Below are 54,587 nucleotides of genomic sequence, written 5' to 3' on the forward strand. Positions count from 1 at the left end.
CGGGTGCGGGTGCGGGTGCGGTCGGCAGTGTCACCGCGGCGGCGGCCTCACGCGGGGCCAGAGCCGCGGATTTCAGAGTTTTTTTTTCCGCCGCGGGCCGAAACGCCAGCAAGCGCAACAGCACCATGGTCAGGGCCGCGTATTCGTCGGGTGCCAGCCCCAACTCGCCCCGGCCGTGCAGGCACAGGCTGTAGAGCAATTGGGTGTCGTCGGCTGGCAGGGTCGCGGCCAGCTGCTGCACACGCACCTCGTCCGGGTCGTCGCTGGCGGCGGTGGCCGGCACCATCTGCGCCACGGCCATGCGCTGCAGCACGCCCACCATGTCTTCCAGCGTGGAAGCCGCGCCAAAACCGTGGATGCGCAGGGTGTCGACGGTGTGCACCACCGCGGCACCGTCGCCCGCGGCCAGGGCCTCCAACAGGGTCCAGACGTGGCTGCGGTCCACCGCCCCCAGCATCTGGCGCACTGCGGCCTCCTGCAACTGGCCGCCGCCGAAGGCAATGGCCTGGTCGGTCAGGCTCAGGGCGTCGCGCATGGAGCCGCGCGCCGAACGGGCCAGCAGGCGCAAAGCCGCGGCCTCGGCCGGCACTTGTTCGGCGGCCAGCACACGGCCCAGGTGCTCCTGCACCGTGTCGGGCGCCATCGGGCGCAGGTTGAACTGCAGGCAGCGGCTCAGCACCGTGACCGGCACTTTCTGCGGATCGGTCGTGGCCAGCACGAACTTGAGGTACTCGGGCGGCTCCTCCAACGTCTTCAACATGGCATTGAAGGCGGTGTTGGTGAGCATGTGTACCTCGTCGATCATGAAGACCTTGAAGCGCCCCTGCACCGGTTTGTAGACGGCCTGCTCCAGCAGGCTTTGCACCTCGTCCACCCCGCGGTTGGAAGCAGCGTCGAGCTCGGTGTAATCGACGAAACGGCCGCTGTCGATGTCGCGGCAGGCGTCGCAGACGCCGCACGGCGTGGCGGTGATGCCGCCCTGCCCGTCCGACCCGGTGCAGTTGAGCGACTTGGCCAGGATGCGCGACACCGTGGTCTTGCCCACCCCGCGCGTGCCGGTGAACAGGTAGGCGTGGTGCAGGCGCTGCGTGGTCAGGGCATTGCCCAGGGCCTGGACCACGTGCTCCTGCCCCACCATCTCAGCGAAGTTCTTGGGGCGGTATTTGCGGGCCAGGACGACGTAGGACATGCGGGGATTCTATCTGTCGCATACAATCGAACGTGACGGGCCTTCCCGCATGGTGAAGCGGCCAACCGGGTCAGGTGGGGAACCAAGCAGCCCTAACTGTGAATCCAGTGCCGGGATCAAGGCTCGTCACCTTATTTCCATCTGAAGCGACAAGATTTGAGGCGCATTCATGGCCAACGAGCTGATCAAACACGTGACCGACGCAACCTTTGAAACCGATGTGGTGAAAGCCGCTGCGCCGGTGTTGGTCGACTTCTGGGCCGAATGGTGTGGCCCCTGCCGCATGATCGCCCCGATCCTGGACGAAGTGGCCACCAGCTACAACGGCAAACTGCAGGTCGCCAAGATGAACGTGGACGAAAACCGCAACGTGCCGGCGCAGTACGGCATCCGCGGCATCCCCACGCTGATGTTGTTCAAGAACGGTGAACTGGCCGCCACCAAAGTGGGCGCCCTGAGCAAAGCCCAGCTGACCGCCTTCATCGACCAGCAACTGGCCTGATCGAACCCCACCGCCCGGGTGCAAGGCCTGGGCGGTTTTCCTGTCATAATGGCAAGTAGCAGGGCCGCCCTTAGGCCCGACAGAACACCAGCGTTCGCGCCAAAGCAGCCGCGATCCGCACCTTTCCCCCACACACCGTCTGGACTCCTAGCAGGAGTGATCCCATGCACCTGAACGAACTCAAGGCACTGCACGTGTCTGAAGTGCTCAAGCAAGCCGAAGCCCTGGAAATCGAAAACACCGGGCGCATGCGCAAGCAGGAGTTGATGTTTGCCATCATCAAGAAGCGGGCCAAGGCGGGGGAACAGGTCAACGCCGACGGCGTGCTCGAAGTCCTGCCAGATGGCTTTGGTTTCCTGCGGGCGATGGACACCAGCTTCACCGCCAGCACCGACGACATCTACATCTCGCCCAGCCAGATCCGCCGCTTCAACCTGCACACTGGCGACATGATCGAAGGCGAAGTGCGCATCCCGAAAGACGGCGAGCGTTACTTTGCTCTGAACAAGCTCGACAAGATCAACGGCCTGCCGCCCGAGCAGAACAAGCACAAGATCATGTTCGAGAACCTGACGCCGCTGTTCCCCAAGCAGCACATGCGGCTGGAACGCGACATCAAGGGCGAAGAGAACATCACCGGCCGCGTGATCGACATCATTGCGCCCATTGGCAAAGGCCAGCGCGCGCTGATTGTGGCCCCGCCCAAGAGCGGCAAGACGGTGATGATGCAGTCGATTGCCCACGCCATCACGGCCAACCACCCCGAGGTGGAAATGATGGTGCTGCTGGTGGACGAACGCCCAGAAGAAGTGACCGAGATGCAGCGCACCGTCAAAGGCGACGTGATCGCGTCCACCTTTGACGAACCCGCCGCCCGCCACGTGCACGTGGCCGAGATGGTGATCGAACGCGCCAAGCGCCTGGTGGAACTGAAAAAAGACGTGGTGATCCTGCTCGACTCGATCACCCGCCTGGCACGCGCCTACAACAACGTGCTGCCCTCCTCCGGCAAGGTGCTGACCGGCGGCGTGGACGCCAACGCGTTGCAACGCCCCAAGCGCTTCTTCGGCGCCGCGCGCAACGTGGAAGAAGGCGGCTCGCTCACCATCATCGCCACCGCGCTGATCGACACCGGCAGCCGCATGGACGAGGTGATCTTTGAAGAATTCAAGGGCACCGGCAACAGCGAACTGCACCTGGACCGCCGCCTGTACGAAAAGCGCGTGTTCCCGGCCATCCAACTCAACCGCAGCGGCACCCGCCGCGAGGAACTGCTGCTGCAGCCGGAAATCCTGCAGAAAACCCGCATCCTGCGCCAGTTCATGTACAACATGGACGAAATCGAGGCCATGGAAATGGTCTTGAAGAGCATGAAGCAGACCAAGAACAACTCCGAGTTCTTCGACCTGATGCGCCGCGGCGGTTGATCGCCAGGGCCAAAAACCCATATAATCCAAGGCTTTGCGGAAAGTGCACCGGATGGGCCGGTGGCGGCTGCCGCGGTTGCCGGGGCCAACGACCCTTAGCCCCAAAAGGAAACAGCGATGAAAGAAGGCATTCACCCCAACTACCGCGAAGTGTGCTTCGTGGACCTGTCCAACGGCTTCCAGTTCGTGACCCGTTCTTGCGCGAACACCAAAGAAACCATCAAGCTGGACGACGGCCGTGAACTGCCGCTGTTCAAGCTGGACACCTCCAGCGAATCGCACCCCTTCTACACCGGCACCCAAAAGTCGGTGGACAACATGGGCGGCCGCGTGGAGAAGTTCCGCAACCGCTTTGCCCGCACCGCCAAGTAATTGGCCGATGCCCCGCGAAAAAGCAGCCGCAAGGCTGCTTTTTTGTTGTTGCCGCTATAGTTCACCCCACATGTCCACCACCCCCGCCATCGTCACCCAACTGGCCGCCCGTCGGCTGCCCCGCTGGGTGCTGCTGCTGCTGGGACTGGCCTATGTGCTGCCGGGGCTGCTGGGGCGGCAACCCTGGCGGCACGCCGACCTTGCCTCGTTCGGCGCCATGCTGGACCTGGCCCGCCAGCCGGGGCATTGGCTGCACCCCCAGGTGCTGGGGCAGGCGGCCGAACTGCCCGGCTGGCTGCCCTACTGGCTGGGGGCCGGCTTCATCCAGGTCCTGCCCTGGCTGCCTGCCGACCTGGCCGCGCGCCTGCCTTTCGGGCTGATGCTGGGACTGACCCTGGTCTGCACCTGGTACGCGATGTTCCACCTGGCCCGGCTGCCGGGCGCACAACCGGTGAGCTTTGCCTTCGGCGGCGAGGCCCAGCCGCTGGACTACGCCCGGGCCATGGCCGACGCCGCCCTGCTGGCCCTGGTGGCCAGCCTGGGCCTGGCCCTGCTCTCGCACGAAACCACGCCGAGCGCCGCCCAACTGTGCTTCAGCGCCCTGCTGCTGTACGCCGCCGCTCGCCTGGTGAGCCCACCCGGACAGCACCCGGCGCTGGGCGTGGCGGCGTGGTGGCTGGGCGCCTTCGGCCTGGCCACCAGCGGTGCGCCCGGCCTGGCGCTGACCCTGGGCCTGGGGGGCTTGCTGGGTGCCGCACGCAGCGGCGCCCTGGAAACGGAAGACCGCACACGGCTGTGGTCCTGGGCCGCCAGCGGCCTGGGTTCGCTGCTGGCCACGGCCACGGCCGTGCGCCTGGGCTGGACCCCGGACCTGAACACCACGGCCTGGCTGGGCTGGCTGGACTACCCTGCCTGGCGCAGCGCCGGCCGCCTGATGGTGTGGTTCACCTGGCCGGCCGGGCTGCTGGCGCTCTGGACGCTGTGGCGCTGGCGCGGCCGTTGGCACAACGCCCACCTGTGGCTGCCGCTGTGGTGGGTGTTGGCGGGCCTGGCGGGCATCGCCTGGCTGGGCGGCCAGAACGAGGACCGCGCCCTGCTCCCAGCCCTGCCCGCCCTCGCCTGCCTGGCGGCGCTGGCCCTGCCCACCCTGACGCGCACCGTCACCGCCCTGATCGATTGGTTCGCCCTGTTGTTCTTCAGCGGCGGGGCGCTGATCGTCTGGACGGTGTACGTGGCGATGATGACCGGCACCCCGGCCAAACCGGCCGCGAACGTCAGCAAGCTGGTGCCGGGGTTCGAACCGGTGTTCTCCTGGGGCCTGTTCCTGCCGGCCTTGTTCGCCACGGTGGCCTGGCTGGGCGTGCTGGCCTGGCGCATCGGCCGCCACCGCCCGGCCTTGTGGAAAAGCCTGGTGCTGTCGGCTTCGGGCGGCACCTTGTGCTGGCTGCTGCTGATGACGCTGTGGCTGCCGCTCCTCAACTTCGGCATGGGGCAGGCCCCGATATCGCGCCGCATCGCCGAGGTGACGCCACCGGGCAGCTGCGTGCTGGTGTACGGCTTGAACCACGCCCAAATCAGCGGACTGCAACACCACGGTGCACTGGAGGTGCGGCGCTGGCGCCGGGCCACCGACCAACCGGCCTGCCAACGCTGGGTGGTGAACCCGGCCGCCTACCACACCCTGCCGCCCGGGGCACTGGAGGGCTGGTCGCTGATGACGCGCCTGCCACGGCTGCGCGGCGACCGCGCCCACCTGATGGTGTTCGAACGCCGGCCCTGAAAGGGCGGCGACAGAGGCGAGCCGCTCAGTCGCTCAGCACCCGGCTGGGCGGCAGCACGATGCGGAACCGCGAGCCCTGCCCCACCACGCTGTCAACCAGCATGTGCCCGCCGTGGCGCTGGGCCACGTGCTTGACGATGGCCAGCCCCAGGCCCGTGCCACCGGTTTCGCGCGAGCGGCTGCGGTCGACGCGGTAGAAGCGCTCGGTCAGGCGTGGCAGGTGCTCGGCCTCGATGCCGGGCCCGGTGTCCTGGACGTGGAACTCGACACTGCCATCGGCCAGCAGCGCCCAGCCGGCCCGGATCTGCCCGTGCGCCGGGGTGTAGCGCACCGCGTTGCTCAGGAGGTTGGACATGGCGCTGACCAGTTCCGAACGCGCCCCGGCGATCTGGAACAGCGGGCTGGGCTCGGCCACCAGGTCGTGGCTGCCCTGGGCCAGCACGTCGGACAGGGCACGGGCCTCGTCCACCACCTGACTGAGCAGGTCCTGCGACGACACCCATTCGGACGAACCGGGAATGGGGCTGCCCTCCAGTCGGGACAGGGTGAGCAGGTCGCTCACCAAGGTCTGCATGCGCTGGGCCTGCTGGCCCATGAGGGCCAGGTAACGGCGGCGCTCTTCGTCGGACACGTCGAGGTGCTGCAGGGTCTCGATGAAACCGCTGACGACGGTCAACGGTGTGCGGATTTCGTGCGAGACGTTGGCCACAAAATCGCGGCGCATGGCCTCGGCCTGTTCCACGGCGGTGACATCGCGGGTGAGCAGCAGGCGCCGGCCTTTGCCATAAACGTGGATCTGGATGGAAATGCGCTGCGGATGGCCCGGATAGGCGTCGCGTCCGTCAATTTCGACGGGTTTGCTGAAGTCGCCCGCGTTCAGGTAGGCGATGAAGGCCGGGTCGCGGATCAGGTTGCGGATTTGCTGGCGCACATCGCGCTTGGAGTCAAAGCCCAGGTGCTGCGCCGAGGTGAAGTTGCACCACTCGATGGCCGAGGTTTTGTCGAGCAGCACGACCCCGTTGGGCGAGGCCTGGATGGCAGCGAGGAATTCCTGCAAGCGGGCCTCGCTCTTGCGGGCCTTGCGGTTGAGGGCCTTGAAGCCCTTGCGGCTGCGCTCCACCACCTCGGCCCAGACGGTGGACACCCGTGGCGGATTGACCGCATGGCCATGGCGCAGCCAGTTAAGCACCCGGGCCGCACGCACGTTGTCGAGCGTGATCCACAGGGCCGAACCGGCCAGGGTGCCCGCCACCCCTTCCCACGCCGCGTCACCGTAGACCAGTGCCAGCACACCCCCTGTCAAACTGCAGGCAAACAACTCCAGGGGGCGGCGGATCATGCGGGGGTCGGGTCGGTCTTGGGTTTGGCGGCGAGGGTTTGCGCGGTCAGGCGGTAACCCGCACCACGCACGGTTTCGATCATAGCGCCCGCGGTGCCCAGCGATTCGCGCAGGCGCTTCACATGCACATCGACGGTGCGTTCTTCGATGAAGACGTGGTCGCCCCAGATGCGGTCGAGCAAGGCCCCGCGGGTGTGGACACGCTCGGGGTGCTTCATCAGGTAATGCAGCAGCTTGAACTCGGTCGGACCGACCTTGAGCTCGCGCCCGGCGTGCAGCACGCGGTAGGTGGCCGCATCCAGGCTCAGCTCGCCGACCTGCACCGTGTCATTGACGATTTCCGGCGCACGGCGGCGCAGCACTGCGCGGATGCGCGCCAGCAACTCCTGCGTCGAAAACGGCTTGGTGACGTAGTCGTCGGCACCGGCGTCCAGGCCCTGGACCTTGTCGGACTCTTCGGTGCGCGCCGTCAGCATGATGATGGGCACGGTCTTGATGCGTTCGTGCTGGCGCCAACGCTTGGCCAGCTGCACGCCGCTTTCGCCAGGCAGCATCCAGTCCAGCAGGATGACGTCGGGCAGCACCGCGTCCACCTCGCGCTGGGCGGCGGCACCGTCGAACACCACGGTCGGCGCAAAACCGTTGTGGCGCAGGTTGACGGCGATCAGCTCGGCGATCGCCGGCTCGTCCTCCACCACGAGCACGCGGGGCAGCTTTCTCATTGGACGGCCGACTCCCGTTGGGCCGCCGTGGTGTGGCGCACGTCGGTGCCCTTGGCCACGTAGATGCTGGCCTCGGCGATGTTCTTGGCGTGGTCGCCCACCCGTTCGATCGCCTTGGCCAGGAACAGCAGGTTCAGGCTGGTGGAGATGGTGCGGGGGTCTTCCATCATGTAGGTGATGAGCTTGCGCAGGTAGCCTTCGTAGGCGGCGTCGATGCGGTCGTCCTCGTCGATGATGCTGAGCGCGGCCTGCGCGTCCAGACGTGCGAAGGCGTCCAGGGTCTTGTGCATCAGGTCGGCGGCGAGCTGGGCACCGTCGGCCAGGTCGATCACCGGCAGGTTGCGCGGGGCACCGGCTTCGATGAAGGACTTGGTCATGCGGGCGATGCGCGAGGCCTCGTCACCGGCACGCTCCAGGTTGACGATGACGCGCGACACGCCGACCAGCAGGCGCAGGTCGCGCGCGGTCGGCTGGCGCCGGCTCATGGTGGAGGTGATGTCGTGGTCGATCTCCACCTCCAGGCGGTTGACCTTCTGCTCCAGGGCCAGCACCTGATCGGCGGTTTCCACGCTCAGGTGGTGCAAGGCGTAAATGGCCTGGCGCAGCTGCGACTCGACCAGACCGCCCATTTCGAGCACGCGGGTGGAGATGTTGCTCAGTTCGGCGTCGAACTGGCTGGAGAGGTGTTTGTCCGTCATGATCAACCAAACCTTCCGGTGATGTAGTCTTCGGTTTCGGTGCGCTTGGGCTTGAAGAAGATCTGCTCGGTGACACCGAATTCGATCAGCTCGCCCAGGTACATGTAGGCGGTGAAATCGCTGCAGCGCGCGGCCTGCTGCATGTTGTGGGTGACGATGGCGATGGTGTAGTCGTTTTTCAGCTCGTGCACCAGCTCCTCGACCTTGCCGGTGGAGATCGGGTCCAAGGCCGAGGTCGGCTCGTCCAGCAGCAGGATGGAGGGCTTGACCGCCACGCTGCGCGCGATGCACAGGCGCTGCTGCTGCCCGCCCGACAAGCTCAGGCCGCTCTGGTGCAGCTTGTCCTTCACCTCGGTCCACAGAGCGGCCTTGGTCAGCGCCCATTCCACCCGGTCTTCCATCTCGCTCTTGCTCAGGTTTTCGTACAACTTCACGCCGAAGGCGATGTTGTCGTAGATGGACATGGGGAACGGCGTGGGCTTCTGGAACACCATGCCGATGCGGGCGCGCAGCAGGTTCAGGTCCTGCTTGGGGTCCAGGATGTTCTGGCCGTAGAAGTTGATTTCACCCTCGGCGCGCTGGCCGGGGTACAGGCTGTACATGCGGTTGAGGGTGCGCAGCAGCGTGGACTTGCCGCAACCCGACGGGCCGATGAAGGCGGTGACCTTCTTCTCGGCGATGTCCATGTTGATGTTCTTCAAGCCCTGGAACTTGCCGTAATAGAAGTTCAGGTTGCGCACTTCCAGCGCGTTCTTGGTCTCGATGGCGGTATCGGTCATGTCGAGGATTCCTATAGGCGTTGCAAGGGGGCGCGGTTCAGCGCTGGACCTTTTCGCGGAAGGCCACGCGGGCCAGTACGTTGAGCAGCAGCACGGCCAGGGTGATGAGCAGCGCACCGCCCCAGGCCAGCCGGATCCAGTTGTCGTAGGGGCTCATGGCAAACTGGAAAATCACCACGGGCAGGTTGGCCATGGGCTTGCCCATGTCGGTGCTGAAGAACTGGTTGTTCAGCGCGGTGAACAGCAGCGGCGCGGTTTCGCCGGAAATGCGGGCCACGGCCAGCAGCAGGCCGGTCATCACCCCGCTCTTGGCGGCGCGCAGCGTCACCAGGGTGGCCACCTTCCAGCGCGGGGCGCCCAGGGCGAAGGCGGCTTCGCGCAGGCTGCCGGGCACCAGGCGCAGCATGTTCTCGGTGGTGCGCACCACCACCGGAATGGCGATGAGCGACAGCGCCAGGCTGCCGGCGTAGCCCGAGAAGTTGCCCACCGTGGCCACCGCGATGGCGTACACGAACAGGCCCAGCACGATGGACGGGGCCGACAGCATGATGTCGGTGACGAAGCGGGTCAGTTCGGCGGTCTTGCTGGTGTCGCCGTATTCGGCCAGGTAGACGCCGGCCAGGATGCCGATGGGGGTGGACACCAGCACGGTCAGGCCCAGCATCATCAGGCTGCCGACGATGGCGTTGCGCAGACCGCCGCCTTCGGTGCCGGGGGCCGGGGTGTCCTGGGTGAACAGGGTGAGGTCGAGGGCCGAAATGCCGTTGGAGAACAGCACATACAGGATCCACAGCAGCACGGCCAGGCCCAGGCCCATGGAGGCCATGGACAGGGTCAGGCCGATGGCGTTGGCCGCGCGGCGCTTGCGGTAGAGGGAAGCGTTGAATTGCATGTCAGAGCCCCTTGGCCTTTTCGGCACGCAGGATCATGACCTTGGCCAGGGCCAGGACCACGAAGGTGATGACGAACAGCAGGAAGCCGAGCGCGAACAGGGTGGACAGGTGGAAGTCCGCCGCTTCGGCGAATTCGTTGGCCAGGGTGGAGGCGATGGAGGTGCCCGGCGAAAACAGCGAGGCGGGCAGCCGGTTGGCGTTGCCGATGACGAAGGTCACGGCCATGGTTTCGCCCAAGGCACGGCCCAGGCCCAGCATCACGCCGCCGATCACGCCTTTTTGCGTGTAAGGCAACACGATGCGGCGCACCACTTCCCAGGTGGTGCACCCAATGCCGTAGGCCGATTCGCGCAGGATGGCGGGCACGATTTCGAACACGTCACGCATCACTGCGGCGATGAAGGGCAGCACCATGAAGGCCAGGATGATGCCCGCGGCCAGGATGCCCAGGCCCGTGGGCGCGCCACCGAACAGCCAGCCGACCAGGGGCATGCCGCCCAGCATGTCCTGCAGCGGCACCTGGATGTAGTCGGCAAACAGCGGGGCGAACACGAACAGGCCGAACATGCCGTAGATGATGGAGGGCACCGCGGCCAGCAATTCCACCGCCGTGCCCAGCGGGCGGCGCAGCCAGGCGGGGCAGGTTTCGGTCAGGAACAGCGCGACTCCAAAGGCCAGCGGCACGGCGAGCAGCAGGGCGATGCCGGCGCTGATGAGGGTGCCGACGATGGCGATCGCGGCCCCGAATTCTTCGTTGATGATGTCCCACTCGACGTACCAGACGAAACGCAGGCCGAACTTCTGGAACGTGGGCCAGGCGTTGACGAGGAGCGAAACGATGATGCCCAGCAGGGCCAGCAACACCAGCAGCGAAAAGGTTTGCGTGACGCGGTGGAACAAGGCGTCTTCCAGTCGCTGGCGTTTGGCGATCTGGAGCATGCGGGGGCTACCGGTCTGCGCCGGCGCGGGCGGTGCGCTCATGGTGATATCCAGGTTCATACTGACTCCGACAAGGACCGGGCCCTTGGCACACGAACGCCCGTCGGTGGGCGGTTCACACCGACGGGACGTTCGGTTTCAAGCCATCACTTGGTGTTGATTTGCGACCAGACCTTGCTGCGAATTTCGCCAGTCAGTTTATCGGGCAGCGGCACATAATCCAAATCGGTGGCGAGCTGCTTGCCGTTCTTGAACGCCCAGTCGAAGAACTTCAGCACTTCAACGCTTTCGGCCTTGTTGCTCGGCTCCTTGTACATCAGGATGAAGGAAGCGGTCACCACCGGGTAAGCGGCATCGCCGGGCTGGCTCACCAGGGAAATGCCCATGCCCGGGGCCTTGGACCAGTCGGCGTTGGCGGCCGCGGCGGCAAAGGTGGTGTCGTCGGGCATGACGTACTTGCCGTTCTTGTTCTGCAGCGACAGCACCGGGATGTTGTTCTTCTTGGCGTAGGCGTATTCCACGTAGCCCAGCGAGCCCTTGACGCGGGTGACGTTGGCGGCCACGCCTTCGTTGCCCTTGCCACCCACCGAGGTCGGGGCCGGCCACTTGACGGCAGCGCCCTTGCCCACGGAGTCGGCCCATTCCTTGCTGACCGAGCTGAGGTAGTCGGTCCAGTTGAAGGTGGTGCCGGAGCCATCGGCGCGGTGGACGATGGTGATGGCCTGGTCGGGCAGGGTTTTGCCCGGGTTCAGCGCAGCCAGCTTGGGGTCGTTCCACTTGGCGATCTTGCCCATGAACATCTCGGCCAGCACCGGGCCGGTCACGCGCAGTTCGCCCTTGCCAAAACCTTCGACGTTGAAGACCGGCACGGTGCCGCCGATGATGGCGGGGAACTGGACCATGCCGTCCTTGTCCAGGTCGGCGCCGGGCACCGGGGCGTCGGAGGCGCCGAAGGCCACGGTCTTGGCGCGGATCTGGCGGATGCCGCCGGAGGAACCGATGGACTGGTAGTTCAGGCCATTGCCGGTTTCTTTCTTGTACGCTTCGGCCCACTTCGCGTAGATCGGGAAGGGGAAAGTGGCGCCCGCGCCGGTGATGTCGGCGGCCATGGCCACACCACTGAAACCGACGGTTGCTGCGGACACTGCGGCAGCAGCGATGGTTTTCAGAAAGGTACGCTTCATGGAGATCCTCAAGGGTTGGTGAAGGGATGTCGCGACTTTAGGAAGTTTTTGTGACAAGCTTGTGACAGCCTCGTCACATTCACATGAACCCGCCGCCCACGGCCTCCGGCAGCAGACCCACCGCCCCGGCACGACCTCGGGTTTACACGGTGTTCGGTGGTATGCTGGGCGCCCTTCAAGAGATTGAACGGCATGCAAAACGGAACCTTACTGGCGGCAGTGGACCTCGGGTCCAACAGCTTTCGCCTCGAAATCGGGCGCTACGATTCGGGCCATATCGAGCGGGTGGAATACCTGAAGGAAGTGGTGCGCCAGGGCAGCGGCCTGGACGAACACAAAAACCTGAGCCTGGTGGCCATGGAGCGCGGCTGGGAATGCCTGGCCCGCTTTGGCGAACGGCTGCAGGGCTTCAAGAAGACCCAGGTGCGGGCGGTGGCGACGCAAACCTTGCGCGAAGCGCGCAACCGCGACGACTTTCTGCGCAAGGCGCAGGCCTTGTTGGGCTTCGGGATCGACGTGGTGTCGGGCCACGAGGAGGCACGCCTGATTTACCAGGGCGTGTCGCACCTGCTGCCGCAATCGGACGAGCGCCGCCTGGTGTTCGACATCGGGGGCCGTTCGACCGAATTGATCCTGGGCCAGGGCTACACCCCGCAGCGGATGGAGTCCTACCGGCTGGGCAGCGTGGCCTGGTCGAGCCGCTACTTTCCGCACGGCCAGTTCACCACGGCCCTGTTGCAGACGGCCACCATCGCGGCCAAGGCGGTGCTGGACGAAGCGCTGGACACCTTCCCCGCCGCCGAATGGACGACGGCCTACGGCTCCTCGGGCACGGTGGGCGCGGTGATGGAAGTGTTGCAGACCCACGGTTTCCCGGCCGGGGTGATCACGCGCGCGGGCCTGGACTGGCTGATCGAGCGCATGGTGCGCGCCGGTCACGTCGACGAATTGCGCCTGGACGGCCTGAAGGAGGACCGCCGCCCGGTGCTGGGCGGTGGGGTCAGCGTGTTGCTGGCCCTGTTCGAGCTGTTCGAACTGGACACGGTGCACCGCGCCGAGGGGGCCTTGCGCCAGGGTGCCCTGTACGACCTGATCGACCGAGAAAACGACCAGACCGACGTGCGCGAACGCACCGTGCGTTGGCTGGGCGAGCGCTTCACCACCGACAAGGCCCAGGGCCAGCGGGTGGCGAGTGTGGCGACCCAATTGTTCGCCCAGGTAGCGACGGTGGACCCACTCAACGGTCGCTATTCGCAGAAACTCGACTGGGCGGCCCGGCTGCACGAAATCGGCACCCACATTTCCCACAGCGATGCGCATCGCCACGGCGCCTACATCCTGGACCACGTGGATGCGCCCGGTTTTGCCCTGCCCGAGTTGCACCGGATGAGCCAGCTGGTGCTGGGTCAGCGTGGCAAGCTGCGCAAGCTGGAGGCCGAGCTGGACGACGAACTGTTTGCCAAACAGCTGCTGTGCCTGCGGCTGGCGGTGTTGCTGTGCCACGCCCGCAAAGACCCGGACATCGGCGCGCTGCGCCTGAGCTACAAATCGCGCCAGTTCAAGCTGACCGCGGTGCCGGGCTGGTCGCGCCAGTACCCGCAATCGGCCTGGTTGCTGGGTGAAGAGGTGCTGGCCTGGCAGAAATCCAACTGGCGGCTGCTGGTCGACTTGCGCTGACAGCCGCAACCATGCCACCGCCCGCGCCCTCTCCGGCGTTGAGCGAAGCCATGCACCGGGCCGAGGGGCGGCTGGAAGAGTTGAACCAGCGCATCGCTCGGCTGGCGCTGCTGCTGGGTGTTCAACTGGACAGCCCTCTGGCGTTTGAACGGATACTGAAACGCCAGGACCCGCATCTGACACCGCGTGGCACCAGCGGGGTGACAGCCGCCGAGCAGCGCCTGTCGCGCGAGTGGGAAGAGTTGCGCGGGCTGCTGGTCCTGCGTTGCGACCTGATTGCCGAAGACTTGAGCGAACTGGGCCTGGCCTCCACGCTGGCGATCACGGCCAATGTGGAAACGCGGCTGCTGCGCGAAGGATTCGGCCCCGGGGCCGACGGACTGGACCTGTTCGATCAGATGAACCCAGACCCCACCGCGAAACCCTGAGTTGCCAGGAGCGCTCGCGCATCCGAGCGCAAACCTTCACAGCAATTCCGGCGTCTGGACGGTGAGCACCACGGTCTGCAAGCGCCCGTTCTTCTCGCGCTGGCGCAGCCACCAGACCGCGCCCTTGCGGATGGAACATTCGGCCTCCTGCAAGCCCAGCAGGTGAGCCACGGTCTGGCCCAGCGTCGGCTGGTGACCGACGATCAGCGCTGCCTGCCGGGCCTCGGGCCACTGGGCCACGCTCAACAGACCGTCCACCGAGCCGTCGGGCCGCAACTCGTCGCGCAGGCGGTACTTGCGACCCAGAGCGATCACGGTCTGCTCGGTGCGCACCGCCGGGCTGGAGAAGACGCGCACGCCGTCGGGCAGTTGCCGGTCGAGCCAGCTGGCCATGCGCGCGGCCTGGCGTTCGCCCTTGTGGGTCAGGCGCCGCGACAGGTCGGCGCCGCCACCGTCTTCGGTTTCCTCCAGGTCTTCGGCCTCGGCGTGGCGCCAGAGGATCAGGTCCATGCTCATGCCTTGCCTCCGTAGCGGGCCATCAGGGCGGACTGGGCCGAGTGCAGGGCCGGCTTGCCCTTGCCCCCGGACACCGCCACCTTGGCGTAACGGCCGTCGGGCTGCAGCAGCCAGGCGTCGCGGTTGTCCTGCAGGTACTGGTGTATGCACTCCTCCATGACGCGGTGGCGCAGGGCCGGATCGGTCACCGGCCAGGCCAGCTCGATGCGGCGCAGCATGTTGCGGTTCATCCAGTCGGCGCTGGACAGCCACAACTCCTCGTGCGTGCCCATGCGGAAGCAGAACACGCGCGAGTGCTCCAGCAGACGCCCGATGACGGAGCGCACCTGCACGTTGTCGGTGTAGCCCGGCACGCCCGCCGGCAAAATGCAGGCGCCGCGCACGATGATGTCGATCTGCACCCCCTGCTGCGACGCGTGCGCCAGGGCCCGGGCCAAAGGCTCGTCGGTGAGCGAGTTCATCTTGAGGATGATGCGCGCCTCCTGGCCCTGCTTGGCGGCGGCCACCGTGGCGTCGATGCGGTCGAGCATGCCCTTGTGCAGGTGGAAGGGCGCGATCATGGCCTGGTTCAGCTTGGGCAGGCGGTTCTGGCTGGCCAGGTGCAGGAAGACCTGCTCCAGGTCGCTGGTCAGGCCTTCGTCGGCGGTGAGGTAGCTCAGGTCGGTGTAGAGCCTGGCGGTGCCCGGGTTGTAGTTGCCGGTGGAGACGTGGGCGTAGCGGCGGATCTGCCCGTCTTCACGCCGGGTGACCAGCAACATCTTGGCGTGGGTCTTGAGGCCGACGATGCCGTACACCACCTGCGCCCCGACCGACTCCAGCCGCTCGGCGTGGTTGATGTTGGCCTCTTCGTCGAAACGGGCCTTGAGCTCGACCACCGCGGTCACTTCCTTGCCACGGCGCACCGCCTCGCGCAGCAGGTCGGCCATTTCACCCTTGGCCCCGGTGCGGTAGATGGTCTGCTTGATGGCCAGCACGTTCGGGTCTTCCACCGCTTCGCGCAGGAAAGCCAGCACGGCGTCGAAACTCTCGTAAGGCTGGTGGATCAGCACATCGCCCTGCTTGAGCCGCTCGAAGAAGGACTGACCTGGGGTGAGCTGGACCGGCCAGCCGGGCTGGTAGCGGTCGAAACGCAGGTTCGGTGCGTCGAGCAGGTCGATCAACTGGTTCAGGCGCACCAGGTTCACCGGCCCCGGCACGCGGAACAGGGAGTTGGGTGGCAGGGCGAACTGCTGCAGCAGGAAGTCGGACAGGAATTCGGAGCAGCCCGCCGAAACCTCCAGCCGCAAGGCCTGGCCGTAGTGGCGCTGCTGCAACCCCAGGCGCAGGGCGGTGCGCAGGTTTTTCACCTCTTCCTCGTCCACCGCCAGGTCGGAATGCCGGGTGACGCGGAACTGCGAGAACTCGGTGACGGTGCGGCCCGGGAACAGGTCGCTCAGGTGCGAGCGGATGATGCTGGAGATGGAGGCGAAATTGGCCTGCTTGCTGCCCCGCGCGCCGGGGATGCGCACGTAACGCGGCAAGGCACGCGGCACCTTGACGATGGCGATCTCGTTCTCGCGGCCGAAGGCGTCGCGCCCGGACAGGCGCACGATGAAGTTGAGCGATTTGTTCGCCACCTGCGGGAAGGGGTGCGACGGGTCCAGCCCGATCGGCAGCAGCAGCGGCTGCACCTCCTGCAGGAAATAGTCTTTCACCCAACGGCGTTGCGGGGTGTTGCGCTCGCCGTGGGCGATCACCTTGATGCCGCGCTTGTCCAGCGCCGGCATCACGTCGTCGTTGTAGATGGCGTACTGCTGGGCCACCAGTTGCTGCACCTGCTCCGACACCTCGCGGAAGGTTTGGGCGGTGATGGGGCCGCGCTGCTCGTTCGTCTGGAAGGCCGCCAGGTGGGGGGCGAAGCGCACCTCGAAAAACTCGTCGAGGTTGGACGAGACGATGGCCAGGTAACGCAGGCGCTCAAGCAGGGGCACCTCGGGCCGGCGGGCCCAGTCGAGCACCCGCTCGTTGAAGGCCAGAATGCTCTGGTCTCGGTCCAGGAAGGGGGATTTGGGCGCGCTGTTCACACTCATGGCCGGGAAGAATGACTTTCGTTGTCGCTGCAACCGGCCATTATTGAGCATTCGAATGACAAATATGTGACATTCTGGTGAAGCCTGTGCGCCGCCTTGCTCACGCCACTGCCGCAGCACGGGGCTGCGCCACCGGACCCGCCTGGGCGTGGCCCGCAGGCCAGTGCACGATCTCCAGGCGCCCGTCGTGCTGCTCGACGATGGCGGTCAGGCTTTCCACCCAGTCGCCGTCGTTGCAGTACAGGGTCCCGCCGATGTCGCGCATCTCGGCGCGGTGGATGTGGCCGCAGATCACACCGTCCAAGCCGCGCTTGCGCGCCTCGGCGGCCACCGCACCTTCGAACTGGAGCACGTAGTTCAGCGCACTCTTGACCCGGTGCTTGAGGTACTGCGACAGCGACCAGTACGGCAATCCCAGGCGTGCGCGCAGGGAGTTGAGGTGGGTGTTCAGGCGCAGCGTCAGTTCGTACAGGTTGTCGCCCAGGTAGGCCAACCACTTGGCGTACTGGATGACGCCGTCGAAGTGGTCGCCGTGCACCACCCAGAGCTGGCGCCCGTCGGCGGTGGTGTGGATGGCGTCCTCCACCACGTCCACTCCGCCGAATTTGTGTCCGATGAAGTGGCGTGCAAATTCGTCGTGGTTACCGGGCACGAAGACCACCTTGCAGCCCTTGCGCGCGCGGCGCAGGATTTTCTGGACCACGTCGTTGTGGCTTTGCGGCCAGTACCAGCGCCGGCGCAGCTGCCAGCCGTCGATGATGTCGCCGATGAGGTAGAGCCGATCGCTGGGGTGGGCCTTGAGGAAGGACAACAAGGCCTTGGCCTGGCAACCCGGGGTGCCCAGGTGCACGTCGGAGATGAAGACCGTGCGCAGGTGCGGGCGGCGCCCGACGGGGCCGTCGTCGTCATCGGGGTCGTCGTCTGGCGCGTCGGGCGCCTGGGGAGGCTGCGCCTGGAGGGCGGCAGCCAAGGGCCCCAAACCCGCGTCCTCGGGTGCCCAGGAACTGCGCATCACGCACCCAGGAAGTGTTTGCGGTAACGCGCGGGCATGTCGGCCAGGCGCATCATCATGGGCAGGTCGGCGGCGTTGAAGTCGGGGTCCCAGGCCGGGGCACCGAGCACCTTGGCGCCCAGGCGCAGGTAGCCTTTGATGAGAGCGGGCGGCTCGACCGACAAGCCGCCGTCGAGTTCGTCCACCGGCAGCGGCAGGCGCGGGCGCACGTGGTACTCGATGGAGGCGAGGTGGCGCTCCCGCACCTGGCGCCAGATGCTGGCGGCGGCATGGCCGCCGCCGACCAGGCCGTGCGGTCCTTCGTGTTGCATGGGGATGCTGGCGCAGCCGATCATGGTGTCGAGCCGGTTGCGCGCCATGAATTCGGCCAGCGCCCCCCACAGGGCCAGGATGACGCCGCCGTGGCGGTGGTCGGGGTGCACGCAGCTGCGGCCCAGCTCCACCATCTGGGCGCGGATGCCGCGCAGGCGGGTCAGGTCGAATTCGGTGTCGCTGTAAAAACCGCCGACGCGCTTGGCCTGGGCCGGGGTCAGCACGCGGTAGGTGCCGATGACCTGGCGCGTGGCCGCGTCGCGCACCAGCAGGTGTTCGCAGTAGTCGTCGAACAGGTCAACGTCGTGACCGGGCACGGTCTGGGGCAGGCGTGCGCCCATTTCGCCGGCGAACACGTCGTGGCGCAGACGCTGGGCCTCGCGCACCTCGTCGTGGTGCCGGGCCCAGCTCACGTCGAGGGCTTCGGTGCGCTCCGCCTGCGCCACCGCGGGCCGCGCCTGGACCGGCGCCTGGGGCGGTGTGAACACCGGGGCCGGCGGGCGCAACCACACGCCCATCGGCATGACTGGGGCCAGGTCCAGGGTGGGGATCGGCGGTTCTTTCATCGTCTGCTCCTTGTGCTTGGAGTCATTTTTGAGGGCCTGCGTGTCGCCAACATGGCATTTCCATGAAAACGGGATGACAGGCACTCGGCCACCCTGCCCGCCCGACTTTCACGGTTTCGTCACCCAACCGTCATGCGCACTTCACCGCCAGTCCGAAACATGACCCCATCGAAACAAGGAGTTGGCGATGAACGTGACCGTGGTGGGTGCGGGGTATGTGGGGCTGGTGACGGCGGCCTGTCTCGCCGATCTGGGGCACCGGGTGGTGGGCGTGGACCGCGACCACGGCCGGGTGGCCCTGTTGCAGGCCGGGGGGGTGCCGATTTACGAACCCGGGCTGGACGAGCTGGTGCGGCGCAACGGCCAGGCCGGGCGCCTGCGCTTCACGACCGCGCTGTCGCAGGCGGTGACCGAGGCCGAGGTGGTGTTCATCGCCGTGGGCACGCCGCCGCAGGAAGACGGCTCGGCCGACCTGCAACACGTGCTCGATGTGGCGCGCCAGGTGGGCATGAACCTGCGCGGCTTCCAGGTGGTGGTGAACAAGTCGACCGTGCCGGTGGGCACCGGGGCGCGGGTGCAGGCGGCGATCGCGCAGGAGCTGCGGCGGCGCGGACTGGAGGAGACGCCGTTTGCCGTCGTCTCCAACCCCGAGTTCCTGAAGGAAGGCGCGGCCATCGACGACTTCATGCGGCCCGACCGGATCGTGGTGGGCGTGCCCGAAGGCCCCCTGGGGGCACGCGCCCGCCAGACGATGGCGCAGTTGTACGCGCCGTTCAACCGACACCACGAACGCACCGTGTGGATGGACGTGGCCAGCGCCGAACTGAGCAAATACGCCGCCAACGCCATGCTGGCCACGCGCATCTCTTTCATGAACGAGATGGCGCACCTGGCCGACCGGGTGGGCGCCGACATCGACGCGGTGCGCCGCGGCATCGGTGCGGACCAGCGCATCGGCCACAGCTTTCTGTACGCCGGCACCGGCTACGGCGGCAGTTGCTTCCCCAAGGACACGCGCGCCCTGATCCACACCGCCGCCGCGCACGGCGTGCCGATGCAGGTGGTGGCATCGGTGGAGCGCGTCAACCGGGCGCAGAAGCAGGTGCTGGTCGAGCACCTGCTGGCCCTGTTTGGCCCGGACCTGCGCGGGCGGCGTTTCGCCATCTGGGGCCTGGCCTTCAAGCCCAACACCAACGACATGCGCGAAGCGCCCAGCCGCACCGTCATCGCCGAGCTGCTGCGGCGCGGGGCCGAGGTCGTGGCCCACGACCCGGTGGCCATGGACGAGGCGCGGCGAGCGCTCGGCCACGATCTGGACCCCGCGCTGGCGAACGGCCCCCAGCTGCACCTGGTGGATGACCCGAACGCGGCCCTGGCCGGCGCCCACGCCTTGCTGCTGCTGACCGAGTGGAAATGCTTCCACAACCCGGACTGGGCCCAGGTGCGCGACAGCATGCAGGAGGCCATTGTGCTGGACGGGCGCAACCTCTACGACCCGGCCCTGTTGCAGGCCCACGGCGTGGCCCACATCGGCATCGGCCGGCGCAACGCGCTGGGGCTGGCGCGCCTGGCCCAGACGGCCCGGGCCGAAGGCCAACAGACGCAAGGGCAGACGCTGCCCCTGTGACCTCGGCACGGACTCAGGGCGCGGACTGGGTCCAGCACAGGGCGCCGGCCCGTGCACCGCTGCCCCCCTCGGCGTGGCTGCGCAGCAGGCGCAGCCAGACGCCCTCCACCTGGCCGACGATCTGGCTCCAGTCCAGGGCCAGGGTGGTGTCGCGCGCACCGGCGCGCAGGGTCTGCACCCAGGGCGGGTTGCCGGCCAGGTCGGCGGCCCGGCGCACGAAAGCCTCGGCATCGCCCATCGGGGCCAGCACCCCGTTCTGGCCGTGGCGGATCAGTTCGGCCGCAGCGGCGTAGTCAAACGCCAGCACCGCCAGGCCGCTGGCCATGGCCTCGGGCGTGACGTTGCCATAGGTTTCGGTCAGGCTGGGGAAGAGGAAGACATCGGCGCTGGCGTAGTGGTCGGCCAGGTCGGTGCCGCTGCGCGAGCCCGCCAAGATGGCGTCGGGGCAGGCTTGCTGGAAAGCTTCGCGCTCGGGCCCGTCGCCCACCACCACCAGGCGGCAGCGCGGGTTGACCGCGCGCATGGCGGCGTGGGCCTGGGCCAGCAGGTGCAGGTTTTTCTCGGCCGCCAGCCGCCCGACCGACAGCACCACCAGATCGTCCGGCGCCACCCCCCATTCGGCACGCAGGGCGGCGTTGCGCCGTGCCGGCATGAAGCGCTGGGTGTCCACCCCGCGCGCCACCACCAGCAGGCGTTCAAAACCCATGCTCCCCAACTCGGCCTGCAGGCCGGGCGTGGGCACCATGGTGCAGTGGGCCAGGTTGTGGAACTTGCGCAGGTAGGCGGCAATGGGCTTTTCCAGCCAGGCCATGCCGTAGTGGCGGCTGTAGGCGTGGAAATTGGTGCGGAAATCGGTGCTGATGGGCAGCTTGAGCTTGCGCGCCGCCTGCAGCGCCGACCAGCCCAGCGGGCCCTCGGTGGCCACGTGCACCAGGTCGGGCCGGCGCAGGGTCCACAGACCGATCAGAGATTTTTTGGCCGGCATGCCCATGCGCAGGTGCGGGTAGCGAGGAATGGGCAGCCCCCGCATCAGCACCTGCTCGAGCCCCTCTTCGGCCCCCGCCCGCTCCAGCCGGGCCTGGCGCGGGCGCACCAGTTGCAGGTCGTGGTTGCGGGCCTGCAGGCCGCGCACCAGGCGGTCCACCGTCAGGGCCACACCATTGACCTCGGGCGGGTAGGTTTCGGTGACCACCGCGATGCGCAGCGAACGCTGCAAGGGCGGGAAATTCTCGATGACCAGGGGCTCGGCGGCGGTGTTCATGCCGACATGCTCCCGCCCACAGATAACAAGCATGTGACAAAACGGTCCGATCCGGCGCAAGACCTCCGCATGACAAGCAGGGGGCTGTCACGCGGCTTTCACAGCCCCCGCCCACCATGGACCTGCCCAACGCCCTGCGGCGGGCACGCCGTTTGATCAACCCGAGGAACGCCACGTGAACGATTTTCTGCAAGCCCTGCGCGTCCAGCGCTGGGACGACCACCGCTACTACCACCACAGCCGCATCAACCAGAGCCTGCACCTGCTCAGCGCCATGAGTTTCGTGGTGGCCTATGGCCTGCTGTTCAGCGACCCGGCCATGGCCGCGCTGCTGGCCTGGGGCGTGTCGATGGTGAGCCGCCAGGCCGGCCATTTCTTTTTCGAGCCCAAGGGCTACGACGAAATCAACCAGGCCACGCACGAATACAAAGAAGACATCAAAGTGGGCTACAACCTGCGCCGCAAGGTGGTGCTGATGGCCATCTGGGCGTTGTCGCCGCTGCTGCTGGTGTGGCAACCCGACCTGCTCGGCCTGCTCGAGCCGCACGGCGACTGGCGCGGCTTCGTCCACAACGTCGGCCTGCTGTGGTTCGCCGTGGGCGTGGGGGGGCTGGCGTTCCGCGTGCTGCAACTGGCGCTGCAGCAGAACCTGCACACCGGGCTGGTGTGGGCCACCAAGATCGTCACCGATCCCTTCCACGACATCAAGCTCTACCACAAGGCCCCGTGGTACCTGATGCAAGGCCAGTTGCTGGACCCGGGGCACCGCGCCGGCTGATGCCCGGCCCGCGCCGCGGGCCATTCCTGAACGCCGGGCCGCACGGACCCGGCGTTTTTTTGGGCGGGTCAGCGCCAGCGGGCCCCCCACATTTCACGCAGCACCTGACGCCGGATGGCACGGTGCGTCAGTTCCGGCGCGGCCCACCACCAGCCGTCCTCGCGCATGCGCTGGCAGGCCTGCACGAAGCGGTGGGTGACTTCGGCCAGGTCGGCGTCGGTGTAATTCAGGCTGAAGATGAAACGGCCCGTACCCACCCAGCTCAGCGCCAGCCCCTGCTCGCGCAGGTAGAACTGCAGCATCCAGTGGTAACGCGAGGGCTGGGTGTAGCTCACCGTCCAGATGCTGCCCAGGGCATCGACGCGCAGCGGCAGTTGCTCCGCCTGCAAGGCCTGGTTGAAACGCTGGGCATGGGCCACCCAGCGTTCGTCCAGCCCCTGGTAAATGGCCTGAATTTCGGGTGACTCCAGGCGGCGCAAAAAGGCCAGCATGGCGCCCATGACGTAGGGGTGCGCATTGAAAGTGCCACGGGCAAAGCACAGGTCGGCCGGGCGTTCTTCGCGGTAGCGCTGCATCAGCGCGGCACGGCCACACACCACGCCCACCGGCAGGCCGCCGCCCAGGGTTTTGCCGTAGCACACCAGGTCGGCCTGCACACCGAAGTAGGCCTGGGCACCGCCCTGCGCCAACCTGAATCCTACAAACACCTCATCCAGAATGAACACGATGCCGCGCTCCTGGCAGACGCGCTGCAGGCGGCGCAACCAGTCGGTGTAGGCGGCACGGTCGTAAGCGGCGCTGCGGCTGCCGTCCACCAGGGTGGAGTCGCCCGGGGCGTTGCGGTTGGGGTGCAGCGCCTGCAAGGGGTTGACCAGCACGCAGGCGATGTCTTGGCGGCTGCGCAGCACGTCCAGGCTGCGCTCGTCCATGTCCTGCAGGGTGTAGGTTTCGCGCGGCGGCAGCGGGTTGCCGGGGCCGGGCTGCACGTCCTCCCACCAGCCGTGGTAAGCCCCGGTGAATCGCACCAGGTGGCGTTTGCCGGTGTGGTAACGCGCCAGGCGCACGGCCTGCATCACCGCCTCGGTGCCCGACATGTGGAAGCTCACCGCCTCCAGCCCGGAAATGGCTTGCAGGCGCTGCACCACCTCGGCCACGCAGGGGTGGTAGCCACCCAGCACTGGGCCCAGCGCACTGCCCAGTTGCGTCCCTTCGGCCATGCAGGCCTTGTAAAAGTCCACTCCGAACACGTTGACGCCGTAGGAGCCGGCCAGGTCGTGGTGCCACTGCCCGTCCAGGTCGCGCAGTTGCACGCCCGCGGCCTCGGCCCAGAAGGCGCCAATGGGCAGGCTGGCCCGCACCACCGGGCTGAATTGGAAGGGCACGCGGTAGCGGCGGGTGAACTGCAGGTCGGGCAAGCCGGCACGGGCCTGCTGCGTCAGCGCCAAAGTGTGGGGCGAGCGTTCGCGCAGGACCCGGCCCAGGCGCTCAAAGCCGGCGCGGCGCTGTGCGACCACGGCCTCTGGCGCACCATCGACGCGGAAAAAAGTGGTTTCGTCGTAGGCGTAGCCGGGCACCAGGCGCGCCACCCGCTTGGCCAGGCGCGAATGGCCGGCCAGGGAGCGGTGCTTGGCGCGCGAGAGTTGCAGGCGCTGGCGCACAGGGCGCCACAGGGCCGCGGCGGCGGCCAGGGCGCCGGCGGTGAGGGCAAGGTCAACGGGCATGTCATCAAGCTTTCAAGTGAGGTCGTGACAGTTGTATGCCCAACGTTTGACAATCCCATGAACACCACCCCCTTGCGCGACCGCCTGCTGCTGCAGGAAGACCTGAATTTTCTGCTCACCAACCGCATTCCGCGCCACGCGCTGACGCGGCTGGTGGGGCGCTACAGCCGCATCCGCAGCCGCTGGCTGACGCGCCTGTCCATCGCCATCTGGAGCCTGTTCACCGACCTCGATTTGAGCGAAGCCGCCCAGCAGGAGTTCGACAGCCTGCACGCCTGCTTCACCCGCGCCTTGCGCCCCGGTGCCCGCCCTTACGACCCCAACCCGGACGTGCTGGCCAGCCCTTGCGACGCCATCGTCGGCGAATGCGGCGCGGTGCAGGGGCAGCAGGTCTGGCAGGCCAAGGGCTTCCCTTACACCTTGGCCGACCTGATGGGCTCGGCCGAACTCGCCGCCCAGCACGCCGACGGCCGGTACGTCACCCTGCGCCTGACTTCCAACATGTACCACCGCTTCCACGCGCCGCACGATCTGGTGGTGGACCGCGTCACCTACATCAGCGGCGACACCTGGAACGTCAACCCCATCGCCTTGAAACGGGTGGAACGGCTGTTCTGCAAGAACGAGCGGGCGGTGATCGAAACCCGCCTGGCCGCTGATGGCACGCGGCTCACCCTGGTGCCGGTGGCCGCGGTGCTGGTGGCCAGCATCCGGCTGTACTGGCTGGACGTGCTGCTGCACCTGAAGTACCGCGGCCCCAACGTCATTCCCTGCCATGCCCCCATGCACAAGGGCCAGGAAATGGGCTGGTTCGAACACGGCTCGACCATCATCGTTTTCGTTCCCCCCGGCTGGCAATTGGCCGCGGGCCTGGCCAGCGGCCAGCGCCTGCGCGCCGGGCAGGCGCTGCTGCGCCGCGATCCAGCCCAGGCAAGCCCCACCTGAGGGGGACCGGCCACGGCGGTTGACACCGTTTTGTCACAAAATATTCACGAACGAAGGCTACGCTGGGTTGTCCGCACACCGCCCTCTCCCACCATGGCCCTGCCCCACGACGAACTCCTGCGCCGCATCGAACGCGACCTGCTCGACAGCTACGACGAAGAGCTGGAGCTGGAAATCGAAGACCGCGACCACAGCCAAGCCCTGGCCCGCGGCGAGCAGCCACACAACCCACAGGACAAGGCCGCACGCCTGGCCTATTTCCGCGAGCTGTTCCAGTTGCAGGGCGAACTCGTCAAGCTGCAGGACTGGGTGGCCGCCACCAAACAAAAGGTGGTGATCCTGTTCGAAGGCCGGGACGCCGCCGGTAAAGGGGGCGTCATCAAACGCATCACCCAGCGGCTGAACCCGCGCGTCTGCCGCGTGGTGGCCCTGCCCGCCCCCAACGACCGCGAACGCACCCAGTGGTACTTCCAGCGCTACGTGCCGCACCTGCCCGCCGCCGGCGAGCTGGTGCTGTTCGACCGCAGCTGGTACAACCGCGCTGGCGTGGAAAAAGTCATGGGCTTCTGCTCCGACGACGAATACGAAGAGTTTTTCCGCTCGGTGCCCGAATTCGAGCGCATGCTGGTGCGCTCCGGCATCGTGCTCATCAAATACTGGTTCTCCATCACCGACGACGAGCAGCACCTGCGCTTCCTGGGCCGCATCCACGACCCGCTCAAGCAGTGGAAGCTCAGCCCCATGGACCTGGAAAGCCGCCGCCGCTGGGAGGACTACACCCGCGCCAAGGAAACCATGCTGGAACGCACCCACATCGCCGAAGCGCCGTGGTGGGTGGTACCGGCCGACGACAAAAAACAGGCGCGGCTCAACTGCATCCACCACCTGCTGTCACGCTTCAATTACCACGAGATCCAGCGCCCCGAAGTGATCCTGCCGGCGCGGGTGCGCCATCCGGACTACCTCCGGCATCCGGTGCCAGACTCGATGATCGTTCCACAACACTACTGACATGACCGACCACCACCCGATCCGCGTGCTGTTCCTGTGCGCCCACAACGCGGCCCGCAGCCAGATGGCCGAAGCCATCCTGAACCACATCGGCAGCGCGCGCTTCCAGGCCTATTCCGCCGGCAGCCAACCCACCGCCGACGGCCAACCGCACCCACTGACCCTGGAAGCCCTGCGCAGCGCAGGCATCGCCACCGCCGGCCTGCGCAGCAAAAGCTGGGACGAGTTTTCGCGCCCGGACGCACCGGAACTGGACCTGGTCATCACCCTGTGTGACCAGTCGGCGGGCGAAGCCTGCCCCAGCTGGCCGGGTCAGCCGGTCACCGCCCACTGGGGCTACGAAGACCCCAGCCGCGTGCAAGCTTCGCACGACGAACAGCTGTACGCCTTCAAACACGTGTTGCACGCCCTGCACCAGCGGCTGGAACTGCTGATGAGCCTGCCGCTGTCGCGCCTGGACAAGTTCATGCTCGCCCACCACGCGCGCGGGCTGGCCCCGGGCAGCCCGGCGTCCTGAGCCGGGGCCGCCAGCACTTCAGTCCAGCCACTTCTGCATGAAGCGGGCCTGGCCCAAGGCCGGGTCCAGCGCATAACCGGCGAAACCGATGCGTCGGTACAGCTGCACCGCGGGGGTGTTGCCTTCCAGCACCTCCAGGGTGAGCTTGCAGGCGCCGCGCTCCCGTGCCAGTTGCGCCACCAGGTCCAGCATGCGCTCGGCCACGCGCAGGCCGCGGTGGCTGGCCAGCACGGCCACGTCGTGCACGTTGACCAGCGGCTGGCACTTGAAGGTGGAGAACCCCTCGATGGCGTTGACCAGGCCCACCGGCCGTTCGCCGTCGTAGGCCAGCACGCTGAAAGCGTGCGGGCGCCGCGCCAATTCCGGCACCAGGCGGGCCTTGGCCTGCTCACTCAGGGGCTCGCCACCCCCAGCGGGATCGCGGGCATAGGCGTCCAGCAAGGCCACCACCGCGGCCGCGTGCTGGGGGTTGGCGTAATCGGCCTGCAGCACGTGCAGGGCCGACACGGTGCTGTTCGTGGGGGTGCTCGTCATCGGTCGCTCCGGCCTCAAGCCTGCGCGGCTTCGGCCAGGCGTTCGGCCCAGGCCTGGGCCTGCTCGGCCTCGCGCGCCTCCACCATCACCCGCAGCAAGGGCTCGGTGCCACTCGCGCGGATCAGCACCCGCCCGGTTTCGCCCAGCGCGGCCTCGGCGGCCTGCACCGCGGCCGCCAGCGCGGTGTTGCGCTGCCAGTCCTGGTCCGGGCGCAAGCGGACGTTGACCAGCGTCTGCGGGAACAGGCGGACGCCGGCCAGGGCATCGGCCAGGCTGCGCTCGCTGCGCACACAGGCCTGCAGCACCTGCAGGGCCGACACCAGGCTGTCACCGGTGGTCTGCTTGTCCAGCACCAGCAGGTGACCGGACCCTTCGCCACCCAGCAGCCAGTGGTGGCGGTGCAACTCTTCCAGCACATAGCGGTCGCCCACCTTGGCGCGCACGAATTGCACGCCTTTGGCCTTGAGCGCCACCTCCACCGCCATGTTGGTCATCAAGGTGCCGACGACGCCGGGCACCACCTCGTCACGGCCCAGGCGGTCGTCGGCCAGCAAATAAAGCAGTTCGTCGCCGTTGTACAGGCGGCCGTTGGCGTCCACCATCTGGAGGCGGTCGGCGTCGCCGTCCAGGGCAATACCGACGTCGGCCCGGTGCTCGCGCACCGCGGCCACCAGCGCCTCGGGGTGCGTGGCACCGCACCCCTGGTTGATGTTCAGCCCATCGGGGCTGCAGCCGATGGTGACCACCTCGGCCCCGAGTTCGTGGAACACCTTGGGTGCGATGTGGTAGGCGGCCCCGTGCGCCGCATCCACCACGATCTTCATGCCTTTGAGGGTCAGGTCGGTGCCGAAGGTGCTTTTGCAAAACTCGATGTAGCGGCCCGCGGCGTCGTCCAGGCGCCGTGCCTTGCCCAGGCCGGCCGCATCCACCCACACCGGGGGCTCGTCCAGGGCCGCTTCCACCGCCAGCTCCCACTCGTCGGGCAACTTGGCACCCTGGGCGCTGAAAAACTTGATGCCGTTGTCGGCAAAGGGGTTGTGGCTGGCCGAAATGACCACGCCCAGGCTGGCGCGCTGGGCACGTGTCAGGTAAGCCACGGCCGGGGTCGGCACCGGCCCCAGCAGCACCACATCCACCCCGGCGGAGTTGAAACCCGACTCCAACGCCGACTCCAGCATGTAGCCGGAAATGCGGGTGTCCTTGCCGATCAGCACGGTGGGGTGGGCCTCGGTGCGCTTGAGCACCCGCCCCACGGCGTGCGCCAGTTTGAGGACGAAATCGGGGGTGATGGGGTAGGTACCGACGGTGCCGCGGATGCCGTCGGTGCCAAAAAATGTGCGGGCCATGCTGGTACGGGTGTGCCGGTGTTGTGACAAAGCCGATTATCGGCGCTGCTCGGCCATGGCCTGCCACACCTTCAGCGCATCGGCCGTGGCGCGCACGTCGTGCACGCGCACGATGCGCGCCCCGCGGTCCACCGCCAGCACGGCGGCGGCCACGCTGGCGGCCACGCGCTCGTGCGCCACGTCCTGCCCCGTGACCCGCCCCAGCGAGGACTTGCGCGACCAGCCAGCCAGCAGCGGGTAACCCAGGGCCAGCACCTCGGCCTGGCGCGCCAGCAAGGCGAAGTTCTGCGCCACGGTTTTGCCGAACCCGATGCCATAGTCCAGCACAATGCGCTCGGCCGCCACCCCCACGTCGCGCAGGCCCTGGGCGTGCCGCTGCAGAAAAGCCGCCACCTGGGGCACGGCATCCCCTTCCATGGGGGCGGTCTGCATGCGCTGGGGCTCCAGGTGCATGTGCATCAGGCACACGCCGCAGCCGGGGTGGCGGGCCACCACCTCCACGCCGCTCAAGCCTTGTTCACCGGGGCGCTGCAGGGCCCACACGTCGTTCACGATGTCGGCGCCCAGGTCCAGGCAGGCCCGCATCACCTCGGGTTTGTAGGTGTCGATGGACACCGGCACGTTCAGCTTGACCAGTTCGCGCACCACCGGCAACACCCGGGCCAGTTCTTCGGCCAGCGGCACGGGTGGTGCGCCCGGCCGGGTCGATTCACCCCCCACGTCAAGGATGTGGGCGCCTTGGGCCAGCAGGCTTTCGGCGTGACGCACCGCGGCGCTGGCGTCGGCGTGGGACCCCCCATCGGAAAACGAATCGGGCGTGACGTTGACGATGCCCATCACCTTGGGCTGGCGCAGGTCGATCGTGTGGCGGGTGGTCTGCCAAAAAGTGTGCATCATGGGGAATCGGGACAGAGGTGGGCGCACGGGCCGGACCGTGGAAAGCAAGCGGGGCCCTCAGGCCCCGGTGGTGTACTCACGGTATCGATGGATCAGGCCACCGTCGGCGTCGGATCGTGCTTGACCGGGGGCGGGTTGCCGCCATCGCTGCCGCCGGTGGGCGGTTTGCGCGGTGTCCAGTCCTTGGGCGGACGCGGCGGTTTGCCGGCCATGATGTCGTCGAGCTGCTCGGTCTCGATGGTTTCCCACTCCAGCAAGGCTTTGGCCATGGCGTGCATCTTCTCGCTGTGCTCTTCGATCAGCTTGCGGGCCAGGCCGTATTGCTCGTCGATGATCCGGCGCACCTCGGTGTCCACCTTGCGCATGGTCTCTTCGCTCATGTTGGTGGTCTTGGTGACGGAACGGCCGAGGAATACCTCACCCTCGTTTTCGGCGTACACCATGGGGCCCAGGGCGTCGCTCATGCCGTAGCGCATCACCATGTCGCGGGCGATGTGGGTGGCGCGTTCGAAGTCGTTGCTGGCACCGGTCGTCATCTGGTTCATGAAGACTTCTTCGGCAATCCGCCCCCCGAACAGCATGCTGATCTGGTTCAGCATGAACTCCTTGTCGTAGCTGTAGCGGTCTTTTTCGGGCAGGCTCATGGTCACGCCCAGCGCACGGCCGCGCGGGATGATGGTGACCTTGTGCACCGGGTCGCACTTGGGCAGCAACTTGCCGATCAGGGCGTGTCCGGCTTCGTGGTAAGCGGTGTTGCGACGCTCTTCCTCGGGCATGACCATGGACTTGCGCTCGGGGCCCATGATGATCTTGTCCTTGGCCTTCTCGAAGTCCTGCATCTCCACCACGCGGGCATTGCGGCGCGCGGCCATCAGGGCGGCTTCGTTGCACAGGTTGGCCAGGTCGGCACCGCTCATGCCGGGCGTGCCGCGGGCGATGATCTCGGGGTTGATGTCGTTGCCCACCGGGATCTTGCGCATGTGCACGTTCAGGATCTGCTCGCGGCCGCGGATGTCGGGCAGCGTGACGTAGACCTGGCGATCGAAACGGCCCGGGCGCAGCAGGGCGGCGTCCAGGATGTCGGGGCGGTTGGTCGCGGCGATCACGATCACGCCCATGTTGGTCTCGAAGCCGTCCATCTCGACCAGCATCTGGTTGAGGGTCTGTTCGCGTTCGTCGTTGCCACCGCCCAGGCCGGCGCCACGCTGGCGGCCCACGGCGTCGATCTCGTCGATAAAGATGATGCAGGGCGCGTTCTTCTTGGCGTTTTCGAACATGTCGCGCACGCGGGCCGCGCCCACGCCGACGAACATTTCCACGAAGTCGGAACCCGAGATGCTGAAGAACGGCACCTTGGCCTCACCGGCGATGGACTTGGCCAGCAGCGTTTTACCGGTGCCCGGCGGGCCGACCAGCAGCAAACCACGCGGGATGCGGCCACCCAACTTCTGGAACTTGGCCGGGTCCTTCAGGAAGTCCACCACTTCCTTGACTTCTTCCTTGGCCTCGTCGCAACCGGCCACGTCGGCGAAGGTCACGGTGTTGGTGTTTTCGTCCAGCATGCGCGCCTTGCTCTTGCCGAAGCTGAAGGCGCCGCCCTTGCCGCCGCCCTGCATCTGGCGCATGAAGTAGACCCACACCCCGATCAGCAGCAGCATCGGGCCCCAGCTCACCAGTAGGGTCATCAGCAGCGAGCCTTCCTCGCGCGGCTTGACGTCGAACTTCACGTCGTTGGCGATCAGGTCGCCGACCAGACCGCGGTCGAGGTAGGTGGCGTTGGTGCGCACACGGCGGTCGTCTGTGGTCACGGCCACGATCTCGGTGCCGCCCTGGCCCTCCTGGATGACGGCGCTCTTGATGCGCTGCGCCTTCACTTCATCGAGGAACTCGGAGTAGCCCATGTAGCCGGCCCCCGCCGTGCTGCGCCCGTCGAACTGCTTGAAGACGGTAAACAACACCATGGCGATGACCATCCACACCGCGACTTTCGAAAACCACTGGTTGTTCAAGTAGAGCTCCTGCTGTTTGACTGTGTGTCAATTGGGCCCCATTTTAGGTCTTTCAAGGCAGGACCAGGGAAACCACGGGGGCAGCCCTGACAATCGGGTCCATAGCCTTGGCCTAAGGGGCGGTCACTTCAGACCAATGCCGACCAAAAAGGTTTCCGAGGATTTGTCGCGCGAGGCCTTGGGCTTGAGCGGCTTGACCACCTTGAACGTGTCCTTGAACAGCTTGACCAGCTCGTTGTAGCCGCTGCCGTGGAACAGCTTCACCACCAGTGCCCCCTCGGGCTTGAGGTGGGTGCGGGCAAAGTCCACCGCCAGCTCCACCAGGTGGACGATGCGGGCCGCGTCCACCGACTCCACCCCCGACAGGTTGGGAGCCATGTCGGACACCACCACGTCCAGGGCCGGCACCACACCGTCCACGCGCAGCGCGTCCTCCAGCTGGGCCAGCACCGCTGCCTCGCGGAAATCGCCCTGGATGAAATGCACGCCCTCGATCGGCTCCATGGGCAGCAGGTCCAGCCCGACGATGGTGCCGTTGAGTTCGCCCACCGCCGCCCCGGTGGGCGACAGGCGCCGGCGCAGGTACTGGCTCCAGGCACCCGGGGCGCAGCCCAGGTCCACCACCCGTTGCCCGGGGCGGATCAGACGGAACACCTCGTCGATCTCCTTGAGCTTGTACGCGGCGCGCGCGCGGTAGCCCTCCTTCTGGGCCAATTTGACCCACGGATCGTTGACGTGCTGGTTCAGCCAGGCCTTGTTGACCTTCTTGCTCTGTGTTTTGACCTTCATGCGGGGATAATTGTCCCATGCCTCACATCCAACTCACTCCCGCCCAGCGCAAAGTCCACCGGGCCGACGCGCACCACCTCGATCCCGTCGTCCTCATCGGCGGCGACGGCCTGACCGACGCGGTCAAGAAAGAGGTGGACGCCGCCCTCAACGCCCACGGGCTGATCAAGGTGCGCGTGTTCTCCGACGACCGCGCCCAGCGCGAAACCTTCCTGGCCACCCTGGCCGACGAACTCAACGCCGCCCCCATCCAGCACATCGGCAAATTGCTGGTGCTGTGGCGCCCGCTGCCCGAAAAAGAAAAAGCGGTGGACGAAGACCGCAAACCCGGCCCGCGCGACGTGAAATTGCTGAAATACAGCAAGAAAGGCGGCCAACGCCCCGAAGTCAAAATGGTGCGGGTGCTGGGCAACGAGCGCCTCACCTCGGGCGGCCTGATCAAGCGCGCGAAAAAACCCACACAGAAAAGTGTGAAGAAAACCACGCAAAAATAAACGCATGAACGCCGTCACCCCCACCCCCCTGCAATTGGCCGACAACCCGCTGCTCGACCTGGCCGACCTGCCGCTGTTCGACCGCATCCGCCCCGAACACGTGGTGCCGGCCATGGAGGCCCTGTTGGCCGCGGCCGACAGCGCCCTGGAAACGGTGACCGCCACCGACTTCCCGGCCGACTGGGGCCGCATGGCCCAGGTGCTGGACGTGGCCACCGACCGCCTGGGCCGTGCCTGGGGCGCGGTGGGGCACCTGAACGCGGTGGCCGACACGCCCGAGTTGCGTGCCGCCTACAACGCCGCCCTGCCCCAGGTGACGGAATTTTGGACCCGCCTGGGTGCCGATGAACGCCTGTACGCCAAGTACAAGGCCATGGACCCGGCCCGCCTCACGCCCGAACAGACCCAGGCCCACCGCAACGCCATGCGCGGCTTCGTGCTGGGCGGCGCCGAACTGCAGGGTGCGGCCAAGGAACGCTTCGCCGCCATCCAGGAACGCCAGGCCGAGCTGAGCCAGAAATTCAGCGAAAACGCGCTCGACGCGAGCGACAGTTTTGCCTACTTCGCCACGGCCGAGGAACTCGACGGCGTGCCGGCCGACGTGCTGGAAGCCACCCGCGCCGCCGCCCAGGCCGCAGGCCAGGATGGGCACAAGCTCACCCTCAAACTGCCCTGCTACCTGCCGGTGATGCAGTTCGCCCGCCGGCGCGACCTGCGCGAACGCCTGTACCGCGCCTACGCCACCCGCGCCAGCGAACAGGCCGACGGCGAGGCGGTGAAGTTCGACAACACCGTCTTGATCCGCGAGATTCTGGCCCTGCGCCAGGAAGAAGCCGAACTGCTGGGCCACCCCGACTTTGCCACCGTGTCGCTGGTGCCCAAGATGGCCGATTCGCCGGCGCAGGTGGTGCAGTTCCTGCGCGAACTGGCCGTCAAGGCCCGCCCCTACGCCGAGCAGGACCTGGCCGACATGCGCGCCTTCGCCGCGGCGGAACTGGGCCTGGACGACCCGCAGCCCTGGGACTGGACCCACGTGGGCGAACAGCTGCGCCAAGCCCGCTACGCCTACAGCGAACAGGACGTCAAACCCTACTTCACCGCGCCCAAGGTGCTCGACGGCCTGTTCCACATCGTTGAAACGCTGTTCGAGGTCCGCATCCGCCCCGACACGGCCCCGGTCTGGCACCCGGGAGTGCGTTTCTTCCGCATCGAGCGCGCCGGCCCCGCGGGCACCACGCCCACCCTGGTCGGCCAGTTCTACCTGGACCCCGGCGCCCGCACCGGCAAGCGCGGCGGCGCCTGGATGGACGACGTGCGCGGCCGCTGGCTGCGCCCCGACACCGGCGCCCTGCAGACCCCGGTGGCGCACCTGGTGTGCAACTTCGCCGAAGGCGTGGGCGACAAACCCGCCCTGCTCACGCACGACGACGTCATCACCCTGTTCCACGAATTCGGCCACGGCCTGCACCACCTGCTGACGCAGGTGAACGAGCGCGACGTCTCCGGGATCAGCGGCGTCGAATGGGACGCGGTGGAACTGCCCAGTCAGTTCATGGAAAACTTCTGCTGGGAATGGGACGTGCTACAGCGCATGACCGCCCACGTGGACACCGGCGAGGCCTTGCCACGCGAGTTGTTCGACAAGATGCTGGCGGCCAAGAACTTCCAGAGCGGCCTGCAGACGCTGCGGCAGATCGAGTTTTCGCTGTTCGACATGCTGCTGCACCGCCACGACGCGCCCCAGTCCGTCGACGGCGCCGATTTCATGGCCTTGCTGCAGCAGGTGCGCGACGAGGTGGCCGTGGTCCAACCGCCGGCCTACAGCCGCACGGCGCACACCTTCAGCCACATCTTCGCGGGCGGCTACGCGGCCGGCTACTACAGCTACAAATGGGCCGAGGTGCTGAGCGCCGACGCCTACGCCGCCTTCGAAGAAGCGGCACGCACCCACGGCAGCACGCTGGACGTGGCCACCGGGCGCCGCTACCGCGAGGCGATCCTGGAAGCCGGCGGCAGCCGCCCGGCCATGGAATCGTTCAAGGCCTTCCGCGGCCGCGAACCGCAGATCGACGCGCTGCTGCGGCACCAGGGCATGGCCTGACCCGATCCGCCCGGCCCCACTCGGGGTCGGGTGGGTTCAAGCGCGGCCGACCTGGCCGCGGCGCTGCTCGCGCAGCATGAACAGGTAGAGCCCCTCGACCTTCTCGCGCGCCCACGGCGTCTTGCGCAGGAACTTCAGGCTGGACGCCACACTGGGCTCGTGGGTGAAGCAGCGCAGCGGGATACGTTGCCACAGCTCCGACCAGCCGTAGTGCGCCACCAGGGCATTGACCATGGCCTCCAGCGTCACCCCGTGCAAGGGGTTGCGCGGCTGGGCCGGCGCGGCGGTCTGGTCGCTCATGCGCCGAATTCGAAGGTCTTGACGCCCTGGGCCGTGCCCAGCAGGCAGACATGCGCCTTCTGGTGGGCGAACACCCCGACCGTGAGCACACCGGGCCAGTTGTTGACCTCGCTCTCGAAGGCCAGCGGGTCGGCGATCTGCAGGCCGGTCACGTCCAGGATGTGCTGGCCGTTGTCGGTCACCAGCGGCACTCCATCCTTCAGGCGCAGGGTGGCGCTGCCGCCCAGGACCGCAAAACGGCGGGCGATCTGCTGCGCGGCCATCGGGATCACCTCCACCGGCAGCGGGAAAGCGCCCAGCACCGGCACCCATTTGCTCTCGTCGGCGATGCACACGAAACGCCGAGACAGAGCGGCCACGATTTTTTCGCGCGTCAGCGCCGCGCCGCCCCCTTTGACCATGTGGCCCTGCGGGTCGATCTCGTCGGCCCCGTCCACGTAGACGGACAACTGCTCCACCTCGTTGGCGTCGAACACTGGGATGCCCAGCGCCTGCAGGCGCTCGGTCGAGGCGACCGAGCTGGAGACGGCGCCGCGGATCTGGTCCTTCATGCCGGCCAGCGCGTCGATGAACTTGTTGACGGTGGAGCCGGTGCCGACGCCGACGATCTCGCCGGGCACCACGTACTGCAGCGCGGCTTGGCCGACCAGGGTCTTGAGTTCGTCTTGGCTGAAGGGGGTGGTGCTCATGGGGTGGGTGCGATCTGGGACAATGCCGGGCGGTGGCCGTTTGGGGCCACCCACTAGACGCGATTATCCAATGTCCCTGCTGCCTTATTCCTTCGCACGCCCCTTCCTTTTCAACATGGACCCGGAAGCGGCGCACGAACTCACGCTGAACAACCTGGCACGCATCCAGCATACGCCGCTGATGTGCCTGGCGGCGCAGCCGCGCGTGAGCGACCCCGTCACCCTGGCCGGACTGCGCTTTCCCAACCGCGTCGGGCTGGCCGCCGGGCTGGACAAGAACGCCCGCTGCATCGACGCCTGGGGCGCCATGGGCTTCGGTTTCGTGGAAGTGGGCACGGTGACGCCCAAGGGCCAGCCGGGTAACCCCAAGCCGCGTATGTTCCGCATTCCCGAAAAGCAGGCGCTGATCAACCGCCTGGGCTTCAACAACGAGGGGCTGGACGCTTTCCTCGCCAATGTGCAGCGCTCGCGGCTGCGCCAGCGCCCGCAACCGGACGGCATGCTGTTGGGGCTGAACATCGGCAAGAACGCGGCCACCCCCATCGAAAACGCCACCGACGACTACCTGACCTGCTTGAGCGGCGTCTACCCGCACGCCGACTACGTGACGGTCAACATCTCCAGCCCCAACACAAAAAACCTGCGCGCGCTGCAAAGCGACGAAGCGCTGGACCAGTTGCTGGGGGCGCTGGCGGCGCGGCGCACCGAACTGGCCGAGCGCCACGGCGTGCACAAACCGGTGTTCGTGAAAATCGCCCCCGACCTGGACGAGACCCAGGTCGCGGTGATCGCCGACACCCTGGTGCGCCACGGCATGGACGGCGTGGTGGCCACCAACACCACCCTGAGCCGCAGCGCGGTGCAGGGCCTGCCGCACGCGGAAGAGGCCGGCGGCCTGTCGGGCGCCCCGGTGCTGGAGGCCAGCAACGCGGTCATCCGCCAACTGCGCGCCCGGCTGGGCAAGGGCTACCCCATCATCGGCGTGGGCGGCATTTTGAGCGGGGCCGACGCGGTGGGCAAACTGGAGGCTGGCGCCGACGTGGTGCAGATCTACAGCGGCCTGATCTACCAAGGGCCGGCCCTGGTGACCGAAGTGGCCCGGGCGCTGCAGGCCCAGCGGCTCTGAAACGGGGGCGCCCGCTCGGCACCGGCCGGGTCAGACCGGCTGCGACCGGTGCACGCGCCAGACCAGGGCCGCGACCACTGCACCCAGCGCCACGAAGCACAGGAAGGACCAGTTGGCAATCGACAGGCCCAGGAAGGTCCAGTCGATCTGGGTGCAGTCACCACTGCCCCGGAAGATCATGGGAACGACCCGGCGCAGCGGGAAGCTTTCGATCATGCCGTAGAGGTCGCGGCCGCAGCTGTAGACCTCGGGCGGGTACCACTGCAGGAAACTCTGCCGCGCGGCGGTGAAGGCGCCCAGTCCCGCGAACAGCACCAACCCCACACCCCCCCAGCGGTGCCAGGCCGCAGAACGCGTCGAAGCCAGCGCTGCGGCCAACAGCCCGATGGCGATGAGGGCATAGCGTTGCACGATGCACATGGGGCAAGGCTCCAGCCCGACCACGTGCTGCAGGTACAGGCCGAACCCGAACATGCCGGCACACACCGCGGCGATGGCGGCAAACACGGCGCGCGGACGCGCCCACAGGGACTGAGCGGAGCAAATCACAAACATCTTTCCGGGAGGTGACACCGGCATTGTGACCGGCGCCACCCGCCCCGGTTCCCCATCAGCTCTCGGCAAAGGCGCGTTCGATGACGAAATCGCCCGGGGTGCTGGTGTTGCCTTCCTTGAAGCCCAGGTGTTCGCACATGGCCTTGAGGTCGCGCAGCATGGCCGGGCTGCCGCAGATCATGACGCGGTCGGTGTCCGGGTTGAGCTGGGGCAGACCCAGTTCGCGCGCCATCTGGCCGCTCTGCACCAGGTCGGGAATGCGGCCTTGGCGCTCGAAGGGCTCGCGCGTCACCGTGGGGTAGTACTCCAGCTTGCCGCGCACGATGTCGCCCAGGAATTCGTGGTTCGGCAACTCCTGGGTGATGTAGTCGCGGTAGGCCAGTTCGTTGACCTGGCGCACGCCGTGCACCACCACCACCTTCTCGAATTTTTCGTAGGTTTCCGGGTCGCGGATGATGCTCATCCAAGGCGCCAGGCCGGTGCCGGTGCCCATCAGGTAGAGGTTCTTGGCGGGCAGCAGGTAGTCGATCAGCAGGGTGCCGGTCGGCTTGCGCCCGACGATGATGGTGTCGCCCACCTGGATGTGTTGCAGCTTGCTGGTCAGCGGGCCGTCCGGCACCTTGATGCTGAGGAACTCCAGGTGCTCCTCGTAATTGGCGCTGGCGATGCTGTAGGCGCGCAACAGGGGTTTGCCGTTCTCCTGGCGCAGGCCGATCATGGTGAAGTGGCCGTTGGAGAACCGCAGGGCCTGGTCGCGGGTGGTGGTGAAGCTGAACAGACGGTCGGTCCAGTGGTGCACGCTCAGTACACGCTCTTCGAGGAATGCGCTCATGTTGGCAGAGGGCCGGCGCCGGGTGCACAAACACCCAGAAACACCGGCTAAGGCGGAGGAGGTTGGAAAAAGAACGGCGGCCAGCGACCGATGGCAGCAAGTGTACCGGCACGTCTGCGCCGGGATTTGATGTGTCTCAAGCCCCACACCGCCAGGGGAGGTCGAAAGCTTGATACAGTCCTGCCGTGGGCGGTCTGGCACACGCCGGGCCGATTCTGCCCAAGGTTTCTGCAAACCAGAAACAATAAGATTTCATTTGCTCATCATCTTTATTTATAAAAAGAGGACACCACCATGGCTCGAATGGTTCAATGCATCAAGCTCGGCGCCGAGGCCGAGGGGCTGGACTTCCCGCCCTACCCCGGCGAACTGGGCAAGCGCATTTACACCAGCGTGAGCAAGCAGGCCTGGGCCGAGTGGCTCAAGCACCAGACCATGCTGGTCAACGAAAACCGCCTGAACCTGGCCGACGCCCGCGCCCGCCAGTACCTGGCGCGCCAGATGGAAAAGCATTTCTTCGGTGAGGGCGCCGACCAGGCCGCCGGCTTCGTTCCGCCCAGCGCCTGACGGCGCCGATGCGCCCAGCGCAACGCCCCACCAGCCCCCCAGGCCCGCACTGGGGGGCTTTTTCCATGCCCTGGGCGCAGCAGCCCCACGGGCACCTGCTGGACACCGCCTGGGGCGACGGCCGGTCCTTCCTGCAGGCCTGGCATGCCTGGCGCACCGCGCCGCAAAGGCCCAACCGCCTGTGCTACACGGCCGTGGTGCCGGACCCCACCGCCTGCGTGGCGCCGGACGCCCTGCCCGAGCCCCTGCGGCCACTGGCGGCCGACCTGAACCGCGCCTGGCACGGCTTGCTGCCAGGGGTGCACCGGCTGGGTTTCGACGGCGACCGGGTGCAGTTGACGCTGTGCACCGGCCCCCTGAAGAACGCCCTCGCCGGGCAGGACACCGCCCTCGACGGCGTCCTGCTGCACCCCGTTGCACCGGAGGCGGACGCCCCTTTCCCCTCGGTGCTGAAAGTGCTGGCACGCCTCTGTCGGCCCGGCGCGCGCCTGTGGTACCGGCCCCAGACAGCCACCGAAGCATGTGAACTCCAGGTCCAGGGCTTTCACGCCGACGCGCCGTCCCCGGAATCCGCCTCCGGGGGTCACACCTTCACCCCGCGCTGGACCGGGCAGCGCCACCTGCGCACACCCCAGGCGTCCGGCCCTGGCCGGGTGCTCGTCGTCGGTGCCGGGCTGGCCGGCTCGGGCGTGGCCTGGGCCTTGGCGCGCCGCGGCTGGCAGGTGCAGGTCATCGACCGCGGCGCAGCGCCCGCCTGCGGCGCCTCGGGCCTGCCGGTGGGGCTGGTGGCCCCCCATGTTTCGCCCGACGATGCGGCCCTGTCGCGGCTGAGTCGGCAGGGGGTGCGCAGCACCCTGGCCCGGGCCCAGCAGCTGCTGCGACCGGGACTGGACTGGGCGCCCAGCGGGGTACTGGAACACCGGGGGGAGGGCAAGCGCGCCCGGCCCCAGCCGGCCGACTGGCCCGCCCCTTGGGGGCCGCAGTGGAGCCGCGACGCCACGCCCACCGAATGCGCCGCCGCCCACCTGCCCGCCACCGCACGCGGCCTGTGGCACGGCACGGCCGGCTGGATACGCCCGGCGGCCCTGGTTCGGGCACAACTGGACCACCCCCACATCCATTGGCAAGGGGGCACCACACTGGGGGCCTTGCGCCGGCATGCCGGCGAATGGCAAGCCCTGGACGCCCACGGACAGGTGCTGGGCCAGGCCCCCGTGCTGGTGCTGGCCAGCGCCTTCGACACCGGGGCCCTGTTGCAGGGCTTGGGGCACCTGCCGGTCCACGCCCTGCGCGGACAGGTCACCTGGGGCGCGCTGAACGACCTGCCCGCGGCAGCCCAGGGCTGGCTGCCCCACGCTCCAGTCAACGGCCACGGCAGTTTCGTGCACGGCATGCCCGGGCCCGACGGCCGCCCGCTCTGGCTGGTGGGCTCCACCTTCGAACGCGGCGCCACCGACGCCCACACCACGGCGGCCGACCAGTTGGCCAACCGCCAGCGCCTGGACACCCTGCTACCGGCGCTGGGCGCGGCCATGGCACCGGCCTTTGCCCAAGCCCAGGCCTGGGCGGGGGTGCGCTGCACCCTGCCCGACCGCCTACCGGCCGTCGGTCCCGTGGACCCCCAAGGCCTGCCGGGCCTGCACGTGTGCGTCGGGCTGGGCGCGCGCGGGCTAACCCTGTCGGTGCTGTGCGGCGAAGTGCTCGCCGCACAACTGCAGGGCGAGCCCTGGCCGCTGGAACGCAAACTCGCACAGGCCCTCATGGCCGAACGATTTCTGCGACCGGCCTGAACGCCACATCCGCGGCCCTGGCTCAGTCGCCGTAGCGCACTTTCACGTAGCTGCCAGGGGCCTCCCCCAACGACGCAGCCCGGGCCGGCGCACGGGCCGCCACCGGCGCCCCTGGGCCTTGCTCTACCAGCCAGGCGCTCCAGGCGGGCCACCAGCTGCCGTCGTGGTGCGGGGCCTGGGCCTGCCATTCCTCTGGCGTGCGCCAGGGCATGTCGGTACCGGTGCGCAGCTGCTGGTAGTGCCGCCCCGGGTGCCCCGGCTCGGACACGATGCCGGCGTTGTGCCCACCGCTGGTCAGCACAAAAGTCACCTCGGCCGACACCAGCCGGTGGATCTTGTAGACCGATTTCCAGGGGGCCACGTGGTCCTTGAGCGTGCCCACGGCGAACACCGGGCAGCGGATGTCGCACAGGGCGATCGGGCGCCCCGCGAACAGGAAGCGGCCCTCGGCCAGGTCGTTGTTCAGGAAGCAGGTGCGCAGGTACTGGCTGTGCATGACCGCCGGCAAGCGCGTCACGTCGGTGTTCCAGCACATCAGGTCGTTGGGCACCTCTTCTTCGCCCAGCAGCCAGCGCCGGGTGCGGCTGGACCAGACCAGTTCGCGCGCGTGCAGGAACTGGAAAGACGCGGCCATCTGCCGCCCGGTCAGGAAGCCCTTGGCCGCCATCATGTCTTCCAGCAAGCGCACCTGGGCTTCGTCGATGAGGATGCCCATTTCGCCAGGGTCGGAAAAATCGGTCTCGGCCGCGAGCAGGCTGAGGCTGGCCAGGGGCGCCAGGGCCGTCTCGTCGGCACCGGGGAGCAGGTGGGCGTCACCACCGCCCAAAGCCGCGGCGGCGATCGCGGCGAAGGTGCCCCCCAGGCAGTAGCCCATCAGGTGCACCGGCGCCTGGCTCGCCTGGTGGACGTGCGCCAGGGCGGCCAGCACGCCTTCCTGCACGTAATCGTCCATGGTGAGCAGGGCGTCGTCCTCGTCCGGGTTGCGCCAAGAAACGATGTACACCGTGTGCCCCTGGTCCACCAGCCAGCGCACCATGGAGTTGTGTGGTGACAGGTCCAGAATGTAATACTTCATGATGCACGAGGGGATGATGAGCAAGGGCTCGGCGTGCACCTGGGCGGTGGTGGGTCGGTACTGGATGAGTTCGACCAGGTTGTTGCGCATCACCACCTGCCCCGGGGTGACGGCAACGCCCTGGCCCGGCACCAGGTCGGCCCCGGCGTCTGCGGGTGCTGGCGGCTGTGCGCTCGGTGCCTGCAAGTCCTGCAGGGCATAGCCCCAGCCCTTCACCAGGGTCTGCCCGCCCGAGCGCCAGGCGGCGTCCAGGGCCTGCGGGTTGGTCCAAAGCCAGTTGCCGGGCGACCACAGGTCGAGCACCTGACGGCCATAGAAGCGCATCTGCTCGCGGCTGTGGGCCTGCATGCCGCGCAGGCCGCTCGCATCCTGCCACCAGCTTTCCCAGGCCTTGTTGGCCGTGGCCAGGCCCCGCCAGGGCCACTGCTGCCACAGGGGCGAGGCGAAGCGCGGGTCGTCCTGCAGGCCGGCGGCGGGCTCGGCCGACTCCGCGGGCTGGGCCCCCGCCCAGGCCGAGCGGGTCGCGTCCTGCGCCCAGCCCAAGCCCTGCTCCACCGCCCGGCGCCACAACCGGGCCTGCGAACCGGGCGAATGCGCCAGGTGCAAGACCCAGTCGGTCCAGGCCAGGGCCAGGGAGATGGGCGAAATGCCCGAGGACCAATGCGCCATCTGGGCAAAGGCCTGACTGTCCAGCGCGTCGGCGGCGGCCTGCGCCGGCGCACCGGCCTCGCGCCGATTGGTCAGTCCGGGCACCGCCGCGTGGTCGGGGGTGAGGCGGGTTTTGTAGGCGATCAGGGGAGTCATGCCACACAAATTAGCAGATTTTTCGGAACTTGCGCGCACCCGCCCGGCGCACCGGTGTTGGATACCGCCAATTTATAAAATCGAGCTATATAAAAACAATAAATAAGTAGTTGGGGTTTATGTAAGCAGGCCGTACAGTCGCGCCCCATGCATGACATTGCCTTTGTTTTCGCCGGCTTCTTTGTGGGCCTGGTGGTCGGACTGACCGGGGTCGGCGGCGGCTCGCTGATGACGCCGCTGCTGATCTTCGTGTTCGGCGTGAAGCCCTATCTGGCGGTGGGCACCGACCTGCTGTTCGCGGCCTTTACCAAGGCCGGCGGTACCCTGAGCCTGACCCGCCAGGGCCTGGTGCCCTGGCGCGTGGTGGGGCAGTTGTGCGCCGGCAGCATCCCGGCCGCCCTGGCCACGCTGTACGTGCTGCACACCGTCGGCCCAGCCAGTGCCGGCGTGCAAAGCGTGATGACCAACACCCTCGGCGCAGCCCTGCTGCTGACGGCGGCGGCCATGGCCTACAAGGCCCTACGCCAGCGCCAGCCGGGGCTGGGACTGTCGGCCTCGGCCCAGGGCCATGGCGCCCCCGACAGCCAGGCCACCCGCGCCCGCCACTGGAGCCTGCCGGTGGTGTTCGGCGCCCTCATCGGCACGCTGGTCACGCTGACCTCGGTCGGGGCCGGCGCCATCGGTGTGACGGTGCTGCTCATCCTGTTCCCGCTGCTGCCCCTGCCACGCATCGTGGCGGCCGACATCGCTTACGCCGTGCCGCTGACGCTGGTGGCCGGCCTGGGCCACGCTTCGCTGGGCTCGGTGGACTGGCCGCTGCTGGCCAAGCTGCTGGCCGGCTCGCTGCCCGGCATCTGGATCGGTTCGCGCCTGATCCACAAGGCCCCCGAGCGCCTGGTGCGCTCCATGCTGTCGGTGCTGCTGGCCTACGCCGGCACCAAGCTGATCGCGATCTGAGCCTCCCCCGTTTTCCCCGTTTGCAGAACCATGTACCAATACACCGACTTTGACCGCCAGTTCGTGCGCCAGCGCGCCGCACAGTTCCGCGACCAGTTGCAGCGCTACCAGGCCGGCACCCTCGGGGGTGACGAGTTCAAACCCCTGCGCCTGCAGAACGGCTGGTACATCCAGCGCCACGCCCCCATGCTGCGCGTGGCCGTGCCCTACGGCGAACTCTCCAGCCGCCAGGTGCGCGTGCTGGCCCGCATCGCGCGCGAGTACGACCAGCCCAGCCACGAGATCTTCCAAGGCGCCGTGGCCGCGCAAAACAAGCTCGGCAGCATCCAGTTGCGCGACGGCCAGGCCATCGCCAGCCGCCTGCCCACCGGCTACGCCCACTTCACCACGCGCCAGAACGTGCAGTACAACTGGATTCCGCTGACCCAGGCCGCCGACGTGATGGACCTGCTGGCCAGCGTGGACATGCACGGCATCCAGACCAGCGGCAACTGCATCCGCAACATCACCACCGATGCCCTGGCCGGCGTGGCCGTGGACGAAGTGGCTGACCCGCGCCCCTACGCCGAAATCCTGCGTCAGTGGAGCACGCTGCACCCCGAGTTCGCCTTCCTGCCGCGCAAGTTCAAGATCGCCATCAGCGGCGCCCGCGAAGACCGCGCGGCCACCCACTGGCACGACGTCGGCCTGCACCTGGTGCGCAACGGCGCCGGTGAACTCGGCTTCCGCGTGCTGGCCGGCGGCGGCATGGGCCGCACCCCGGTCATCGCCACCACCCTGCGCGAATTCCTGCCCTGGCAGCAGATCCTCAACTACCTGGAAGCGGTGGTGCGGGTCTACAACCTCTGGGGCCGGCGCGACAACATTTACAAAGCCCGCATCAAGATCCTGGTGAAGGCCGAAGGCCAGCGCTACATCGACGAGGTGGAGGCCGAATACGCCCGCATCCTGGAGCAGGACGGCGCCCCGCACACCATCAGCGAGGCCGAACTGGCCCGCGTCAGCGCCGGCTTTGTGCCGCCGGCCCTGGACGCCAGCACCACCTGCTCGGACGAGAAGATTGCCCGCATCCTGCGCGCGGCGGCCGAGGACGACGTGGAATTCGGCCGCTGGATCCAGCAGAACGTGCAAGCCCACCAGAACCCCGACCTGCGCGCCGTGACGCTGTCGTTCAAGCGCCTGGGCCAGGCCCCGGGCGACGCCACCGCCGACCAGCTGGACGCCGTGGCCGAACTGGCCGACAAGTACAGCGCCGGCGAACTGCGCGTGACCCACGACCAGAACCTGCTGCTGCCGTGGGTGCGTTGCGACCAACTGGCCGAACTCTGGCGCGAGGCCCGCCGCCTGGGCCTGGCCAAGCCCAACATCCGCCTGCTGACCGACATGATTGCTTGCCCCGGCGGCGACTTCTGCGACCTGGCCAACGCCCGTTCGCTGACCGTGGCCGAGGCCATCACCGCGCGCTACCAGGACCTGGACGAGCTACACGACCTGGGCGAGATCGACCTGCACATCAGCGGCTGCATCAACAGCTGCGGCCACCACCACAGCGGCCACATCGGCATTTTGGGCGTGGACAAGGACGGCCAGGAGTGGTACCAGGTCACCCTGGGCGGTTCCGACGGCTCGGCCCTGAGCGGCGCCCCCGGTGCCGGCAAGGTGGTCGGCCCGTCGTTCGCGGCCAACGAGGTGACCGAAGCCGTGGAAGCCGTGATCGACACCTACCGCCAGCAACGCTCGCAGGGCGAAACCTTCATCGACACCCTGAAGCGCGTGGGCCACGAGCCGTTCAAGGCCGCCGCCAACGCCGTGCGCGTGGCCACCGCCCGCCCCACCGAAACCGCCTGATGCGCCCCGGAGCCCCCATGAAACTGCTGACCGCCGACACCTCCACCAGCCCCACCGCCGGCGTGCTCGCCCTGGGCAACGACCAGGACGCCCTGAGCGTGGACCTGCAAGGCGTGCAACGCGTGGAACTGCACTTCCCCAAATTTGCCGATGGCCGCGCCTTCAGCCAGGCCGTGACCCTGCGCCGCCGCCGTGGCTACACCGGCGCTCTGCGCGCCACCGGCGACGTGCTGATCGACCAACTGGTGCAGATGCAGCGCTGCGGTTTTGACGAGGCCGTGCTGCGCGCCGACCAGGATCTGGCCCATGGCGAGCAGCTGCTGCGGCACTTCAGCGGCTTCTACCAGGGCGATGTGGCGCAGCCGCAACCCCACTTTGCCCAGGCGGCCTGAGGAGCGCACATGAGTACCACCAGCCCCCTGCCCGCCACCTCGGGCCTCAAGCCCCAGGCCCCGCTGCCCGCCACGCAGCTGAACAACAAGCCCTCGGCCGACCACGCCGCCAAGCTGGCCGAAACCCAGGCCCTGCTGCAACGCGCCGCCGCTGAGTTCCAGCCGCTGACCCAAGCCTCCAGCCTGGGCGCGGAAGACGTGGTCATCACCCACCTCATCAACGCCTTGCAGCTCGACATTCCGGTGTTTGTGCTGGAAACCGGCCGCCTGCACGCCGAAACCCTGGCCCTGCTGGAGCGCACCGAGGCCCATTCCCGGGCACCCATCCATGTGTACAAACCGCAGCACGAAGCCGTGATCCAGTTCGTGCGCGACCAAGGTCAGGACGCGATCTACCAATCCATCGAACTGCGCAAGGCCTGCTGCGGCATCCGCAAGATGGAACCGCTGGCCCGTGCCCTGGCCGGCCAGAAGGCCTGGCTCACCGGCCTGCGCCGCGAACAGTCCAACGCCCGGGCCGAGGTGCCGCTGATCGACGAATCCGAAGTCGCCAGCAAAGGCCTGACCAAGTTCAACCCCCTGGCCAACTGGACCTGGGGCGATGTGTGGCACTACATCGCCGAAAATAAGGTGGACTACAACCCGCTGCACGACCGCTTCTTCCCCAGCATCGGCTGCGAGCCCTGCACCCGCGCCATCAGCCTGGGCGAAGATTTCCGCGCCGGCCGCTGGTGGTGGGAAGACGAAGCCGCCAAGGAATGCGGCCTGCACGTCAAGAAGGGCTGACCATGAACGCCCGCACCGCCCCCGCACTGCTCACCCCACAAGACCACCACATGAGCCACCAACTCAACAACTCGCACCTGGACGCCCTGGAAGAAGAAACCATCTTCATCCTGCGCGAAGTGGCCGCCACCTTCGAACGCCCCGCCCTGCTGTTCTCGGGCGGCAAAGACTCGCTGGTGATGCTGAAATGCGCCGAAAAAGCCTTCGGCGTCGGCCGCATCCCCTACCCGCTGCTGATGATCGACACCGGCCACAACTTCCACGAAGTGACCGACTTCCGCGACTTCCGTGCCCAAGAACTGGGCGCCGAACTGATCGTGCGCAGCGTGGAAGACTCCATGGCCCGCGGCACCGTGCGCCTGAGTCACCCCGGCGAAAGCCGCAACGCGCACCAGTCCGTCACGCTGCTCGAAGCGATCGAGGAATTCCGCTTCGATGCGCTGATGGGCGGCGCCCGCCGCGACGAGGAAAAGGCCCGCGCCAAGGAACGCATCTTCAGCCACCGCGACGCCTTCGGCCAATGGCAACCCAAGGCCCAACGCCCGGAGTTGTGGACCCTGTTCAACACCCGCCTGCAGCCGGGCGAGCACTTCCGCGTCTTTCCCATCAGCAACTGGACCGAGATGGACGTGTGGCAGTACATCGAGCGCGAACAGATAGCCCTGCCCAGCCTGTACTACACCCACAAACGTGAGGTGGTGGAACGCAAGGGCCTGCTGGTGCCGGTGACCGAACTCACCCCCGCCAAAGAAGGCGAGCAAATCGTGGTGCGCGACGTGCGCTTCCGCACCGTGGGCGACATCACCTGCACCTGCCCCGTGGCCAGCACCGCCGCCACCCCGGGCGAGATCGTGATCGAAACCCTGGCCGCCGACCTGAGCGAGCGCGGCGCCACCCGCATGGACGACAAGACCAGCGACGCGTCGATGGAAAAGCGCAAGCGCGAAGGCTATTTCTGACCCCACCGACCGACTGAAAGCAAGAACATGGACGCATTGAAATTCATCACCTGCGGCTCGGTGGACGACGGCAAAAGCACGCTGATCGGCCGCCTGCTGGTCGACAGCAAGGCCGTGCTGCAAGACCACCTGGCCGGCGTGCAACGCGGCGGCGAAACCGACCTGGCCCTGCTCACCGACGGCCTGAGCGCCGAGCGTGAGCAAGGCATCACCATCGACGTGGCCTACCGCTACTTCAGCACCGAAGACCGCAAGTTCATCATCGGCGACGCCCCCGGCCACGAGCAATACACCCGCAACATGGTGACGGCCGCCTCCAGCGCCGACGCCGCCGTGGTGCTGGTCGATGCCACCAAGCTGGACTGGGCCGACCCGGCCCTGAAACTGCTGCCGCAAACCCGCCGCCACTCGCTGCTGTGCCAGTTGTTGCGCGTGCCCAGCATCGTGTTCGCGGTCAACAAACTCGACGCGGTGGACGACGCCACCGTGGCCTACCGCCACATCAGCGCGGCCTTGAACGCCTTCGCCGCCGAAGCCGGCATTCCCGTGACGGCCACCGTGCCCGTGTCCGCGCTCAAAGGCTGGAACGTGGTGGACTTCACCAACCCCGGCTGGTGCGGCTACCAAGGCCCCACCCTGCTGCAGTTGCTGGAAAAACTGCCCAACACCCCCCAAGACACCGCCGCCCCGGTGGCCTTCCCGGTGCAGTGGGTGGAAAAGCAGCACGACAGCAACGTCACGCACCAGGGCCGCCGCATTTTCTGGGGCCGCGTCGCCGCCGGTACTTTCACGCCCGGCACCGAAGTGCAGGTCTTCCCCAGCGGCCAGAAAGCCGTGGTGGCCCAGGTGCTGAGCACGACACGCCAGCCACAGGCCACCGCAGCCGGCCACAGCGCCGGCCTGGTGCTGGACCGCGAAGTGGACGTGTCCCGCGGCGACTGGATTCTGGCCGCGCCGGTGGCCGCCGCCGTCGCGGACGACGATTTCGACACCCCGGCCACCGTCAGCCCCTACCCGGGCAGCAAGGAACTGTCGGTCACCGTCGCCTGGATGGACGACGAACCCCTGGTCGCCGGCCGCGTCTACTGGGCGCTGCACGGCCACCGCTGGGTCAAAGCCAAGGTCAAGCGCGTGGTGCACAAGCTCGACATCAACACCCTGGCCGAGCAAGAGGCCGACCACCTCGATCCCAACGCCATCGGCCACGTCGAGCTGCTGCTGCAGGAAGCCCTGCCGGCGGTGCCGTTTGCCCGCTCGCGCGGCCTGGGCGCGCTGATTTTGGTGGACACCGCCAGCCACAAGACCTCGGGCGCGGTGCTGGTGCGCTGACGCGACGCCCCCACGGGCCACGCAGACGAAATCAGCCCTGGCAGGGGTAAACCCCTTGCCAGGGCCTAAAATTCGACATATGGCTGGCCCCCACTGTCGACCGCGACACGGATCGGCCACCCCGTTTCATTGTTTACCGCTGCGCCGCAGCCCCGCCCCATGACCCACGTTGTTACCGAAGCCTGCATCGCCTGCAAATACACCGACTGTGTGGACGTTTGCCCGGTCGACTGCTTTCGCGAAGGCCCCAACTTCCTGACCATCGACCCGGACGAGTGCATCGACTGCGCCGTGTGCATTCCCGAATGCCCGGTCAGTGCCATCTACGCCGAAGAAGATGTGCCCAAGGACCAGCAGCACATGATCAAGCTCAACGCCGACCTGGCCCTGCTGCCCAGCTGGAAGAGCATCACCAAGCGCAAATCGCCGCTGCCCGACCACGAGCAATACAAAGACCAGACCGGCAAACTGGCGCTGCTCAAGCGCTGAACCCCGGCCGACACGACCGCCACATGCCGGTGATCGACACCCAGGCCCTGGTGGTGGGGGCAGGCCCGGTGGGCCTGTTCCAGGCCTTTCAACTGGGCCTGCAAGAGGTGGACACCCACCTCGTGGACGCGCTGCCCCACCCCGGCGGCCAGTGCGCCGAGCTGTACCCCGACAAACCGATCTACGACATCCCCGGCCTGCCGGTGTGTTCCGGCCAGGAACTCACCCAGCGGCTGCTGGCGCAGATCGCGCCCTTCCGCCAGCCCCTGCACCTGGGTCAGCAGGTGCAGACCCTGAGCCGTCAGGCCGATGGGCGTTTTGCCTTGCGCACCAACGCCGGTCTGGAATTCCGCACCCACACCGTGTTCATCGCCGCCGGCGTGGGCGCCTTTGTGCCGCGCAAACCGGCATTGGTGGGGCTGGAGGCGCACGAAGGCCAGCAGGTGCATTACCACGGCCCCGACAGCACCGCGCTGCAAGGGCAGCACGTGGTCGTCATGGGTGGCGAAGACGCGGCCCTGGATGCCGTGCTGGGCCTGTGGGAGTCGGGCACCTGCGCCAGCCTGACCCTGTTGCACCGCACCGACAAATTCAAAGCCAGCCCCGAACAGGAAGCCCGCGTGCGCCAGGCCCTGGCCACGGGCGGCGTGCGCTTGGTGCTGGGCCAACCCGTGGGCCTGGAGGTGGGGCCCGGCGGGCGGCTGACGGCCCTGCAGGTGGCCACCCCCGCCGACTCCACCGAACGCCTGCCGCTGGACGCGCTGCTGCCCCGCCTGGGCCTGTCCCCCAAACTGGGGCCGCTGGCCGACTGGGGCCTGGCCATGGAGCGCAAGCTGCTGCCGGTGGCCACCGACACCTTTGCCACCAGCGAACCCGGGGTGTTCGCCGTGGGCGATGTCAACACCTACCCGGGCAAGCGCAAACTGATCCTCTGCGGCTTCCACGAAGCCACGCTGGCGGCGTTTGCCGCCGCGGCCCTGGTCCACCCGGAACGCCGGGTGCTGCTGCAGTACACCACCACCAGCCCGCGCCTGCACGAACTGCTGGGCGTGGCGGGCAGCCCCTCGCCCTGAAACCTTCAGACCAGCAGGTGCATGGGCAAGGGGGCAAAACCGTGGTTCAAGGGGCCATGTCCACCCCCGGTGGCCACCGCGGCCCCGGCCTCAATCGCACCCCGGATGTAGGCGTGCGCCACCTGCACCGCCTCCTCCAGCGGATGGCCCAATGCCAACTGCGCGGCGATGGCCGACGACAGGGTGCAACCGGTGCCGTGCACGTTCTGGCTGGCGATGCGCGGCCCCGTGAGCCGCTGCCAGTAGGTGGCGGGCTCGCCGGCCAGGGCCAGCACGTCGGTCAGCAGGTCACCGCCCAGGTGCCCGCCTTTGAGCAGCACGCTGCGCGCACCCATGGCCAGCAGGTCGGCGCAGGCCGCATCCAGGTCGTCGGTGGTGCTCACCGGGCGGCCCAGCAGCAGGCCCGCTTCGTCCAGGTTGGGCGTGACCACCGTGGCACGCGGGAACAACTGCTCCACCAGCACCCCCACCGTCTCGCGCTCGATCAGGGCGTCGCCGCTGGTGGCCACCATCACCGGGTCCAGCACCACCTGGGGCAATTGGTAGGTGTCGATGGCCCAGGCCACCACCTCCACCACCTCGGGGGCGTGGAGCATGCCGATCTTGACCGCATCGACGCCGATGTCGTCGAGCACCGCCGCCAGTTGCGCGCGCAGGAAGGCCGGCGGCACGCCGTGGATGGCGCTCACGCCCAGGGTGTTTTGCGCGGTCAGGGCGGTGATGGCGGTCATTCCATAGCAGCCCAGGGCGCTGAAGGTTTTCAGATCGGCCTGGATGCCGGCGCCACCGCCGGAATCGCTGCCAGCGATGGTCAACACGCGGGGGTAATGCGGCGGGAGCTTGCTCATGCCGGCATTATCGGCCGTTGCGCCGCGGCCAGTCCACCGGCCCCGCTTGTGATGTAATTTCGGGTTGAGCCACGCATGATCCCCACTCCCCTTTCCCCTTCCGAACGCGAACCGGTGCTCATTCTGGGCGCCGGCCTCATGGGCCGCCTGCTGGGCGTGGGCCTGGCCCGCGCCGGCCACATGGTACGCCTGGTCGATGCCGGCGACGCCCAAGGCAGCGGCGGGGCCGCCCGGGTGGCCGCCGCCATGCTGGCCCCGCTGGCCGAATCGGCCGTGACCGAGGCCAGCGTCGTGGCCATGGGCCAGTACGCGCTGGGCCGCTGGCCCGAATTGCTGCGGCCCCTCAACCAGCCCGTGTTCTTCCAGCAAGCCGGCACCTTGATCCTGTGGCACCGCCAGGACGCGGGCGAAGCCCAGCGTTTCCGCCAGCTGCTGGCGGCCACCACCCAGGCCCTGCCCAGCCTGCCCCAGCCCGAGGCACTGGACGGTCCACGCCTGGCGACCCTGGAGCCGGCCGTGGCCGAACGCTTCCACCAAGGTCTGTACCTGCCCTCCGAAGGCCAGCTGGACAACCGCCAACTGCTGCCCGCCCTCACCGCCACACTGCAGGCGCTGGGCACCGACATCGAATGGCACACACCCTGGACACTGGAGCAGGCCTGTGAGCACCAACGCCGCCACGGCGGCTGGGTGCTCGACTGCCGCGGTCTGGGTGCCCGCCACGACTGGCCGGCGCCCGCCTTGCGCGGCGTGCGCGGCGAAGTCGTTCGCCTGCACGCCCCGGGCGTGACCCTGCAGCGGCCCACCCGCCTGCTGCACCCGCGCTACCCCATCTACATCGCGCCCAAACCCGACGGCGTGTTCGTCATCGGCGCCACCGAGATCGAGACCGACGACTTGTCACCGGCCAGCGTGCGTTCCACCCTGGAGCTGCTGAGCGCCGCCTATGCGGTGCACCCCGGCTTTGGCGAAGCGCGCATCCTGGAACTGAACACCCAGTGCCGCCCCACCCTGCCCGACAACCTGCCCGCCGTGCGCATCTGCGCGCCGCGCGTGCTGCAGGTCAACGGCCTGTACCGCCACGGCTACATGATCGCACCGGCCCTGCACGATGCCGTGCTGCAGCACATGCACGGCGGCGGCACCGAACTGGCCGCACGCCTGGGCCTGCGCTTCGAGACCGAACCCGCGTGCGCCGTGGCCCCCTGAGCCGCACGACCCCATGCAAGTCCTGATCAACCAACGCCCGCACACCCTGCCCGCCGGCGCCACCCTGGCCGACGCGGTGGCCGCCGCGCAAGCCAGCGGCCCGTTTGCCACGGCGGTCAACCTGCGCTTCGTGCCCAAGTCGCATTACGCCAGCACCCCGTTGGCCGAGGGCGACCAGATCGAAATCATCGCCCCGGTCACCGGGGGCTGAACCGCCATGAACCCCATTGCCGCCCACGACCCACTCACGCTCTACGGCGAAACCTTCGCCAGCCGGCTGATGCTGGGCACCGCCCGCTACCCCTCGCCCGCCGTGCTCGAACAGGCCGTGGCGCTCGCCGCGCCCTGCATGTTGACCGCGTCGCTGCGCCGCCAGACCGCCCATGCCGGCGCCGACCTGGACACCTCACAAGGCTTCTGGCCCCTGCTGCAAAAGATGCAGGTGCCGGTGCTGCCCAACACCGCCGGCTGCCACACCGTGCAGGAAGCCATCACCACCGCCGAAATGGCGCGTGAGGTGTTCAACACCGACTGGATCAAGCTCGAACTGATCGGCGACGACTACACCTTGCAACCCGACACCCTGAACCTGGTGACGGCGGCCGAACGGTTGGTCCAAAGCGGCTTCAAGGTGCTGCCCTACAGCACCGACGACCTGGTGCTGTGCCAGCGCCTGGTGGACGTGGGTTGCCAGGCCGTCATGCCCTGGGCCGCCCCCATCGGCACCGGCAAAGGCCCGATCAACCCCTACGCCCTGCGCACGCTGCGCGAACGCCTGAGCGTGCCCCTCATCGTGGACGCCGGCCTGGGTCTGCCCAGCCACGCCTGCCAGGTGATGGAGTGGGGCTTTGACGCCGTGTTGCTGAACACCGCCGTGGCCCTGTCGCAACACCCGGTGGCCATGGCCGGCGCCTTTGCCGACGCCGTGCGCGCCGGGCGCAGCGCCTTCCTGGCGGGCGCCATGAGCGCCCAGGACAGCGCCCAACCCAGCACCCCCGTGCTCGGCACCCCTTTCTGGCACCACGCATGAGCACATTGAACGCACAGGTGCATGCCCTGGCGCAGCAGCACGCGGCCATGGGCTTGCCGTCCAATACCGATCCGCAGGCCACCGCCCTCAACGACAGCCCGGCCGCACTCGCCCATGCTGCAGCCCGACGCCTCGGTTTCATCGAAGCCGACGCCCAATGCATCGCCTCCGCCTGGGCCCGGCAAAGCCTGCGCACGGGCCGTTTTGACCCCGGACTGTGGCCCAGCGAGCCAGCGGACTTTGGTCTGGCCCCGCCGGGAATCCACCCTGCGGCCTTCCCCGCCTGCCCTTCGGCCCTGGGCGTCTACGCCGTGTTGCCCGACGCCGCCTGGGTGCGGCGCATGGCCCTGGCCGGTGTGCCCACGGTGCAACTGCGCTTCAAATCCCCAGACCCCGCCGCCATCCGGACCGAGGTGGCCGCCGCCGTCTTGGCGGTGCAGGGCACCGACAGCCTGCTGTTCATCAACGACCATTGGCGTGAAGCCATCGAAGCCGGCGCTTACGGCGTCCACCTGGGCCAGGAAGACCTCGACGCCCTGCCGCCCGAAGCCCTGCACACGCTGCGCGGCAGCGGCTTGCGCCTTGGCGTCAGCACCCACGGCTACGCCGAAATGCTGCGCGCCGCCGCCGTCCGCCCCAGCTACCTGGCGTTGGGCGCGGTGTTTCCCACCACCCTCAAGGCCATGGCCACCCCGCCTCAAGGGCTGGGCCGGCTGGGTGCCTATGCCCGCCTGATGCGCGACCACCCCCTGGTGGCCATTGGCGGCATCGGCATGGAACACCTCCCGGCCGTGGCCGCCACCGGAGTGGGCAGCTTTGCCGTGGTGCGCGCCATCACCGGCGCCTCCGACCCAGAAGGCACCGCCCAGGCCCTGATGGCCGCGTGGCGCGACGCCAGCTCAAAAAAATCAGGGCCGCTTGAGTACTAAGCTTAAAACACCCTATAATCTGAGGCTATTCCCCGATAGCTCAGTCGGTAGAGCGCCGGACTGTTAATCCGTAGGTCCCTGGTTCGAGCCCAGGTCGGGGAGCCAAAATTTCGTTTGAAATCAAAGGCTTGCATCAGTGATGGTGCAAGCCTTTTGTTTTTCGCTTTCAGTCCGTAGCCAAAACGCCGCAGATTCCGTAGCCAACTTCTGCCCTTTCCGTAGCCAAGTGCACAGCGCGAATCGCTGTTGCAGATTGTCTACATTCTGGCCAAGGTTGGCAATTGGATGTAGGGCCGCGGTCCTTTCAAACCTTCATGACGCAAATGGAGTTGGAGTTGGATCTTTACTCTGCCCATAGGTCGGGCCTGGGATCTCAGTCGGCTGGTTGACTGTTCTTGAGACGAACCCAGTTAGTCTGCACTGTGTAACGCGGAGGGATTGCAAGGCTGGTGCCAACAGGACTGATGTCCAGCCGCCCCTTCTCCTCCGCGCCCACGACGACCCATTCATAGGCATCATCACCCTGATCCTGGAATTCCGGCAGGATGAACCGCCCCGGGAATTGA

General features: G+C 67.7%; 54 protein-coding genes, 1 tRNA gene and 1 other RNA gene. 30 read left to right on the forward strand and 26 right to left on the reverse strand.

The features are described from left to right. Window positions 1-1,189 (reverse strand): DNA polymerase III subunit gamma/tau (dnaX, locus tag CON77_RS09815; protein ID WP_101048972.1); only part of this gene is annotated, 1,189 nt, incomplete at its 3' end. Window positions 1,190-1,223: 34 nt separating this feature from the next. On the opposite strand from dnaX, the gene ffs reads away from it, so the two are divergent. The 5 genes from ffs to CON77_RS09840 all read left to right on the forward strand — a co-directional run bounded on the left by ffs (window position 1,224) and on the right by CON77_RS09840 (window position 5,270). After that, an RNA gene (ffs, locus tag CON77_RS09820) (signal recognition particle sRNA small type) lies at window positions 1,224-1,320 on the forward strand. 38 nt (window positions 1,321-1,358) lie between these two features. After that, a complete protein-coding gene (gene trxA, locus CON77_RS09825) occupies window positions 1,359-1,691 on the forward strand; it encodes a thioredoxin TrxA (protein WP_101048973.1) in 333 nt (110 codons plus the stop codon). A 164-nt stretch (window positions 1,692-1,855) separates the two neighbouring features. Then, the gene (gene rho, locus CON77_RS09830; protein ID WP_101048974.1) at window positions 1,856-3,118 is read left to right on the forward strand and encodes a transcription termination factor Rho; all 1,263 of its coding nucleotides are present in this window, start codon (window positions 1,856-1,858) and stop codon (window positions 3,116-3,118) included. Window positions 3,119-3,235: 117 nt separating this feature from the next. Further along, window positions 3,236-3,490 carry a type B 50S ribosomal protein L31 gene (locus CON77_RS09835; RefSeq protein WP_101048975.1) on the forward strand — a complete coding sequence of 85 codons (255 nt, stop codon included), beginning with the start codon at window positions 3,236-3,238 and terminating at the stop codon, window positions 3,488-3,490. Between the two features lie 70 nt (window positions 3,491-3,560). Continuing rightward, window positions 3,561-5,270: a hypothetical protein gene (locus CON77_RS09840; RefSeq protein ID WP_101048976.1), complete on the forward strand. Its 1,710-nt coding sequence runs from the start codon at window positions 3,561-3,563 to the stop codon at window positions 5,268-5,270. A 25-nt stretch (window positions 5,271-5,295) separates the two neighbouring features. Here CON77_RS09840 and phoR read toward each other — a convergent pair whose 3' ends face one another. The 7 genes from phoR to pstS form a co-directional block, all read right to left on the reverse strand. After that, window positions 5,296-6,609, reverse strand: coding sequence for a phosphate regulon sensor histidine kinase PhoR (gene phoR / locus CON77_RS09845; RefSeq protein WP_101048977.1), 1,314 nt, complete (start codon window positions 6,607-6,609; stop codon window positions 5,296-5,298). Next, entirely contained in the window at window positions 6,606-7,331 is a 726-nt protein-coding gene (phoB, locus tag CON77_RS09850; protein WP_101048978.1) for a phosphate regulon transcriptional regulator PhoB, read from the reverse strand. The genes phoR and phoB overlap by 4 nt, the downstream gene beginning before the upstream one ends. Beyond that, window positions 7,328-8,029: a phosphate signaling complex protein PhoU gene (gene phoU, locus CON77_RS09855; RefSeq protein ID WP_101048979.1), complete on the reverse strand. Its 702-nt coding sequence runs from the start codon at window positions 8,027-8,029 to the stop codon at window positions 7,328-7,330. Before phoU ends, phoB begins: the two co-directional genes overlap by 4 nt. Before the next feature lie 2 nt (window positions 8,030-8,031). Then, window positions 8,032-8,808, reverse strand: coding sequence for a phosphate ABC transporter ATP-binding protein PstB (gene pstB, locus CON77_RS09860; protein ID WP_101048980.1), 777 nt, complete (start codon window positions 8,806-8,808; stop codon window positions 8,032-8,034). A 37-nt stretch (window positions 8,809-8,845) separates the two neighbouring features. Next, the gene (gene pstA / locus CON77_RS09865; RefSeq protein ID WP_101048981.1) at window positions 8,846-9,700 is read right to left on the reverse strand and encodes a phosphate ABC transporter permease PstA; all 855 of its coding nucleotides are present in this window, start codon (window positions 9,698-9,700) and stop codon (window positions 8,846-8,848) included. Between the two features lies 1 nt (window position 9,701). Next, complete coding sequence (pstC, locus tag CON77_RS09870) at window positions 9,702-10,700, reverse strand: phosphate ABC transporter permease subunit PstC (protein WP_101048982.1); 999 nt, start codon at window positions 10,698-10,700, stop codon at window positions 9,702-9,704. 86 nt (window positions 10,701-10,786) lie between these two features. After that, the gene (gene pstS, locus CON77_RS09875; protein WP_101048983.1) at window positions 10,787-11,824 is read right to left on the reverse strand and encodes a phosphate ABC transporter substrate-binding protein PstS; all 1,038 of its coding nucleotides are present in this window, start codon (window positions 11,822-11,824) and stop codon (window positions 10,787-10,789) included. Between the two features lie 192 nt (window positions 11,825-12,016). On the opposite strand from pstS, the gene CON77_RS09880 reads away from it, so the two are divergent. Next, on the forward strand, window positions 12,017-13,501 hold the full coding sequence (locus tag CON77_RS09880) for a Ppx/GppA phosphatase family protein (RefSeq protein WP_101048984.1): 1,485 nt from the start codon (window positions 12,017-12,019) through the stop codon (window positions 13,499-13,501). Between the two features lie 11 nt (window positions 13,502-13,512). After that, window positions 13,513-13,929: a hypothetical protein gene (locus CON77_RS09885; protein ID WP_157826907.1), complete on the forward strand. Its 417-nt coding sequence runs from the start codon at window positions 13,513-13,515 to the stop codon at window positions 13,927-13,929. Between the two features lie 36 nt (window positions 13,930-13,965). On the opposite strand, the gene CON77_RS09890 is transcribed toward CON77_RS09885, so the two are convergent. The 4 genes from CON77_RS09890 to CON77_RS09905 all read right to left on the reverse strand — a co-directional run bounded on the left by CON77_RS09890 (window position 13,966) and on the right by CON77_RS09905 (window position 18,404). Next, complete coding sequence (locus CON77_RS09890) at window positions 13,966-14,439, reverse strand: SixA phosphatase family protein (RefSeq protein WP_101048986.1); 474 nt, start codon at window positions 14,437-14,439, stop codon at window positions 13,966-13,968. 2 nt (window positions 14,440-14,441) lie between these two features. Next, window positions 14,442-16,514: a polyphosphate kinase 1 gene (ppk1, locus tag CON77_RS09895; RefSeq protein ID WP_198552334.1), complete on the reverse strand. Its 2,073-nt coding sequence runs from the start codon at window positions 16,512-16,514 to the stop codon at window positions 14,442-14,444. A gap of 100 nt (window positions 16,515-16,614) precedes the next feature. Continuing rightward, window positions 16,615-17,526 carry a UDP-2,3-diacylglucosamine diphosphatase gene (locus CON77_RS09900; protein ID WP_101048988.1) on the reverse strand — a complete coding sequence of 304 codons (912 nt, stop codon included), beginning with the start codon at window positions 17,524-17,526 and terminating at the stop codon, window positions 16,615-16,617. Beyond that, a complete protein-coding gene (locus CON77_RS09905) occupies window positions 17,526-18,404 on the reverse strand; it encodes a GNAT family N-acetyltransferase (RefSeq protein ID WP_101048989.1) in 879 nt (292 codons plus the stop codon). Before CON77_RS09905 ends, CON77_RS09900 begins: the two co-directional genes overlap by 1 nt. A gap of 187 nt (window positions 18,405-18,591) precedes the next feature. On the opposite strand from CON77_RS09905, the gene CON77_RS09910 reads away from it, so the two are divergent. Then, the gene (locus CON77_RS09910; RefSeq protein ID WP_101048990.1) at window positions 18,592-20,031 is read left to right on the forward strand and encodes a UDP-glucose dehydrogenase family protein; all 1,440 of its coding nucleotides are present in this window, start codon (window positions 18,592-18,594) and stop codon (window positions 20,029-20,031) included. Between the two features lie 13 nt (window positions 20,032-20,044). Here the strand turns inward: CON77_RS09910 and CON77_RS09915 are convergent, their stop codons facing one another. Next, window positions 20,045-21,292 carry a glycosyltransferase family 4 protein gene (locus tag CON77_RS09915; protein ID WP_101048991.1) on the reverse strand — a complete coding sequence of 416 codons (1,248 nt, stop codon included), beginning with the start codon at window positions 21,290-21,292 and terminating at the stop codon, window positions 20,045-20,047. A 175-nt stretch (window positions 21,293-21,467) separates the two neighbouring features. Here CON77_RS09915 and CON77_RS09920 point away from each other — a divergent pair, with 175 nt between their 5' ends. After that, entirely contained in the window at window positions 21,468-22,070 is a 603-nt protein-coding gene (locus CON77_RS09920; RefSeq protein WP_101048992.1) for a hypothetical protein, read from the forward strand. 68 nt (window positions 22,071-22,138) lie between these two features. Here the strand turns inward: CON77_RS09920 and CON77_RS09925 are convergent, their stop codons facing one another. Continuing rightward, entirely contained in the window at window positions 22,139-23,791 is a 1,653-nt protein-coding gene (locus CON77_RS09925) for an aminotransferase class III-fold pyridoxal phosphate-dependent enzyme (RefSeq protein ID WP_101048993.1), read from the reverse strand. A gap of 57 nt (window positions 23,792-23,848) precedes the next feature. Here CON77_RS09925 and asd point away from each other — a divergent pair, with 57 nt between their 5' ends. The 3 genes from asd to CON77_RS09940 all read left to right on the forward strand — a co-directional run bounded on the left by asd (window position 23,849) and on the right by CON77_RS09940 (window position 26,264). Continuing rightward, window positions 23,849-24,736 (forward strand): archaetidylserine decarboxylase, encoded by an 888-nt coding sequence (asd, locus tag CON77_RS09930; protein WP_101048994.1) that lies wholly within the window; start codon window positions 23,849-23,851, stop codon window positions 24,734-24,736. Window positions 24,737-24,829: 93 nt separating this feature from the next. After that, window positions 24,830-25,747 carry a polyphosphate kinase 2 gene (gene ppk2 / locus CON77_RS09935; RefSeq protein WP_101048995.1) on the forward strand — a complete coding sequence of 306 codons (918 nt, stop codon included), beginning with the start codon at window positions 24,830-24,832 and terminating at the stop codon, window positions 25,745-25,747. A gap of 1 nt (window position 25,748) precedes the next feature. Then, complete coding sequence (locus CON77_RS09940) at window positions 25,749-26,264, forward strand: arsenate reductase ArsC (RefSeq protein WP_101048996.1); 516 nt, start codon at window positions 25,749-25,751, stop codon at window positions 26,262-26,264. A gap of 18 nt (window positions 26,265-26,282) precedes the next feature. Here the strand turns inward: CON77_RS09940 and CON77_RS09945 are convergent, their stop codons facing one another. The 5 genes from CON77_RS09945 to CON77_RS09965 form a co-directional block, all read right to left on the reverse strand. After that, window positions 26,283-26,798, reverse strand: a complete 516-nt coding sequence (locus CON77_RS09945) for a GNAT family N-acetyltransferase (protein ID WP_101048997.1) — start codon at window positions 26,796-26,798, stop codon at window positions 26,283-26,285. Window positions 26,799-26,812: 14 nt separating this feature from the next. After that, window positions 26,813-28,144, reverse strand: a complete 1,332-nt coding sequence (glmM, locus tag CON77_RS09950; RefSeq protein WP_101048998.1) for a phosphoglucosamine mutase — start codon at window positions 28,142-28,144, stop codon at window positions 26,813-26,815. Between the two features lie 36 nt (window positions 28,145-28,180). Continuing rightward, window positions 28,181-29,041 (reverse strand): dihydropteroate synthase, encoded by an 861-nt coding sequence (gene folP, locus CON77_RS09955; RefSeq protein WP_232788483.1) that lies wholly within the window; start codon window positions 29,039-29,041, stop codon window positions 28,181-28,183. A 92-nt stretch (window positions 29,042-29,133) separates the two neighbouring features. Next, entirely contained in the window at window positions 29,134-31,050 is a 1,917-nt protein-coding gene (gene ftsH / locus CON77_RS09960; protein ID WP_101048999.1) for an ATP-dependent zinc metalloprotease FtsH, read from the reverse strand. A gap of 123 nt (window positions 31,051-31,173) precedes the next feature. Continuing rightward, complete coding sequence (locus CON77_RS09965) at window positions 31,174-31,839, reverse strand: RlmE family RNA methyltransferase (RefSeq protein ID WP_101049000.1); 666 nt, start codon at window positions 31,837-31,839, stop codon at window positions 31,174-31,176. Window positions 31,840-31,856: 17 nt separating this feature from the next. Here CON77_RS09965 and CON77_RS09970 point away from each other — a divergent pair, with 17 nt between their 5' ends. Further along, complete coding sequence (locus CON77_RS09970; protein ID WP_101049001.1) at window positions 31,857-32,333, forward strand: YhbY family RNA-binding protein; 477 nt, start codon at window positions 31,857-31,859, stop codon at window positions 32,331-32,333. Between the two features lie 4 nt (window positions 32,334-32,337). Further along, window positions 32,338-34,434, forward strand: coding sequence for a M3 family metallopeptidase (locus CON77_RS09975; RefSeq protein WP_101049002.1), 2,097 nt, complete (start codon window positions 32,338-32,340; stop codon window positions 34,432-34,434). Window positions 34,435-34,470: 36 nt separating this feature from the next. Here the strand turns inward: CON77_RS09975 and CON77_RS09980 are convergent, their stop codons facing one another. Together CON77_RS09980 and rpiA are read right to left on the reverse strand one after the other, a co-directional pair. Next, window positions 34,471-34,734 (reverse strand): VF530 family protein, encoded by a 264-nt coding sequence (locus tag CON77_RS09980; RefSeq protein ID WP_101049003.1) that lies wholly within the window; start codon window positions 34,732-34,734, stop codon window positions 34,471-34,473. Continuing rightward, window positions 34,731-35,423, reverse strand: coding sequence for a ribose-5-phosphate isomerase RpiA (gene rpiA, locus CON77_RS09985; RefSeq protein WP_101049004.1), 693 nt, complete (start codon window positions 35,421-35,423; stop codon window positions 34,731-34,733). The genes CON77_RS09980 and rpiA overlap by 4 nt, the downstream gene beginning before the upstream one ends. 70 nt (window positions 35,424-35,493) lie before the next feature. On the opposite strand from rpiA, the gene CON77_RS09990 reads away from it, so the two are divergent. Beyond that, window positions 35,494-36,549 (forward strand): quinone-dependent dihydroorotate dehydrogenase, encoded by a 1,056-nt coding sequence (locus CON77_RS09990; RefSeq protein ID WP_101049005.1) that lies wholly within the window; start codon window positions 35,494-35,496, stop codon window positions 36,547-36,549. Window positions 36,550-36,579: 30 nt separating this feature from the next. Here the strand turns inward: CON77_RS09990 and CON77_RS09995 are convergent, their stop codons facing one another. Both CON77_RS09995 and CON77_RS10000 read right to left on the reverse strand, forming a co-directional pair. After that, window positions 36,580-37,104 carry a disulfide bond formation protein B gene (locus CON77_RS09995; protein WP_232788484.1) on the reverse strand — a complete coding sequence of 175 codons (525 nt, stop codon included), beginning with the start codon at window positions 37,102-37,104 and terminating at the stop codon, window positions 36,580-36,582. Between the two features lie 55 nt (window positions 37,105-37,159). Beyond that, complete coding sequence (locus tag CON77_RS10000) at window positions 37,160-37,936, reverse strand: ferredoxin--NADP reductase (RefSeq protein ID WP_101049007.1); 777 nt, start codon at window positions 37,934-37,936, stop codon at window positions 37,160-37,162. 294 nt (window positions 37,937-38,230) lie between these two features. Between CON77_RS10000 and CON77_RS10005 the strand changes: the two genes are divergently transcribed. Together CON77_RS10005 and mnmC1 are read left to right on the forward strand one after the other, a co-directional pair. Then, a complete protein-coding gene (locus tag CON77_RS10005) occupies window positions 38,231-38,503 on the forward strand; it encodes an oxidative damage protection protein (protein ID WP_101049008.1) in 273 nt (90 codons plus the stop codon). Window positions 38,504-38,568: 65 nt separating this feature from the next. Then, window positions 38,569-40,293, forward strand: coding sequence for an FAD-dependent 5-carboxymethylaminomethyl-2-thiouridine(34) oxidoreductase MnmC1 (gene mnmC1 / locus CON77_RS10010; protein WP_157826908.1), 1,725 nt, complete (start codon window positions 38,569-38,571; stop codon window positions 40,291-40,293). Window positions 40,294-40,315: 22 nt separating this feature from the next. Here mnmC1 and CON77_RS10015 read toward each other — a convergent pair whose 3' ends face one another. Next, entirely contained in the window at window positions 40,316-42,172 is a 1,857-nt protein-coding gene (locus CON77_RS10015; RefSeq protein WP_101049010.1) for a PHA/PHB synthase family protein, read from the reverse strand. 147 nt (window positions 42,173-42,319) lie between these two features. On the opposite strand from CON77_RS10015, the gene CON77_RS10020 reads away from it, so the two are divergent. The 8 genes from CON77_RS10020 (at window position 42,320) to CON77_RS10055 (ending at window position 50,005) form a co-directional block, all read left to right on the forward strand. Continuing rightward, on the forward strand, window positions 42,320-43,129 hold the full coding sequence (locus CON77_RS10020; protein ID WP_101049011.1) for a sulfite exporter TauE/SafE family protein: 810 nt from the start codon (window positions 42,320-42,322) through the stop codon (window positions 43,127-43,129). A gap of 30 nt (window positions 43,130-43,159) precedes the next feature. Continuing rightward, entirely contained in the window at window positions 43,160-44,977 is a 1,818-nt protein-coding gene (locus CON77_RS10025; RefSeq protein ID WP_101049012.1) for a nitrite/sulfite reductase, read from the forward strand. 17 nt (window positions 44,978-44,994) lie between these two features. Further along, entirely contained in the window at window positions 44,995-45,369 is a 375-nt protein-coding gene (locus CON77_RS10030) for a DUF934 domain-containing protein (protein WP_101049013.1), read from the forward strand. Window positions 45,370-45,378: 9 nt separating this feature from the next. Beyond that, window positions 45,379-46,155: a phosphoadenylyl-sulfate reductase gene (locus tag CON77_RS10035; RefSeq protein ID WP_101049014.1), complete on the forward strand. Its 777-nt coding sequence runs from the start codon at window positions 45,379-45,381 to the stop codon at window positions 46,153-46,155. A 2-nt stretch (window positions 46,156-46,157) separates the two neighbouring features. After that, complete coding sequence (gene cysD / locus CON77_RS10040; RefSeq protein ID WP_101049015.1) at window positions 46,158-47,114, forward strand: sulfate adenylyltransferase subunit CysD; 957 nt, start codon at window positions 46,158-46,160, stop codon at window positions 47,112-47,114. A 27-nt stretch (window positions 47,115-47,141) separates the two neighbouring features. Continuing rightward, complete coding sequence (locus CON77_RS10045) at window positions 47,142-48,443, forward strand: sulfate adenylyltransferase subunit 1 (RefSeq protein WP_101049016.1); 1,302 nt, start codon at window positions 47,142-47,144, stop codon at window positions 48,441-48,443. Between the two features lie 159 nt (window positions 48,444-48,602). Further along, a complete protein-coding gene (gene fdxA, locus CON77_RS10050) occupies window positions 48,603-48,932 on the forward strand; it encodes a ferredoxin FdxA (protein ID WP_101049017.1) in 330 nt (109 codons plus the stop codon). Between the two features lie 23 nt (window positions 48,933-48,955). Beyond that, window positions 48,956-50,005, forward strand: coding sequence for an NAD(P)/FAD-dependent oxidoreductase (locus CON77_RS10055; protein ID WP_101049018.1), 1,050 nt, complete (start codon window positions 48,956-48,958; stop codon window positions 50,003-50,005). Window positions 50,006-50,010: 5 nt separating this feature from the next. Here the strand turns inward: CON77_RS10055 and thiD are convergent, their stop codons facing one another. Then, window positions 50,011-50,853: a bifunctional hydroxymethylpyrimidine kinase/phosphomethylpyrimidine kinase gene (thiD, locus tag CON77_RS10060; protein WP_101049019.1), complete on the reverse strand. Its 843-nt coding sequence runs from the start codon at window positions 50,851-50,853 to the stop codon at window positions 50,011-50,013. A gap of 75 nt (window positions 50,854-50,928) precedes the next feature. On the opposite strand from thiD, the gene CON77_RS10065 reads away from it, so the two are divergent. The 5 genes from CON77_RS10065 to CON77_RS10085 all read left to right on the forward strand — a co-directional run bounded on the left by CON77_RS10065 (window position 50,929) and on the right by CON77_RS10085 (window position 54,126). Then, on the forward strand, window positions 50,929-52,062 hold the full coding sequence (locus CON77_RS10065; RefSeq protein WP_101049020.1) for an FAD-dependent oxidoreductase: 1,134 nt from the start codon (window positions 50,929-50,931) through the stop codon (window positions 52,060-52,062). Between the two features lie 13 nt (window positions 52,063-52,075). Then, the gene (gene thiS / locus CON77_RS10070; RefSeq protein ID WP_101049021.1) at window positions 52,076-52,273 is read left to right on the forward strand and encodes a sulfur carrier protein ThiS; all 198 of its coding nucleotides are present in this window, start codon (window positions 52,076-52,078) and stop codon (window positions 52,271-52,273) included. A 6-nt stretch (window positions 52,274-52,279) separates the two neighbouring features. Further along, window positions 52,280-53,092, forward strand: a complete 813-nt coding sequence (locus CON77_RS10075) for a thiazole synthase (RefSeq protein WP_101049022.1) — start codon at window positions 52,280-52,282, stop codon at window positions 53,090-53,092. After that, window positions 53,089-54,021: a thiamine phosphate synthase gene (locus tag CON77_RS10080; RefSeq protein WP_101049023.1), complete on the forward strand. Its 933-nt coding sequence runs from the start codon at window positions 53,089-53,091 to the stop codon at window positions 54,019-54,021. Before CON77_RS10075 ends, CON77_RS10080 begins: the two co-directional genes overlap by 4 nt. Before the next feature lie 29 nt (window positions 54,022-54,050). Continuing rightward, window positions 54,051-54,126: transfer RNA gene (locus tag CON77_RS10085), tRNA-Asn, on the forward strand. Window positions 54,127-54,394: 268 nt separating this feature from the next. Here the strand turns inward: CON77_RS10085 and CON77_RS15565 are convergent. Continuing rightward, a partial coding sequence (locus tag CON77_RS15565; protein WP_232788485.1) for a hypothetical protein occupies window positions 54,395-54,587 on the reverse strand: 193 nt, incomplete at its 5' end.

The sequence above is a fragment of the Macromonas nakdongensis genome, from assembly GCF_002837145.1.
Taxonomy (GTDB): domain Bacteria; phylum Pseudomonadota; class Gammaproteobacteria; order Burkholderiales; family Burkholderiaceae_C; genus Macromonas_B; species Macromonas_B nakdongensis.

Coding starts and splice junctions, on each gene's coding strand:
- thiS (WP_101049021.1), top strand. CDS start 52,076: ATGCAAGTCCTGATCAACCAACGCCCGCACACCCTGCCCGCCGGCGCC.
- ppk2 (WP_101048995.1), top strand. CDS start 24,830: ATGGCCCTGCCCCACGACGAACTCCTGCGCCGCATCGAACGCGACCTG.
- CON77_RS09910 (WP_101048990.1), top strand. CDS start 18,592: ATGAACGTGACCGTGGTGGGTGCGGGGTATGTGGGGCTGGTGACGGCG.
- phoR (WP_101048977.1), bottom strand. CDS start 6,609: ATGATCCGCCGCCCCCTGGAGTTGTTTGCCTGCAGTTTGACAGGGGGT.
- CON77_RS09925 (WP_101048993.1), bottom strand. CDS start 23,791: ATGCCCGTTGACCTTGCCCTCACCGCCGGCGCCCTGGCCGCCGCCGCG.
- CON77_RS09890 (WP_101048986.1), bottom strand. CDS start 14,439: ATGGACCTGATCCTCTGGCGCCACGCCGAGGCCGAAGACCTGGAGGAA.
- CON77_RS09995 (WP_232788484.1), bottom strand. CDS start 37,104: ATGTTTGTGATTTGCTCCGCTCAGTCCCTGTGGGCGCGTCCGCGCGCC.
- pstS (WP_101048983.1), bottom strand. CDS start 11,824: ATGAAGCGTACCTTTCTGAAAACCATCGCTGCTGCCGCAGTGTCCGCA.
- phoU (WP_101048979.1), bottom strand. CDS start 8,029: ATGACGGACAAACACCTCTCCAGCCAGTTCGACGCCGAACTGAGCAAC.
- CON77_RS10045 (WP_101049016.1), top strand. CDS start 47,142: ATGGACGCATTGAAATTCATCACCTGCGGCTCGGTGGACGACGGCAAA.
- glmM (WP_101048998.1), bottom strand. CDS start 28,144: ATGGCCCGCACATTTTTTGGCACCGACGGCATCCGCGGCACCGTCGGT.
- mnmC1 (WP_157826908.1), top strand. CDS start 38,569: ATGCCCTGGGCGCAGCAGCCCCACGGGCACCTGCTGGACACCGCCTGG.
- CON77_RS09945 (WP_101048997.1), bottom strand. CDS start 26,798: ATGACGAGCACCCCCACGAACAGCACCGTGTCGGCCCTGCACGTGCTG.
- phoB (WP_101048978.1), bottom strand. CDS start 7,331: ATGAGAAAGCTGCCCCGCGTGCTCGTGGTGGAGGACGAGCCGGCGATC.
- pstC (WP_101048982.1), bottom strand. CDS start 10,700: ATGAACCTGGATATCACCATGAGCGCACCGCCCGCGCCGGCGCAGACC.
- CON77_RS09900 (WP_101048988.1), bottom strand. CDS start 17,526: ATGCGCAGTTCCTGGGCACCCGAGGACGCGGGTTTGGGGCCCTTGGCT.
- CON77_RS10065 (WP_101049020.1), top strand. CDS start 50,929: ATGATCCCCACTCCCCTTTCCCCTTCCGAACGCGAACCGGTGCTCATT.
- thiD (WP_101049019.1), bottom strand. CDS start 50,853: ATGAGCAAGCTCCCGCCGCATTACCCCCGCGTGTTGACCATCGCTGGC.
- CON77_RS09885 (WP_157826907.1), top strand. CDS start 13,513: ATGCCACCGCCCGCGCCCTCTCCGGCGTTGAGCGAAGCCATGCACCGG.
- folP (WP_232788483.1), bottom strand. CDS start 29,041: ATGATGCACACTTTTTGGCAGACCACCCGCCACACGATCGACCTGCGC.
- CON77_RS10025 (WP_101049012.1), top strand. CDS start 43,160: ATGTACCAATACACCGACTTTGACCGCCAGTTCGTGCGCCAGCGCGCC.
- CON77_RS09970 (WP_101049001.1), top strand. CDS start 31,857: ATGCCTCACATCCAACTCACTCCCGCCCAGCGCAAAGTCCACCGGGCC.
- CON77_RS10055 (WP_101049018.1), top strand. CDS start 48,956: ATGCCGGTGATCGACACCCAGGCCCTGGTGGTGGGGGCAGGCCCGGTG.
- CON77_RS09965 (WP_101049000.1), bottom strand. CDS start 31,839: ATGAAGGTCAAAACACAGAGCAAGAAGGTCAACAAGGCCTGGCTGAAC.
- cysD (WP_101049015.1), top strand. CDS start 46,158: ATGAACGCCCGCACCGCCCCCGCACTGCTCACCCCACAAGACCACCAC.
- pstB (WP_101048980.1), bottom strand. CDS start 8,808: ATGACCGATACCGCCATCGAGACCAAGAACGCGCTGGAAGTGCGCAAC.
- CON77_RS09905 (WP_101048989.1), bottom strand. CDS start 18,404: ATGAAAGAACCGCCGATCCCCACCCTGGACCTGGCCCCAGTCATGCCG.
- CON77_RS09835 (WP_101048975.1), top strand. CDS start 3,236: ATGAAAGAAGGCATTCACCCCAACTACCGCGAAGTGTGCTTCGTGGAC.
- CON77_RS09980 (WP_101049003.1), bottom strand. CDS start 34,734: ATGAGCGACCAGACCGCCGCGCCGGCCCAGCCGCGCAACCCCTTGCAC.
- CON77_RS09940 (WP_101048996.1), top strand. CDS start 25,749: ATGACCGACCACCACCCGATCCGCGTGCTGTTCCTGTGCGCCCACAAC.
- CON77_RS10000 (WP_101049007.1), bottom strand. CDS start 37,936: ATGAGCGCATTCCTCGAAGAGCGTGTACTGAGCGTGCACCACTGGACC.
- ppk1 (WP_198552334.1), bottom strand. CDS start 16,514: ATGAGTGTGAACAGCGCGCCCAAATCCCCCTTCCTGGACCGAGACCAG.
- CON77_RS10080 (WP_101049023.1), top strand. CDS start 53,089: ATGAGCACATTGAACGCACAGGTGCATGCCCTGGCGCAGCAGCACGCG.
- CON77_RS10035 (WP_101049014.1), top strand. CDS start 45,379: ATGAGTACCACCAGCCCCCTGCCCGCCACCTCGGGCCTCAAGCCCCAG.
- CON77_RS10005 (WP_101049008.1), top strand. CDS start 38,231: ATGGCTCGAATGGTTCAATGCATCAAGCTCGGCGCCGAGGCCGAGGGG.
- rho (WP_101048974.1), top strand. CDS start 1,856: ATGCACCTGAACGAACTCAAGGCACTGCACGTGTCTGAAGTGCTCAAG.
- CON77_RS09840 (WP_101048976.1), top strand. CDS start 3,561: ATGTCCACCACCCCCGCCATCGTCACCCAACTGGCCGCCCGTCGGCTG.
- CON77_RS09915 (WP_101048991.1), bottom strand. CDS start 21,292: ATGAACACCGCCGCCGAGCCCCTGGTCATCGAGAATTTCCCGCCCTTG.
- CON77_RS10030 (WP_101049013.1), top strand. CDS start 44,995: ATGAAACTGCTGACCGCCGACACCTCCACCAGCCCCACCGCCGGCGTG.
- CON77_RS09975 (WP_101049002.1), top strand. CDS start 32,338: ATGAACGCCGTCACCCCCACCCCCCTGCAATTGGCCGACAACCCGCTG.
- CON77_RS09990 (WP_101049005.1), top strand. CDS start 35,494: ATGTCCCTGCTGCCTTATTCCTTCGCACGCCCCTTCCTTTTCAACATG.
- CON77_RS10015 (WP_101049010.1), bottom strand. CDS start 42,172: ATGACTCCCCTGATCGCCTACAAAACCCGCCTCACCCCCGACCACGCG.
- fdxA (WP_101049017.1), top strand. CDS start 48,603: ATGACCCACGTTGTTACCGAAGCCTGCATCGCCTGCAAATACACCGAC.
- CON77_RS10075 (WP_101049022.1), top strand. CDS start 52,280: ATGAACCCCATTGCCGCCCACGACCCACTCACGCTCTACGGCGAAACC.
- trxA (WP_101048973.1), top strand. CDS start 1,359: ATGGCCAACGAGCTGATCAAACACGTGACCGACGCAACCTTTGAAACC.
- CON77_RS09880 (WP_101048984.1), top strand. CDS start 12,017: ATGCAAAACGGAACCTTACTGGCGGCAGTGGACCTCGGGTCCAACAGC.
- rpiA (WP_101049004.1), bottom strand. CDS start 35,423: ATGAGCACCACCCCCTTCAGCCAAGACGAACTCAAGACCCTGGTCGGC.
- asd (WP_101048994.1), top strand. CDS start 23,849: ATGAACACCACCCCCTTGCGCGACCGCCTGCTGCTGCAGGAAGACCTG.
- pstA (WP_101048981.1), bottom strand. CDS start 9,700: ATGCAATTCAACGCTTCCCTCTACCGCAAGCGCCGCGCGGCCAACGCC.
- CON77_RS10020 (WP_101049011.1), top strand. CDS start 42,320: ATGCATGACATTGCCTTTGTTTTCGCCGGCTTCTTTGTGGGCCTGGTG.